At 70.4% G+C, this 56,972-nt stretch carries 50 protein-coding genes, 4 tRNA genes and 1 pseudogene (1 of these 55 running past the window's edge); 14 read left to right on the top strand and 41 right to left on the bottom strand.

Translation table 11 applies throughout. The features are described from left to right. The 3 genes from BKH32_RS04255 to coaD all read right to left on the bottom strand — a co-directional run. Positions 1-92 carry the 5' end (the start) of a YceD family protein gene (locus BKH32_RS04255; RefSeq protein WP_075248778.1) on the bottom strand. The gene continues 499 nt to the left of window position 1, outside the view, so the window shows 92 of its 591 coding nt (coding positions 1-92); its start codon is at positions 90-92; its stop codon lies beyond the left edge, outside the window. 175 nt (positions 93-267) lie between these two features. Next, complete coding sequence (locus BKH32_RS04250) at positions 268-819, bottom strand: ATPase (protein WP_075248777.1); 552 nt, start codon at positions 817-819, stop codon at positions 268-270. Continuing rightward, positions 816-1,403 carry a pantetheine-phosphate adenylyltransferase gene (gene coaD, locus BKH32_RS04245; protein WP_075248776.1) on the bottom strand — a complete coding sequence of 196 codons (588 nt, stop codon included), beginning with the start codon at positions 1,401-1,403 and terminating at the stop codon, positions 816-818. Before coaD ends, BKH32_RS04250 begins: the two co-directional genes overlap by 4 nt. Before the next feature lie 121 nt (positions 1,404-1,524). On the opposite strand from coaD, the gene BKH32_RS04240 reads away from it, so the two are divergent. Together BKH32_RS04240 and rsmD are read left to right on the top strand one after the other, a co-directional pair. Continuing rightward, the gene (locus BKH32_RS04240; protein ID WP_075248775.1) at positions 1,525-2,541 is read left to right on the top strand and encodes a LacI family DNA-binding transcriptional regulator; all 1,017 of its coding nucleotides are present in this window, start codon (positions 1,525-1,527) and stop codon (positions 2,539-2,541) included. An 80-nt stretch (positions 2,542-2,621) separates the two neighbouring features. Then, positions 2,622-3,182, top strand: coding sequence for a 16S rRNA (guanine(966)-N(2))-methyltransferase RsmD (rsmD, locus tag BKH32_RS04235; protein WP_075248774.1), 561 nt, complete (start codon positions 2,622-2,624; stop codon positions 3,180-3,182). A gap of 34 nt (positions 3,183-3,216) precedes the next feature. Here rsmD and BKH32_RS04230 read toward each other — a convergent pair whose 3' ends face one another. After that, entirely contained in the window at positions 3,217-5,475 is a 2,259-nt protein-coding gene (locus BKH32_RS04230) for an ATP-dependent DNA helicase RecG (protein WP_075248773.1), read from the bottom strand. 171 nt (positions 5,476-5,646) lie between these two features. Next, complete coding sequence (locus BKH32_RS04225) at positions 5,647-7,596, bottom strand: DAK2 domain-containing protein (RefSeq protein WP_075248772.1); 1,950 nt, start codon at positions 7,594-7,596, stop codon at positions 5,647-5,649. 514 nt (positions 7,597-8,110) lie between these two features. On the opposite strand from BKH32_RS04225, the gene rpmB reads away from it, so the two are divergent. Next, positions 8,111-8,302 (top strand): 50S ribosomal protein L28, encoded by a 192-nt coding sequence (gene rpmB, locus BKH32_RS04220; protein WP_004565195.1) that lies wholly within the window; start codon positions 8,111-8,113, stop codon positions 8,300-8,302. Positions 8,303-8,407: 105 nt separating this feature from the next. On the opposite strand, the gene BKH32_RS04215 is transcribed toward rpmB, so the two are convergent. From BKH32_RS04215 to leuC, 7 genes are all read right to left on the bottom strand, one after another. Beyond that, the gene (locus BKH32_RS04215; RefSeq protein WP_075248771.1) at positions 8,408-9,511 is read right to left on the bottom strand and encodes a thiamine-phosphate kinase; all 1,104 of its coding nucleotides are present in this window, start codon (positions 9,509-9,511) and stop codon (positions 8,408-8,410) included. After that, the gene (locus BKH32_RS04210) at positions 9,498-10,664 is read right to left on the bottom strand and encodes a D-alanine--D-alanine ligase family protein (RefSeq protein ID WP_075248770.1); all 1,167 of its coding nucleotides are present in this window, start codon (positions 10,662-10,664) and stop codon (positions 9,498-9,500) included. The genes BKH32_RS04215 and BKH32_RS04210 overlap by 14 nt, the downstream gene beginning before the upstream one ends. Before the next feature lie 85 nt (positions 10,665-10,749). After that, a complete protein-coding gene (locus BKH32_RS04205; protein WP_075248769.1) occupies positions 10,750-11,805 on the bottom strand; it encodes an NAD(P)H-dependent glycerol-3-phosphate dehydrogenase in 1,056 nt (351 codons plus the stop codon). Further along, entirely contained in the window at positions 11,802-12,569 is a 768-nt protein-coding gene (locus BKH32_RS04200; protein WP_075248768.1) for a lysophospholipid acyltransferase family protein, read from the bottom strand. Before BKH32_RS04200 ends, BKH32_RS04205 begins: the two co-directional genes overlap by 4 nt. 133 nt (positions 12,570-12,702) lie before the next feature. Continuing rightward, on the bottom strand, positions 12,703-14,025 hold the full coding sequence (gene murA / locus BKH32_RS04195; RefSeq protein ID WP_075248824.1) for a UDP-N-acetylglucosamine 1-carboxyvinyltransferase: 1,323 nt from the start codon (positions 14,023-14,025) through the stop codon (positions 12,703-12,705). 250 nt (positions 14,026-14,275) lie between these two features. Then, positions 14,276-14,929: a 3-isopropylmalate dehydratase small subunit gene (gene leuD, locus BKH32_RS04190; RefSeq protein ID WP_075248767.1), complete on the bottom strand. Its 654-nt coding sequence runs from the start codon at positions 14,927-14,929 to the stop codon at positions 14,276-14,278. An 83-nt stretch (positions 14,930-15,012) separates the two neighbouring features. Then, positions 15,013-16,506: a 3-isopropylmalate dehydratase large subunit gene (gene leuC / locus BKH32_RS04185; protein ID WP_075248766.1), complete on the bottom strand. Its 1,494-nt coding sequence runs from the start codon at positions 16,504-16,506 to the stop codon at positions 15,013-15,015. A 211-nt stretch (positions 16,507-16,717) separates the two neighbouring features. On the opposite strand from leuC, the gene BKH32_RS04180 reads away from it, so the two are divergent. Then, positions 16,718-17,467, top strand: coding sequence for an IclR family transcriptional regulator (locus BKH32_RS04180; RefSeq protein ID WP_075248765.1), 750 nt, complete (start codon positions 16,718-16,720; stop codon positions 17,465-17,467). Positions 17,468-17,518: 51 nt separating this feature from the next. Here BKH32_RS04180 and BKH32_RS04175 read toward each other — a convergent pair whose 3' ends face one another. From BKH32_RS04175 to BKH32_RS14300, 3 genes are all read right to left on the bottom strand, one after another. Beyond that, the gene (locus BKH32_RS04175) at positions 17,519-18,661 is read right to left on the bottom strand and encodes a glycosyltransferase family 4 protein (RefSeq protein WP_075248764.1); all 1,143 of its coding nucleotides are present in this window, start codon (positions 18,659-18,661) and stop codon (positions 17,519-17,521) included. Between the two features lie 82 nt (positions 18,662-18,743). Beyond that, positions 18,744-19,199: a transcriptional regulator NrdR gene (nrdR, locus tag BKH32_RS04170; RefSeq protein ID WP_075248763.1), complete on the bottom strand. Its 456-nt coding sequence runs from the start codon at positions 19,197-19,199 to the stop codon at positions 18,744-18,746. 107 nt (positions 19,200-19,306) lie between these two features. Continuing rightward, on the bottom strand, positions 19,307-20,002 hold the full coding sequence (locus BKH32_RS14300; protein WP_256690785.1) for a LysM peptidoglycan-binding domain-containing protein: 696 nt from the start codon (positions 20,000-20,002) through the stop codon (positions 19,307-19,309). A gap of 213 nt (positions 20,003-20,215) precedes the next feature. On the opposite strand from BKH32_RS14300, the gene lexA reads away from it, so the two are divergent. After that, on the top strand, positions 20,216-20,971 hold the full coding sequence (gene lexA / locus BKH32_RS04160; protein WP_075248762.1) for a transcriptional repressor LexA: 756 nt from the start codon (positions 20,216-20,218) through the stop codon (positions 20,969-20,971). Positions 20,972-21,044: 73 nt separating this feature from the next. On the opposite strand, the gene BKH32_RS04155 is transcribed toward lexA, so the two are convergent. The 3 genes from BKH32_RS04155 to hflX form a co-directional block, all read right to left on the bottom strand. After that, on the bottom strand, positions 21,045-22,046 hold the full coding sequence (locus BKH32_RS04155) for an L-lactate dehydrogenase (protein ID WP_075248761.1): 1,002 nt from the start codon (positions 22,044-22,046) through the stop codon (positions 21,045-21,047). A gap of 118 nt (positions 22,047-22,164) precedes the next feature. Next, complete coding sequence (locus tag BKH32_RS04150) at positions 22,165-24,225, bottom strand: ATP-dependent DNA helicase (protein WP_075248760.1); 2,061 nt, start codon at positions 24,223-24,225, stop codon at positions 22,165-22,167. Positions 24,226-24,233: 8 nt separating this feature from the next. After that, on the bottom strand, positions 24,234-25,856 hold the full coding sequence (gene hflX / locus BKH32_RS04145) for a GTPase HflX (RefSeq protein ID WP_143222704.1): 1,623 nt from the start codon (positions 25,854-25,856) through the stop codon (positions 24,234-24,236). A 183-nt stretch (positions 25,857-26,039) separates the two neighbouring features. Between hflX and BKH32_RS04140 the strand changes: the two genes are divergently transcribed. After that, positions 26,040-26,657: a class I SAM-dependent methyltransferase gene (locus tag BKH32_RS04140; protein ID WP_075248759.1), complete on the top strand. Its 618-nt coding sequence runs from the start codon at positions 26,040-26,042 to the stop codon at positions 26,655-26,657. Positions 26,658-26,733: 76 nt separating this feature from the next. On the opposite strand, the gene BKH32_RS04135 is transcribed toward BKH32_RS04140, so the two are convergent. From BKH32_RS04135 to BKH32_RS04100, 8 genes are all read right to left on the bottom strand, one after another. Beyond that, positions 26,734-28,215: an MFS transporter gene (locus BKH32_RS04135; protein ID WP_075248758.1), complete on the bottom strand. Its 1,482-nt coding sequence runs from the start codon at positions 28,213-28,215 to the stop codon at positions 26,734-26,736. 28 nt (positions 28,216-28,243) lie between these two features. Beyond that, the gene (gene brnQ / locus BKH32_RS04130) at positions 28,244-29,647 is read right to left on the bottom strand and encodes a branched-chain amino acid transport system II carrier protein (RefSeq protein WP_075248757.1); all 1,404 of its coding nucleotides are present in this window, start codon (positions 29,645-29,647) and stop codon (positions 28,244-28,246) included. A gap of 82 nt (positions 29,648-29,729) precedes the next feature. After that, positions 29,730-30,680 carry a diaminopimelate epimerase gene (locus BKH32_RS04125; protein ID WP_075248756.1) on the bottom strand — a complete coding sequence of 317 codons (951 nt, stop codon included), beginning with the start codon at positions 30,678-30,680 and terminating at the stop codon, positions 29,730-29,732. A 10-nt stretch (positions 30,681-30,690) separates the two neighbouring features. Beyond that, positions 30,691-31,686 carry a tRNA (adenosine(37)-N6)-dimethylallyltransferase MiaA gene (gene miaA / locus BKH32_RS04120; protein WP_075248755.1) on the bottom strand — a complete coding sequence of 332 codons (996 nt, stop codon included), beginning with the start codon at positions 31,684-31,686 and terminating at the stop codon, positions 30,691-30,693. A 5-nt stretch (positions 31,687-31,691) separates the two neighbouring features. Beyond that, complete coding sequence (locus tag BKH32_RS04115) at positions 31,692-32,471, bottom strand: YbjN domain-containing protein (RefSeq protein ID WP_075248754.1); 780 nt, start codon at positions 32,469-32,471, stop codon at positions 31,692-31,694. Beyond that, complete coding sequence (locus BKH32_RS04110; protein ID WP_004565218.1) at positions 32,471-32,941, bottom strand: YbjN domain-containing protein; 471 nt, start codon at positions 32,939-32,941, stop codon at positions 32,471-32,473. The genes BKH32_RS04115 and BKH32_RS04110 overlap by 1 nt, the downstream gene beginning before the upstream one ends. 85 nt (positions 32,942-33,026) lie before the next feature. Continuing rightward, a complete protein-coding gene (gene miaB, locus BKH32_RS04105; RefSeq protein WP_075248753.1) occupies positions 33,027-34,688 on the bottom strand; it encodes a tRNA (N6-isopentenyl adenosine(37)-C2)-methylthiotransferase MiaB in 1,662 nt (553 codons plus the stop codon). A gap of 176 nt (positions 34,689-34,864) precedes the next feature. Then, positions 34,865-36,007 carry an ROK family transcriptional regulator gene (locus BKH32_RS04100; RefSeq protein ID WP_075248752.1) on the bottom strand — a complete coding sequence of 381 codons (1,143 nt, stop codon included), beginning with the start codon at positions 36,005-36,007 and terminating at the stop codon, positions 34,865-34,867. Between the two features lie 190 nt (positions 36,008-36,197). Between BKH32_RS04100 and BKH32_RS04095 the strand changes: the two genes are divergently transcribed. From BKH32_RS04095 to BKH32_RS04080, 4 genes are all read left to right on the top strand, one after another. Next, positions 36,198-38,378: an alpha-galactosidase gene (locus BKH32_RS04095; protein WP_075248751.1), complete on the top strand. Its 2,181-nt coding sequence runs from the start codon at positions 36,198-36,200 to the stop codon at positions 38,376-38,378. Between the two features lie 112 nt (positions 38,379-38,490). Further along, the gene (locus BKH32_RS04090) at positions 38,491-39,408 is read left to right on the top strand and encodes a carbohydrate ABC transporter permease (protein WP_075248750.1); all 918 of its coding nucleotides are present in this window, start codon (positions 38,491-38,493) and stop codon (positions 39,406-39,408) included. A gap of 13 nt (positions 39,409-39,421) precedes the next feature. Further along, positions 39,422-40,375 (top strand): carbohydrate ABC transporter permease, encoded by a 954-nt coding sequence (locus BKH32_RS04085; protein WP_075248749.1) that lies wholly within the window; start codon positions 39,422-39,424, stop codon positions 40,373-40,375. Positions 40,376-40,383: 8 nt separating this feature from the next. Then, positions 40,384-41,778: an ABC transporter substrate-binding protein gene (locus BKH32_RS04080; protein ID WP_081376686.1), complete on the top strand. Its 1,395-nt coding sequence runs from the start codon at positions 40,384-40,386 to the stop codon at positions 41,776-41,778. Between the two features lie 11 nt (positions 41,779-41,789). On the opposite strand, the gene BKH32_RS04075 is transcribed toward BKH32_RS04080, so the two are convergent. The 6 genes from BKH32_RS04075 to pgsA form a co-directional block, all read right to left on the bottom strand. After that, positions 41,790-42,287: a regulatory protein RecX gene (locus BKH32_RS04075; protein WP_075248748.1), complete on the bottom strand. Its 498-nt coding sequence runs from the start codon at positions 42,285-42,287 to the stop codon at positions 41,790-41,792. Beyond that, the gene (gene recA / locus BKH32_RS04070) at positions 42,287-43,528 is read right to left on the bottom strand and encodes a recombinase RecA (RefSeq protein WP_075248747.1); all 1,242 of its coding nucleotides are present in this window, start codon (positions 43,526-43,528) and stop codon (positions 42,287-42,289) included. Before recA ends, BKH32_RS04075 begins: the two co-directional genes overlap by 1 nt. 267 nt (positions 43,529-43,795) lie before the next feature. Further along, positions 43,796-44,014, bottom strand: coding sequence for a DUF3046 domain-containing protein (locus BKH32_RS04065; RefSeq protein ID WP_075248820.1), 219 nt, complete (start codon positions 44,012-44,014; stop codon positions 43,796-43,798). 129 nt (positions 44,015-44,143) lie between these two features. Beyond that, entirely contained in the window at positions 44,144-44,554 is a 411-nt protein-coding gene (locus BKH32_RS04060; protein WP_178384551.1) for a helix-turn-helix domain-containing protein, read from the bottom strand. Positions 44,555-44,715: 161 nt separating this feature from the next. After that, on the bottom strand, positions 44,716-45,240 hold the full coding sequence (locus BKH32_RS04055; protein ID WP_430383784.1) for a CinA family protein: 525 nt from the start codon (positions 45,238-45,240) through the stop codon (positions 44,716-44,718). Positions 45,241-45,259: 19 nt separating this feature from the next. Next, positions 45,260-45,883, bottom strand: a complete 624-nt coding sequence (gene pgsA / locus BKH32_RS04050) for a CDP-diacylglycerol--glycerol-3-phosphate 3-phosphatidyltransferase (RefSeq protein WP_143222702.1) — start codon at positions 45,881-45,883, stop codon at positions 45,260-45,262. A 229-nt stretch (positions 45,884-46,112) separates the two neighbouring features. Between pgsA and BKH32_RS04045 the strand changes: the two genes are divergently transcribed. Continuing rightward, the gene (locus tag BKH32_RS04045) at positions 46,113-47,486 is read left to right on the top strand and encodes a CapA family protein (protein ID WP_256690772.1); all 1,374 of its coding nucleotides are present in this window, start codon (positions 46,113-46,115) and stop codon (positions 47,484-47,486) included. Here BKH32_RS04045 and BKH32_RS04040 read toward each other — a convergent pair. The 3 genes from BKH32_RS04040 to BKH32_RS04030 form a co-directional block, all read right to left on the bottom strand. Beyond that, entirely contained in the window at positions 47,475-50,399 is a 2,925-nt protein-coding gene (locus BKH32_RS04040) for an FtsK/SpoIIIE family DNA translocase (RefSeq protein WP_075248744.1), read from the bottom strand. The two genes, BKH32_RS04045 and BKH32_RS04040, sit on opposite strands and share 12 nt — an antisense overlap. 165 nt (positions 50,400-50,564) lie before the next feature. Further along, the gene (locus BKH32_RS04035; RefSeq protein WP_075248743.1) at positions 50,565-51,500 is read right to left on the bottom strand and encodes a PfkB family carbohydrate kinase; all 936 of its coding nucleotides are present in this window, start codon (positions 51,498-51,500) and stop codon (positions 50,565-50,567) included. 18 nt (positions 51,501-51,518) lie between these two features. Continuing rightward, a complete protein-coding gene (locus tag BKH32_RS04030) occupies positions 51,519-53,153 on the bottom strand; it encodes a ribonuclease J (RefSeq protein ID WP_075248817.1) in 1,635 nt (544 codons plus the stop codon). Positions 53,154-53,332: 179 nt separating this feature from the next. Here BKH32_RS04030 and BKH32_RS04025 point away from each other — a divergent pair, with 179 nt between their 5' ends. Further along, the gene (locus BKH32_RS04025; RefSeq protein ID WP_075248816.1) at positions 53,333-54,196 is read left to right on the top strand and encodes a polysaccharide deacetylase family protein; all 864 of its coding nucleotides are present in this window, start codon (positions 53,333-53,335) and stop codon (positions 54,194-54,196) included. 69 nt (positions 54,197-54,265) lie between these two features. Here the strand turns inward: BKH32_RS04025 and BKH32_RS04020 are convergent. The 4 genes from BKH32_RS04020 to BKH32_RS04005 all read right to left on the bottom strand — a co-directional run bounded on the left by BKH32_RS04020 (position 54,266) and on the right by BKH32_RS04005 (position 54,731). Further along, positions 54,266-54,338: transfer RNA gene (locus BKH32_RS04020), tRNA-Glu, on the bottom strand. A 116-nt stretch (positions 54,339-54,454) separates the two neighbouring features. After that, positions 54,455-54,527 (bottom strand) — tRNA-Glu (locus tag BKH32_RS04015). Between the two features lie 41 nt (positions 54,528-54,568). Then, positions 54,569-54,641, bottom strand: a tRNA-Glu gene (locus BKH32_RS04010). Positions 54,642-54,659: 18 nt separating this feature from the next. Next, positions 54,660-54,731: transfer RNA gene (locus BKH32_RS04005), tRNA-Gln, on the bottom strand. 271 nt (positions 54,732-55,002) lie between these two features. On the opposite strand from BKH32_RS04005, the gene BKH32_RS04000 reads away from it, so the two are divergent. Continuing rightward, complete coding sequence (locus BKH32_RS04000) at positions 55,003-55,764, top strand: hypothetical protein (RefSeq protein WP_075248742.1); 762 nt, start codon at positions 55,003-55,005, stop codon at positions 55,762-55,764. Positions 55,765-55,889: 125 nt separating this feature from the next. Here BKH32_RS04000 and BKH32_RS14295 read toward each other — a convergent pair whose 3' ends face one another. Next, entirely contained in the window at positions 55,890-56,234 is a 345-nt protein-coding gene (locus BKH32_RS14295) for a hypothetical protein (RefSeq protein WP_256690769.1), read from the bottom strand. A 127-nt stretch (positions 56,235-56,361) separates the two neighbouring features. On the opposite strand from BKH32_RS14295, the gene BKH32_RS14290 reads away from it, so the two are divergent. After that, positions 56,362-56,610, top strand: a complete 249-nt coding sequence (locus BKH32_RS14290; RefSeq protein ID WP_256690768.1) for a hypothetical protein — start codon at positions 56,362-56,364, stop codon at positions 56,608-56,610. 136 nt (positions 56,611-56,746) lie between these two features. Here the strand turns inward: BKH32_RS14290 and BKH32_RS03990 are convergent. Beyond that, a pseudogene (locus BKH32_RS03990) lies at positions 56,747-56,972 on the bottom strand (glutamate--tRNA ligase); the annotation flags it as partial.

The raw sequence follows: 56,972 nt of genomic DNA, 5'->3' as shown, positions 1-56,972 counted from the left end.
AGGTCGGCGGGGGCGGGGGTACGGATCTGCAGGTTCTTGACCGAGCCGGTGGCACGGGGCAGGTCGACGATATCGACGACGAGTCCTGACATGGGTTCCTCCACAGCGGGTTGACCGCGCCGTATCCAGCGATGACCGGGGGCATCACGCGGCATGATGTCCGCGTGATGCCCAGGTGAGGCACACGGTGCTGGGCGGCTGGTGGGCGAGGTGAATGGACGAGGTGTCTGGCGCGAGCGTACCCGGTGGGGCTGCGGCGCCACTGGTTCAGTGGGCGGAGGGGTCCACGGACCAGGCCGAGCGGCGGCGGACGGGCTCCTGGATCTCCACCGGCTGGCCCGCGCCGTCCCCCAGGCGTCCGGCCAGGACCTCACGGCCGGCGCGGATCTGCTCGGCGACCTTGGCGACCTCGGCCTCCAGGGAGGCCAGGGCCCGGTCGGAGTACTCATCGGCCCCGTGACGCAGGGACGCTGCCTTGTCCTCCGCCGCGGCCACGATGCTGTCGGCCCGGTCATTGGCCATGCGCACGATGTTCTCCCCGGCCACGAGGCGCTCGGACTCCTCCTGGGCGTACTGGACGAGCCGTTCGGACTCGGCCCGCCCCTCAGCCAGGACGGCGTCGGCATCGGCGACGATCTTCTCGGCGCGACGAACGGCGGTCGGGACCGCGTCTCGAGCCCGATCGATGAGATGCAGGGCGTTCTCCCGGTTGACGATCACCGAGGCGCTCATCGGCATGGATCGGGCGTTGCTGATGAGGCCGTCGAGCTCATCAAGGATGCGCAGCAGGTCGTCTCCCGCATCGCGGCTGGTCGTCACGGTAGGTCCTCTCGAGTGTGGTCGGCGCCGACGAAGCGGCTTGGCGGGGTCCCGGGCGGGACGAGTCCTGGGGCGACGCCGTCGTGGGCCGCCGGCCCGGGGGCCTGGGTCAGCCGGGCCTCCAGGGCGTGGGCCACTGCGGGCGGGACGAGGGCGGAGACGTCCCGGCCGTAGCCGGCGACGTCCTTGACGAGGGAGGAGGAGACGTGCGCGTAGGCGGCGGACGCGGGCAGGAAGACCGTCTCGGGTGCGCCCAGGTCGCGGTTGAGCAGGGCCATGGGCAGCTCGGCGTCCAGGTCGCTGCCGTTGCGCAGGCCCTTGATGATGGCGCTCGCGCCGCGCCGGCTGCAGTAGTCGGCCAGGAGCCCGGGGACGATGTCCACCTCGACGCCGGGCAGGTGGGAGGTGGCATCCCGGGTCAGGCGGAGGCGTTGGTGGGCGTCGAGCAGGTGGCGCCCGGCCTTGGCGGCGTTGTGGGCGATCCCGATGACGACGACGTCGAAGAGCGTGGTCGCGCGGGCGACGATGTCGACATGCCCCAGGGTGAGGGGATCGAAGCTTCCGGGGTAGACGGCCAGGCTCATACGGTCACGCTACTGGCTGTGCCCGCCGCCGTGCGGGACGCGCGCCGCACCGCCCGCGGCAGCGCGCCCGCGTGCACAGGGCATCGCGGGGTCCCTGTGGCGGCGCTGTTATATTTCCCTTGTGTCCGCACGCGTGACCCTCAGTGACGTGGCCGAGGCGGTCGGAGTCTCGTCTCAGACCGTCTCCCGCGTGCTCAACAACCACCCGTCGGTCCGTCCCGAGACACGTCAGAAGGTTCTGGCGGCCGTCCAGGCGCTGGGTTACGAGCCGAACCTCGCCGCCCGCTCACTGGCATTGGGCTCCTCCGGGGCCTCGGGGATCCTGCTGACCGCCGGGCTGTCGCACGGGATGGCCTCCACCTTCTCCGCGATCGCCAGGGCGGTGCGCGAGCGGGGGGCCACCTTCGTCCTGGCCACCGCCGAGGGCAGCGACTCGGAATCCGTGCGACAGGCACTGGCTCATCTGCACGGCCACCGCGTGGCGACCATCGTGGTCCTGACCCAGCGAGCCGACGTCCTGACCATCCTCTCGTCCCAGCGCCACCGCGGCCCGGTCGTGGCCATCATCTCGGGTCAGCACGAGTTCTCCGAGCTGGCCACCGTCTCCATCGACCAGGCCCTGGGAGCCAGGCTGGCAACGGAGCATCTTCTGGCCCAGGGGCGCAGCCGCCTGCTGCATGTCACCGGGGACCTGTCCTGGCAGGACGCCTCGGAGCGGCTGGCCTCCTACCAGTCGGTGTGCGCGCAGGCCGGAGTTCCCGGCCGCTGGGTGGGCACGGACGCCTGGACGGGAGAGGCCGGGGCCAGAGTGGCTCGGCGCCTGCTCGACAGCGGCCTGCCCGACGCCGTCTTCGCCGCCAACGATGACATCGCCCTGGGCCTGTGCCACGAGCTGCTCGCCGCCGGCGTGAGGATCCCCGACGACGTCGCCGTCGTCGGCTTCGATGACATCCCCCTGGCGCGTTGGGCGACCCCGTCCCTGTCCAGCGTCACGCAGGACTTCGACGCCCTGGGAAGGGCCGCGCTGAGCCTGTCCGACGAGATCGTCGAGGGCGCCCCCGCCCGCAGCATCCGCCTGGAGCCGACGCTCGTCGTCAGGGCGTCGACGACCAGGGCCCAGCAGCTGCGGCCAGGGTGAGCAGCGCGGTCAGGAGCACCGGGTAGGTCATGGCGTAGGCCGCGGGGGACGCGGCCTACGGGCCGGGTAGGGTCTGCCCCATGACGAGGATCGTGGCCGGAACCGTGGGCGGACGCAGGATCGAGGTGCCCCGCTCCGGGACGCGCCCCACCTCCGAGCGCGTCCGCGAGGCTCTTTTCGCCCGCCTGGACCACTACGGGGTGCTCGACGGCGCTCGGGTGCTGGACCTGTGCGCGGGCTCCGGGGCCCTGGGCCTGGAGGCTGCGAGCCGAGGAGCCGGCGAGGTCACGCTCGTGGACTCCTCGCGCGGTGCGTCGCAGACCTGCCGTCGCAACATCCGGGCGCTGGGCCTTGGCGGGGTATCGGCGGTGACCGCGAAGGCGGCCTCCTTCCTGGCAGGTGCGGCGGGCGCCCCGGCGGACCTGGTGCTGCTCGACCCTCCCTATGAGCTGAGCGAGGAGGAGCTCACCGAGATCCTCACCCCCCTGGCCCGCAGTGAGGACCCTTGGCTGGCGCCGCGCGCCGTCGTCGTCGTCGAGCGCTCGACGCGCTCACCGGAACCCGTCTGGCCGGCGGGGCTGGGGCGCTTCGCGGACAAGCGGTACGGCGAGACCACGATCTGGTTCGCCGAACCGGCCTGAGCCGGGGCCGCTCCCCGGCTCAGGCCCCGGTCCTTCACGCTCTTTCGAGGAAGGCCTGGGACTGCTCATCGAGGCGCTCGACGATCGCCGCGGCCAGGGCCCGGTGCCCGCTCAGCCGCGGATCGGCGGCCACGATCCGCTCGGCCTGACGCCTCGCGGTGGCGATGAGGCGGGCATCGCGGGTGACGCGCAGCAGGTCCAGCCCGGAGGCTCGCCCCGACTGAGAGGCCCCCAGGACGTCACCCTCGCTGCGCAGCTCGAGGTCGGCCTCGGCCAGCGCGAATCCGTCCGTGGTGGAGGCGAAGGCCTTGAGCCGGTGGAAGGCGGTGGATCCGACCTGCGCACCGGTGACCGCCACGCACAGGGACGGTCTGCTGCCGCGCCCGACCCGCCCGCGCAGCTGGTGGAGCTGGGACAGGCCGAAGCGGTCGGCGTCCAGGATGACCATCATGGAGGCCTCGGGCACGTCCACCCCCACCTCGATGACCGTGGTGGACACCAGGACCGGGGCGGTGCCCGAGGCGAAGTCGGCCATGGAGGCGGCCTTGTCCTCACTGCTCATGCGTCCGGTGAGGATCCCGACGCCGATGCCCTCCAGGGCGGGCTCGTCCTCCAGGCGCTGCCTCCACTCCTCGACGGCGGCCAGCGGGCGGTCGGGATGCGAGCCGCTCCCCTCCTCCGCGTAAGGCTCCGCCCCCTGCCCGTCATCGGTCTCGGCAGCCGCCGCCCCCTCCGTCTTCGCCTGCCGGGGCTCGTCGTCGGCCTCGATCCGTGGGCACACGACGTAGACCCGCCCTCCGGAGGCGACCTCCTTCGCGGCGCGCCGCCAGATGCCCTCCACCCAGGTGGTGCGCGCCCACGGGACGAGGTGGGTGGGCACGGCGCTGCGCCCGGCGGGCAGCTCGTCGAGGACGGAGGTGGCCAGGTCTCCGAAGACCGTCATGGCGATGGTGCGCGGGATCGGGGTGGCGGTCATGACTAGGAGGTGGGGCGTGTGACTGCGGCCGGTGGCCGGGTCGGTGAGACCGCCGCGCTCGCGCAGGGCGTCGCGCTGGGCGACGCCGAAGCGGTGCTGCTCGTCGACGACGACCAGGCCGAGGAAGGGGATCTGCACCGTGTCGGACAGCAGGGCGTGGGTACCCACGACGATCGCCGGCTCGCCGGCGGCCAGCTCGGCGAGGATCCGACGGCGCTGAGCGGCAGGGGTGGAGCCGGTCAGCAGGTGGACGCGGGTGGCGCGTTCGGCGCCACCGAGCATCCCGAGGCGGGCCATGGGGCCCAGGACCGCCTCCAGCGAGGAGTGGTGCTGGGCGGCGAGGACCTCGGTGGGGGCCAGGAGGGCGGCCTGCCCTCCGCCTCCGACCACCTGGAGCATGGCGCGCAGGGCTACGAGGGTCTTACCGCTTCCCACGTCGCCCTGGAGAAGCCGCTGCATGGGAACGGTGCGGGCCAGGTCGGCGGAGATCTCCTGACCGACCCGTTCCTGCCCGGCGGTGAGGTCGTAGGGCAGGCGGGCGTCGAGGTCCGCTCTCAGGGAGCCCTCCGACTCCGGTACGGGCCAGGCGGCCGCGGTGCGGGTCGCCTCATGATGGGCTCGGCGCTGGGCCAGGGCGACCTGCAGGACGAGGGCCTCCTCGTGGCGCAGCCGTTTCCGGGCGGCCTTCCACTGCCCGGAGTCCTCGGGCCGGTGCACCCAGCGGTAGGCGGTGTAGGCGTCGACCAGCCCCGCCTCGCGCCGCAGGTCCTCGGGGAGGGGGTCGGCGACGTCGCCCGGCTCGAGCTGGTCCAGGACGATGCGCACCGCCTTGGCCACCAACCAGGACGGGAGGGCCTCCGTGCCGGGGTAGATGGGCATGGGGCGGGCCAGCAGAGCCTCGCGCTCGGCCTCGTCGAGCTCGTCGAGGACGTAGAGGCGCGGGTTGGACAGCTGCTTGCGTCCGCGGTGGAGTCCCACCTTGCCGCTGAGCAGGACGGTGGTTCCGGGGGCCAGCCGGGCGGCTCGGGCGCGCATCTGGCCCGCCGCACCGAACTGGACGAGGTCCATGGTGGAGGCGCCGTCGGTGACGGTGGCCTCCATGAGGGCCGGTACCCGGCCGGAGCGGGTGCGCCGGGAGGAGGCGCGCACGACCTGGGCCTGGATGGTGGCCTGCTCGCCCTCGACGAGGGTGCGCATATCGGTCAGATCTCCCCAGGTGTCATAGCGCCGGGGCAGCAGGCGCAGCAGATCCGCCCCGGTCTCCACCCCCTGCTTGGCGAGCTGGGCGGCCGTGCGCTTGCCCACGAGCCGGCCCACAGGACGCTCGAGCGGGCCGACGCTGCCGGGGCGTGGCGTAGGGGTTGAGCGATCAGACGAGCCGGGCACGACCCCACCCTATGACGAGGGAGCCTGGGAGCCGTTCACGACCCGAGGTGCTCGCGGTCGCCACAATCCGAGCGCGTGGCCGCCCAGTGGTCCTGGAGACGGTCACTCGATGGCGATGAGGACGTCAGGGTGCTCCTGTCCGCCCGCATGGACGGCGACCTCCACGTCCTCACCGACCACGTGCCCCCGGGCCCCCACCGCCGCGCTGGCGGCAAGGGCGCCGACGTCGCGGCCGGCGTTGCGGCCGGTGATGACGGTGAGCAGCTCATCGGAGGGCCGCAGCGCCGAGGCCACGGCGCGAGCCACGGCCTCGCCGTCGGCCTGGGCCCCGTTGAGGGCGATGGTGCGCAGCCCCGCGGCGGCGCTCCAGGCGCGGCGGGCCAGGTCGGCCAGCTCGGCCTCCTCGCCCCTGCCTGCCAGGGCGACCGTGGCGGCCAGGACTCGGGCCTCGTCGTCGGTGTCGCACACGAGGAGCTGAATGCCCTCGGCCGCATAGCGATCCGACTGCCCCCCGACGCGGGCGGTCTCGCGAGCGGCTCCCGCCTGACGGGTCCCCGCCGGTGGGCGGACGGTGGAGACGGCGGAGCGGGCCGCCAGGAAGCGGGCGGCATCGTGGGCCGCCTCGGTGCAGGCGGTGTCGCAGGGCAGCACGATGACCTGGGAGGCCCCCAGGTCCGCGGCGGCGCGGGCGATCCCCTCCCGATCCGGGTTGAGGACGACGGCGGCGTCGGAGCGGGCGAGCTGCTCGATGAGCCCGGGGGCCCGGGTGCAGGCGATGACACCGACGCCGGACTGCCGCGAGCGCACGGCCAGACGCGGGGCATCCACTGGCGAGGGGCGGGCAGAGGCCGCCTGGGAGGGGTGCATGCGCACCGACTTCGCCTTGCGCTCAGCCCGGCGCGCGGCCAGACGCTCGAAGGAGACCACGTGGCCCGTGGGGTCGGAGTCGAGCGCCCCCCACGGGGACGGGGGCTCGTCCGTGGAGCTCACCAGGGCGGTGGGGTGGAGGTGGTGGATGCAGATCTGGCGGGCGCGGCCCGCGTGCGGCAGGGCGGCCCGAGGAGTGTCGGTGTGGACGTGGACCTGGTAGAGGCCCACCCCCAGTGCGTCCGGGGTGCCGACGACGCCCACGGAGTCGCCGATGTGCTCCAGGTCCCGGCGCAGCTGACCGGCCTGGACCGCGGTCGCCTCCAGCAGGTACATCACCTCGAACTCGCCGGTGGACATGCCCAGGGGCTCGGGACCGACGCTGTGCGGCACCCCGCCTGCGGCCAGGTCGGTGAGCATCTGACGGGCGACGGCGGTGTAAGGGGCGTGCTCGTCGGCGTCCTGGTGGCCCTGGCGCAGCTCCGGGGCATCAGTCGTCCCGGGGCCCGCGTCCTGAATCGCGTCGATGGTGTCCGACAGGCAGGTCAGCAGCAGCATGAAGGCCGCTCCCCCGGCATCCACCGGGCCGTGCCCGAGGCCCGCGGTCTCCACAACGGACTCCTGGGCGCCGAAGGCTGCGGCGGCGGCGATGAGGCTCAGGGTCGCGGGCGAGCTCGCGGTCGCCTCCTCCAGGGCGGAGCGGGCGGCCGTGGCCGCGTCCCGAGCGACCGACAGCAGGGTCCCCGAGACCGGGCGGGAGACCGCCGCCCAGGTGGTGTCCGCCATGGCCTCGTAGACGTGCACGAGCTCGACGGGGCGCAGGGCGGTGGGATCCGGGGCCTCGGCGCAGACGTCGGCGAAGGCGGCCAGGGCCTGGGAGACCAGAAGACCCGAGTTCCCGCGGGCTCCCCGAACGGCGCCGTCGGCTGCGGCGCGAGCCACCTGGGCGGCATCAGCGGCCCGCCCCAGGCGGTGGAGGGCGTCGGAGGCCGAGCGCAGGGTGAGCAGGACGTTGGTTCCGGTATCCGCGTCCGGCACGGGGAAGACATTGAGGAAGTCGACGAGATCCCGGGTCTGATCGGCAACGATCTCCGCCAGCGCGATCCAGCGCCGCACTGCGGCCCCCTGCAGCACATGGCTCCCTGAGACAGGGGTAACGGGGCGGTGTCCTTGAGACTGCGCCATCTTCGCCTCCCCTGGATCCTGGCTACGACCAGCACACCATGTGTCACGCTGCGAACACCTTCTGTTCCATTGCATGATCTGCATATGTGCAGGCGTTCAGCGAGCCTGGTCCATGGCTGGGCAGAGCCTTTGGTTTGATATGTGGTTTCAGAGTACCTTCCCAGGCACATTCCTCCCACCGGAGCGAGACACCCGCACCGGGACCTTGCCCAGAGCGACGGAGAGCCGAAGGGGCATTCTGGGCACCGGCGCGCTGGTCAGGCCACTACCACCACATCCGCTTAGAGCACACGTTCATCAGATGATGATGTTTGTCACATTTTCTGCTGAGTCCGTGTTGACTCCCGCCCCTCAAGCACGGCGGCATGTGCCCGAACGCACGCCGCTGCGGCTTGGGGGCCGCGCGCGGGTCCGCTATTGTGTTCGGGTTGCCCGGCGCCTCGCGCCTGGGCGGTAAGACCTGACGCCGGGCAGTTGCCTGAGCGTTGAAGCATTGAAGATCAGGAGTGAGACCGTGGCTGCTGTGTGCGACGTTTGCGGCAAGGGCCCCATCTTCGGCAAGAGCGTCTCGCACTCCCACGTGCGGACCAACCGCCGGTGGAACCCCAACATCCAGCGTGTGCGTGCTCTCGTGGGCGGCGCCCCCAAGCGCCTCAACGTGTGCACGTCCTGCCTCAAGGCCGGGAAGGTGACGCGCAACATCTGAGCGCGTCATCTCGAGTCCTTCGAGCACGGGGCCGCCGCTGCGCAAGCAGTCGGCGGCCTTTGTCGTGTCCGGTACCCCTCCAACGGGGTAGGGCCCGTCAGGTGTTCAGGTGTGAGAGAAGTGGTCCCACCCGGTGTGCTCCTGCGCCGTTTCTCCTGCCAGGAGGACGCCCGGCCGGTGCCCCAGCACGCGAGCCGGTGAGGACTGCGGGCTCAGGACCCGGCCGATCACTCTGGCCCCGGCGGGTAGCCGCTCGAGGGCGTCTGCCGGGACGGTGGCGAGCAGTCCGTGGTCCTCTCCCCCGGTGAGCAGCCAGCTGCGGGCCAGGTCGCGAGCGTCCGATCCGTCGTGAGCATTCACAAGAGCGGCCACCGGGTCGAGGAAGGACGCGTCCGGCAGGTTATCTGGATCGTCGAGGTCGATGACGACGCCGCTGGCTCGGGCGATCCGACCGGCGTCGCGCAGCAGCCCGTCGGAGACGTCCAGCATGGAGGTGGCTCCGGCCAGTGCCAGCTCGCTGCCCGCTGCCAGGGGCGGGGTGGGGGCGCGGAATGCCTCGATGCAGGCCCGGGCCTGAGAGCGATCCCGGCCTTCGGGGACAGCGGAGCACGAACCTGATGCGCAGCCGGTACCCGCGCTGAGCAGGGCGAGGCCCGCCGCGCTGCGCCCCAGGGTCCCGACGTGCACGACGATGTCACCGGGCCGGGCACCGCTTCGCAGAACCGGGGCTCTGCCCTCGAGGTCACCCAGGACCGTGACGGCCACGACCAGGGAGTCACCGGCGCTGAGGTCGCCGCCCACGACGCCCGCTCCGCAGGGCTCACAGCCCTGGGCCAGTCCTTGGGCGAAGTCCCGCACCCAGCCGACCGGGGTGGCCGCAGGCATGACCAGGCCGACGACGAGCGCAACCGGCCTGGCGCCCATGGCGGCGGCGTCGGCGAGGTTCTGGGCCGCGGCCCTCGCCCCGACGTCGTGGCCCGTGGACCACTGGGTGCGGAAGTGGCGCCCCTCGACCAGGACATCGGTGCTCACCGCCGTGCGCGAGTCGGGGAAGGACAGGACCGCGCAGTCGTCCCCCGTTCCGACGGGGGTCTGCGGGCCACGGGGCAGGAGGGGGGTGATGACGGCGAGGAGCTCCTCCTCGCTGAGGTCACCGACCCTCGTATCCTCCCCCGCTGCGCCGGATGGGGCCGGCTCAGCGGTTGACATCGGTGGAGCGGGCCACGGCCAGCTCGATGAGCTCGGAGACCAGCTCGGTGTAGCCCAGGCCGGAGACCTGCCACATGTAGGGGTACATGGAGAAGGGGGTGAAGCCGGGCATCGTGTTGATCTCGTTGACGACCGCCTCGCCGGTATCGGTGAGGAAGAAGTCGACCCGGGCCAGTCCCTCGCAGCCGACCGCCTCGAAGGCCCGTGCGGCGGTGTCCATGATGAGCTCGCGTGCCTCGGGGTCGATGCGCGCCGGGCAGACCATGGCGACGGCGTCGTGGGCCAGGTACTTGGTCTCGTAGTCGTAGAACTCGCCGGCGCCCTGGGAGGCGTCCATGGCGATCTCGCCGGGCTCGGCCACCCGGGGGGCGTCGTCGCCGCGGCCCTGAAGAACGGCGACCTCGACCTCGCGTCCGACGATGCCGCTCTCCACGAGGACCTTGGGGTCGACCGCACGGGCCGCCTCGATGGCCCCGGGGAGATCCTCGGGGCGGTCGACCTTGCTGATGCCCAGGGAGGAGCCGGCACGGGCGGGCTTGACGAACAGGGGGTAGGTCAGGGACCGACAGGCCTCCAGGATCGCCTCGGGGTCGCGCCTCCAGGCGTGAGGACCGACGACGACGTGCGGCGCCGTGGCGATGCCCGCGGCCCCCAGGAGCACCTTGGTGACCTGCTTGTCCATGCCCGCGGCACTGGCCAGCACCCCGCAGCCGACGTAGGCAAGACCCATCATCTCCAGCATGCCCTGGATGGTTCCGTCCTCACCGTAGGGCCCGTGCAGCAGCGGCAGGACGACGTCGACCTGGCCCAGGGTCTCAGGCCCCGTGGGGCCGAGCACTGTGAGCTCGCCGCCTCCCAGGGGGGCGGCGAGTCTCCCCCGCCCCAGGCCCTCGGCGGTGATGGTCACCGGGGGCCGGTTGTCGCTGAGCTCGAGGGCGGCCGGATCGTCCTCGACGAGGAGCCACTGGCCCTCGGGCGTGATGCCCACCGGAAGGACCTCGTAGCGGTCGCGGTCAATGGCTGACAGGACACCGGCGGCGGTGGCGCAGGAGATCGTGTGCTCGCCGCTGCGTCCGCCGAAGACGACGGCAACACGCACTGTGGACTTGTCAGAGCTGGGCACGGAGGGGTCGGTTTCCTGGAGGGCTGTCATAGGTCCCACGCTACCGCGCGGCGCCCCGCATGCTGATAACGCACAACAGACCCGGAATAAAGACGGCTTTCACGGGCCGGGGAGGCTAGGCCTGAGACGGCGCCGCGTGAACGCCCTCGGCCTTGCGGGGACGTGCCAGCAGCGCGTCAGTCACCTGAGCGACGCTGGCGGCGCCCTCGACGACGGTGACGACTCCGGAGGTGATCGGCATGTCCACACCGTGAGCCCGGGCCAGGTCGAGGACGGCGCGGGCCGACTTGGCTCCCTCGGCCACGCCCCGGGAGGCCGCAGCAGCCTCAGCCACGCTCATCCCCTCGCCGAGGCGGCGGCCGAAGGTCTGGTTGCGGCTCAGTGGCGAGGAGCAGGTGGCCACCAGGTCCCCCATGCCTGCCAGCCCGGAGAAGGTCTCCGGGCGAGCCCCGAGCTTGAGGCCCAGGCGGGTGATCTCCACCAGGCCCCGGGTGATGATCGTGGCCTTGGAGTTGTCCCCCAGGCCCCGGCCCGCGGCCGCGCCGACGGCCAGGGCGATGACGTTCTTGACCGCCCCGCACAGCTCGACGCCCAGGACATCGGTGTTGGTGTAGGGACGGAAGGTGCCGGTGGCGCACAGGGAGGCGATCCGGGCGGCGACCTGCTCGTCGTCGGCGGCCACGACGGTGGCGGTGGGCTGGCCCGCAGCGATCTCGTCGGCGAGGTTGGGGCCGGAGACGACCACGACACGGGAGGAGTCGATGCCCAGGACCTCGGCCAGGACCTCGCTCATCCGCAGCCCGGTGCCCAGCTCGATGCCCTTCATGAGGGAGACGGCCACGGCGTCGTCGGCCAGGGCGCCCCGGAGGGGCTTCAGGACCCCCCGGGCCTCCTGGGAGGGCACGGCCACGACGACGATGCCCGCCCCCGTGACCGCTTCGGCCAGGTCGGTGGTCGCCTTCAATCCCTGCGGCAGGCGGTGACCGGGGACGTAGCGCTCGTTGGTGCCGGCATTGATCTCCTCGGCCACCTCCTGGCGCCGGGCCCAGATCGTCGTGGGCGTACCGGCCTGGGCCAGGAGAGCGGCGAAGGTGGTGCCCCAGGCGCCTGAGCCGATCACGGCCGCGGCCCGGCGCACCGGTGCGCTCGTTGCGTGCTCGACGCCGTTCACTGGCCCTCCTCCTGAGTGTCCGCCTCGGGCAGCGGGTCGGGGCGGCGCACGCCGATCCTTCCCTTGCCGGGGTCGCCGTCGTAGTGCATGTCGAAGGGGCGGGGGGCCTTCTCCCCACGGAGCTCCTCCACCAGGGAGGTGATGGCCCGCATGATCTCGGCGGTGCAGGCGCGCACGGCCTCGCGGTCCTGGGTGTCCGAGCCGAAGCGGGACAGGTCCATGAGCTCACCGATGGTGACGCGCACGTCCTTGCGCGGGAAGGGACGGAAGGAACGCCCGTAGGTGTCCAGGATCTCGTGAGCGCCCCACTGCCCCATGGGCAGGACGGGGGCACCGCTGGCCATGGCCAGCCGGGCCGCCCCGGTCTTGGCCACCATCGGCCACTTGAGGGGGTCTCGGGAGAGCGTGCCCTCGGGGAAGATCATGATGGCGCCGCCGTCGGCCAGGACATCACTGGCGGCCTTGAGGGCCGTGGCCGCATTCTGTGTGCCCCGCTGGACCGGGATCTGGCCTCCGGCCCTCAGGATGGAGCCGAGCACCGGCACCTTGAACAGGGTGGACTTGGCCAGGGAGTAGACGGGGACATCGGCATCGACCAGGGCCCGCATGGCCGTGAGCGAGTCGAGGTCGGTCAGGTGGTTGGCCACGGCGATGAAGCCGCCCTCGCGGGGAATGTTCTCCAGACCGGTCACCCTCTGCCGGGAGACCATCTTGAGGAACGGGATGATCGCCCCGCGTGCGGCGAAGCGGTAGAACGGGGTCATGGGGCGTGTTGCAGGCACAGGTGAACTCTATCCGCTTCAGCGCGCTGAACGAGGCTGCCCGAGCTGAGCCCGTGGCCCGCACGTGCGCCCCGACCTTCCGACCTCACGGGGACACGGCCGGCGCCGGCCCGCCTCAGGCCAGGCGGGTGACGGCGGCGTTGAGGGACTCCAGCTTGGACATGAAGTGCTCGTAGCCGCGGTCGATGAGGTTGACGCCCTCGACCCGGCTGGTGCCCTCGGCGGCCAGAGCCGCGATGAGGTGGGAGAAGCCGCCGCGCAGGTCGGGCACAACGATGTCGGCACCGGTCAGGGGCGTGGGCCCGGAGATGACCGCGGAGTGGTAGAAGTTGCGCTGGCCGAAGCGGCACTCGGTGCCGCCCAGGCACTCGCGGTAGACCTGGATGGTGGCCCCCATCTTGCGAAGGGCTCCGGTGAATCCGAAGCGGTTCTCGTAGACGGTCTCGTGGACGATGGACAGGCCCTGGGCCTGGGTGAGCGCCACGACGAGAGGCTGCTGCCAGTCGGTCATGAAGCCGGGGTGGACGTTGGTCTCCACCACGATCGACTTCAGGTCCCCACCGGGGTGGTAGAAGCGGATGCCCTCATCGGTGACGTCGAAGGCTCCCCCCACCTTGCGGAAGGTGTTGAGGAAGGTGGTCATGTGGCTCTGGTGGGCTCCGCGCACGAACACGTCCCCGCGAGTGGCCAGGGCGGCCGAGGCCCAGGAGGCCGCCTCAATGCGGTCCGGCAGGGCCGAGTGAGTGTAGCCGCACAGCTCGTTGACGCCCTCGACGTGGATGGTGCGATCGGTGTCCACCGAGATGATGGCGCCCATCTTCTGCAGGACGTCGACCAGGTCCATGATCTCGGGCTCGACGGCGGCGTTGCGCAGCTCGGTCAGTCCGTGAGCGCGCACAGCAGTGAGCAGGGTCTGCTCGGTGGCGCCGACTGAGGGGTAGGGAAGCTCGATGACAGTGCCGTTGAGACCGTGCGGCGCGGTCAGCCGGATGCCCTGGGCCTGTTTGTCCACCACGGCGCCGAACTGACGCAGGATCTCCAGGTGGAAGTCGATGGGGCGATCACCGATACGGCACCCGCCCAGGTCGGGGATGAAGGCCTCCCCCAGGCGGTGCAGGAGCGGACCGCAGAAGAGGATCGGGATGCGCGAGGAGCCGGCGTGCGCGTCGATGTCGGCCATGTGCGCCGACTCGACCTTGGACGAGTCCAGCTGGAGGACGCCCTCGCGCTGGTCGTAGTCGATGCTCACGCCGTGCAGGCTCAGCAGCCCTGAGACCACGTCGACGTCACGAATGAGCGGGACATTGCGCAGCACCGAGGGAGACGATCCCAGCAGCGCCGCCACCATCGCCTTGGGAACCAGGTTCTTGGCTCCGCGGACGGTGATCTCACCAGTCAGCGGGCGACCGCCCTCGACCTGGAGCAGACCGTCGACCATGCACACCTCCATGACGTCATCTGGGCGTGCCGCGCGCGTGAGCCGCTCACCCAGTCCCCGCGCAGGCGCGCGCGAGGCCGTCCCAGCATAAGCACACCGGAGAGACTCCCAGGACCTTTTTCAGGGCTGTATCAGGTGGCCTTCGACTCACAGAAAGTCCCGATTAATGCTATGGCAGACCGTGCCAATATCGATGAAACTCGGAGGAGGATCTCTTCCGCGTGCCGACTGCGAGCTCTCCCGGTCCCACTCAGGGACGGGGCATGTCCGCGGCCCGGGCCGAGACGACCTTCTGGGCAGGCAGGTGCTTGGCCGGCAGAGTGCGCGGCTTGAAGGTCGGGCGGACCTCCTCGTAGGCGCGGATGGCGTCCTCCTGGGTGAGGGTCAGGGAGATGTCGTCGAGCCCCTCCATGAGAATCCAGCGCACGTAGTCGTCGATGGAGAAGGCGCAGCGGAAGGATCCGGCCTCGACCGTGCGGTCCTCCAGGTCCACCGTCACCTCGGTGCCCGGCTCGGTCTCGAGGATCTTCCACAGCTGTTCGCAGTCCTCCTGGGAGACCACGCCGGCCACCAGTCCCTGCTTGCCGGCGTTGCCGCGGAAGATGTCGGCGAAGCGAGGGGCCAGGACGACCTTGAAGCCGTAGTCCTTGAGCGCCCACACGGCATGCTCTCGCGAGGAGCCCGTGCCGAAGTCAGGACCGGCCACGAGCACCGAGGCCCGCTTGTAGGCCTCCTGGTTGAGGATGAAGTCGGGCTCACCGGCCCGCCAGGAGGCGAACAGGGCGTCGTCGAAACCGGTGCGGGTGATGCGTTTGAGGTACACCGCCGGGATGATCTGGTCGGTGTCGACGGCGCTGCGCCGCAACGGGGCGCCTATACCCGTGTGTCGGATGAACTTGTCCACAGTCTTTGAGCTCCTTGCCTCTACTCGGCCCTTCCCGGGCCTCTCCTCACCTGTATGCCTTCGTCTCCTGCACAGCCGCCCCCCTACAGGATGGTCGCCGGAGGCGCGGAGGAGACCGGCGCAACCGCCGGAACCGTCGGGATATCGCCCGCGTCCTGCGAGGCGTTGGGCCGCGGCGGCAGGTCCCCCGGCGCCGACAGCGCCCCCCGCACGGCGGTGGCCGCGGCGACGACGGGCGAGACGAGGTGGGTCCGTCCGCCTTTTCCTTGACGCCCCTCGAAGTTGCGGTTGGAGGTGGAGGCCGCGCGCTCCCCGGAGGAGAGCTTGTCGGGGTTCATGGCCAGGCACATGGAGCAGCCGGCGTTGCGCCACTCGGCGCCGAAGCTCATGAAGACCCGGTCCAGCCCCTCGGCCTCGGCCTGCAGACGCACTCGGGCAGAGGCCGGCACCACGAGCATGCGCAGCCCTTCGGCCTTCTTGCGCCCGCGCACCACCTCGGCGGCGGCCCGCAGGTCCTCGATGCGGCCGTTGGTGCACGAGCCGATGAAGACGGTGTCGACCTTGATGTCACGCAGGGGCGTTCCCGGAACGAGGTCCATGTACTCCAGGGCTCGTTCGGCGGCCAGCCGCTCGGTGGCGTCGGCGATGTCCTCGGGGTCGGGAACGCGCGCGGACAGCGGCAGGCCCTGCCCGGGATTGGTGCCCCAGGTGACGAAGGGCTCGATGTCCTCGGCCTGAAGGACCACCTCGGTGTCGAAGACGGCGTCGGGGTCGGTGCGCAGGCTGGACCAGTACTCCACGGCGGCGTCCCAGTCCTCGCCGACGGGCGCGTGAGGACGACCCTTGAGGTAGTCGAAGGTGGTCTGGTCCGGGGCGATCATGCCTGCCCGGGCCCCGCCCTCGATGCTCATGTTGCAGATCGTCATCCGGGCCTCCATCGAGAGCTGCTCGATGGCCCGGCCGCGGTACTCGATGACGTGCCCCTGAGCCCCGTTGGTGCCGATCTTGGCGATGATGGCCAGGATGATGTCCTTGGCCCCGCTGCCCGAGGGCAGGTCCCCGTCGATGGTGACGCTCATCGTCTTGAAGGGGGCGATGGGCAGGGTCTGAGTGGCCAGGACGTGCTCGACCTGGGAGGTGCCGATACCGAAGGCGAGGGCCCCGAAGGCGCCGTGGGTGGAGGTGTGGGAGTCACCGCAGACCACGGTCATGCCGGGCTGGGTCAGCCCCAGCTGCGGGCCGACGGCGTGGACGATCCCCTGGTCGGCGTCCCCCAGGGAGTGCAGCCGCACCCCGAACTCGGCGCAGTTGGCACGCAGGGTCTCGATCTGCGCGCGGCTGGTGACATCGGCGATCGGCAGGTCGATGTCCACGGTGGGGGTGTTGTGATCCTCCGTGGCGATCGTCAGGTCGGGGCGACGGACCGCGCGCCCGGCCAGGCGCAGCCCCTCGAAGGCTTGGGGACTGGTGACCTCGTGGACCAGGTGAAGGTCGATGTACAGCAGGTCGGGAGCACCATCGGTACCCTTGGACACCACATGATCGCGCCAGACCTTCTCGGCGAGAGTCATTCCCATCGACTTCATCCTCTCAGCAACAGGTGTTCCCGATCCGCTCCGCACTCAGGAGCGCCCGAAGACGCCGCTGGCCCGCACAGACCGCACGAGGCGGCCGCATCGCATCCGAGGCCACTGAGCACCGCCTTGGCCTGCAGGATGCTGACACTGCGCCGCTTCCCGGGTGGACCCTAACTTGAAATCTCATACCTTGAAATGCCAGTATCAGATTATGGACAGCCCCTCAGAGAACTCCCGGGAGAACGACAGCAGCGGCGTCGGCGTCATCGACAAGGCGGCCCTGGTGATGAGTGCACTGGAATCGGGGCCGGCGACCCTGGCCCAGCTCGTGTCCACCACGCACCTGGCCCGCCCCACGGCTCACCGCATCGCGGTCGCCCTGGAGTTCCACCGTTTGGTCACCCGCGACTCCCAGGGACGCTTCATCCTGGGCCCCAGGCTCACCGAGCTGGCCAGCGCCGCGGGCGAGGACCATCTCCTGTCCGCCGCCGGACCGGTGCTGGCGGCCCTGCGCGACAAGACCCACGAGTCGGCGCAGCTCTACCGCCGTCAGGGAGACGTGCGCATCTGCGTGGCCAATGCCGAGCGCCCGATCGGGTTGCGTGACTCCATTCCCGTGGGCGCCACCATGTCCATGCAGGGCGGCTCGGCGGCCCAGGTGCTCCTCGCCTGGGAGGAGCCCGACCGCCTGCACCGCGGTCTGGTGGGAGCCCGCTTCACCGCCACCATGCTCTCGGCGGTCCGACGTCGGGGATGGGCTCAGTCGGTTGGGGAGCGTGAGCCCGGAGTCGCCTCCGTCTCGGCACCGGTACGCGGGCCCGGAGGCAAGGTGGTGGCCGCGATCTCGATCTCCGGCCCCATTGAGCGCATGGGCCGTCAGCCCGGCCGGGTTCACGGGCACGTGGTCATGGCCGCTGCGCGCCGGCTCTCCGAGGTGCTCAACGACGCCAGTACCGCCTGACGCGACGGGCGACGCCCTCGCCTCCGCGCCGGCTCACGCATTCAGCCGGGCTCACGCGGCTGCCAGGGCGATGGCGCGCCGGTAGGCCTCGACGTTCATCTGCGCCACGGCGCCCCACTCGGGCAAGGGGGCGTTCTCGTAGTTGTGGGTCTTGACGCGCTCGAGCAGCTCATCGTCCCCCAGGAGGGTGGCCAGCTCGCGGGCCAGGCCCGCGTCGTCGTCGGCGAGGAGACCATCGACGCCGTCGGTGATGAAGTCGCGTACTCCGCTGGAGCGCAGAGCGACGATGGCCAGCCCCGCACTGCGGGCCTCCAGGGTGGAGATGCCGAAGGAGTCGGCCGGCGAGGTCTGCAGGTAGATGTCTGCGCGCGTGAAGGCCTGGGCGAGCTCAGTGCGCTCGACGCGCCCCACGAGCTCGATGCGGTCGGCCAGGCCGGATTCGGCGACCTCACGGGCGAGCCGCTCGCGCAGCGGGCCGTCCCCGTAGATCTTGAGGAGCGCATCGGTGCCGGGGGTGCTCCTGACCGCCTGGGCGAAGGCGCGCACGACCTGCAGGGGGCGCTTGCGCTCGACCCACCGCAGGGAGGCCACGACCGTGAGCGGCCGGTGAGGCCGCCGCTCCCGGGGACCGGGGCGCTCCAGGCGCCAGTCCTCGACGGTGATGCCGTTGGGCAGAACGGTGACGGGATCGTGAGCGCCGGCGCGATGGACCTCGGCGGCGAGCATGGAGGACACGGCCGTCAGGTCGGCGCCGGAGCGCTGCCACCCTCGCACGGGGCTGACGGGCCCCAGTGCTCCGGCCACGTGCGCCCAGGGTCCCAGGACGCAGTGGAAGGTGACGGCCAGCGGGAGCCCCGCTCGCCGGGCGGCGGCGATGCCGGACCAGGCGAAGGGTGAGACGACGCCGACGTGGGCGTGAACGACGTCGGGGTGCAGGCGCGACAGGAGGTCATCGAGCTCGCGGCCGGCTCGAGGATGAACGGGCAGCTCACTGGGCAGGTGCGCAGTGGTGCGGTAGACGGGGAAGCCATCGGCCCTCTCGACGCTGCGGCCACGACCGTCACCGACCGGCGTGGCGGTGACGACAGCGGGCTCATGACCGGCCAGCTTCAGGTTGCGGGCGAGATCCCGCACCTGAGTCTCAATACCGCCCAGCCTGGGCGCGTAGCAGTCGGAGACGATGAGGACGCGCATAGCCTCAGTCTGCCACGCCCTTCTTCGGCACACGTCCCTGACGGGCCCCTCATGCCGCGCAGGCCCTCGTCAGCCAGTGACGTCAGCAGGCCGCCTCGGCGCTGCGCAGTCCGGCAATGGCCTTCTCGAAGTCCTCCAGGGAGTCGAAGGAGGAGTAGACCGAGGCGAAGCGCAGGTAGGCGATCTGATCCAGCTCACGCAAGGGGCCCAGGATCGCCAGTCCGACGTCGTGGGAGTCGACGAGCGCCTGCCCTCCCGCGCGGATGGCATCCTCAACCTGGTGCGCCAGAAGCGCGAGCTGGTCGTCGGAGACGGGGCGTCCCTGGCAGGCGCGTCTGACCCCGACCACGACCTTGTCACGGCTGAAGGGCTCGACGACGCCGGAGCGCTTGCGGACCGACAGGCTGGCGGTCTCCAGGGTGGTGAAGCGGCGCCCGCACTGCTGACACTCACGACGACGACGGATCGAGGTGCCGTCCTCAGCGGTCCGGGAGTCGACAACGCGCGAGCCGTCATGACGGCAGAAGGGGCAGTGCACGCCTACAACCTCCGAACTCACTGGACTACGTGTCAGTCCATCGGAGGGTAAACGCCCGGCGGGCCGCCCCGCAAGCCCGCCTCAAGGTGCGATCCGTGCACGAGTTCTCATGCCGCGGGAATCTCAAGCGTCTGCCCGGCACGGATGGTGGTTCCCTTCAGGTCGTTGAGCTCGGCGATCCGGGCCACCATTCCCGGGACGTCCGAGGTCCCGCTCGCCTCGGCGATGTCCCACAGGGACTGACCGGGACGAACGACTGTGGTGGTGGTATCCGTCGATACCTGCGCAACGGCCGTGGTGGGGGCCGCCCAGGCCATGCCCGCCAGAGCCCCGATGGCCAGTCCGCAGCAGGCGAGCACGAAGACCGCGACGATGACCGCGGAGCCACCGCGAAGCAGCCGCAGCACCACTCGGGGACGCACAGCCTGGGAGCGCGCAGCCCCCTCCACCGTCTCCCGCTGGGCGTCCCGTCGCAGCCCGGCGGCCCGCACTGCCGGGTGCTGCGGGGCCAGCCGCTCCAGCTCCGTGCGACGGTCCCGCAGGGCCACGGGCGTCGCGGGGCGACGCATCGCCGGCGCTGCCGGCAGCGCCGGGACGCAGGCGGGTGAGGACACGGGACGCCGCGCGCCGTCGAGGCCGCGCCGCACGGGAGCCTCGGGGACGAAGTCGTCGGTGACCAGTCTCAGCCTGGGCCGACGGGAGGACTGCCCGGCGTCCCGACCACTGGCCGGCCCAGCGACAGGCTCATCAGTCCGAGCCCGAGAAGCCTGGCGGGACGGGAGCGGGATGGCGATGGCACTCACAGCAACCTCCTGAACACGTGTTCGACGAACGCTTGTTCGACACATTAGCGCCTGAAGGGCGGCACGTCCAGCATCTCTTCGAACATGTGTTTGAATCGTGGTCGTCTCGCCGGTAGGCTTGTCATGTCCAAGACGATCACGGACCACCGACATCTATTCCGCGCCCTTGACGCCCCCGGGCCTGAGGGCCGTCCGGCGGGGAGGGCCAGGACCATGAGCACCACAGCACACCAGGGCGGCTCTGAGGCGAGCAGCGCAGCAGCGGTCGCGGAGGCCGTCAGCGACCTCGACGAGCGCGCCCGCGCGGTCTATGAGGCTGTCCGCGAGGCCATTGCCACCCACGGGTATCCGCCCTCGCTGCGTGAGATCGGCGAGCAGGTGGGTCTGACCAGCCCCTCCTCCGTCAAGCACCAGCTGGACAAGCTCGAGCGCCTGGGCCTGGTGCGCCGAGACCCCAATCGTCCTCGGGCGATGGAGGTCGTCTCCGCCGACAGCGGCCCTGGTGGTCGTGCGGCTGCCTGCGGCGGCGCAGCTCACCGCGCCTCGCCCGCCTCCCCCAGCGTCCCCGGTGTCGAGGACGGGGACGCCGTCGCGGTCCCGCTGGTGGGGCGGATCGCCGCCGGGGCCCCGATCCTGGCCGAGCAGGAGATCACCGATGTCATGGCCCTACCCCGCCGCCTGACCGGCGAGGGCGAGCTCTTCATGCTGGAGGTGCACGGGGACTCGATGATCGAGGCCGCCATCTGCGACGGCGACTGGGTGGTGGTGCGCTCCCAGCCCGACGCGGCCAACGGTGAGATCGTGGCGGCCATGATCGAGGATGTCGACGGCGCCTCGGCAACGGTCAAGGTGCTCTCGCGTCGCGACGGCCACCAGTGGCTGCTCCCCCGCAACTCCAGCTACGCCCCGATCAACGGTGACCATGCCACGATCATGGGCAAGGTGGTCACGGTGCTGCGCGCCCTGTAGGCACGCCAGGCCTTCATGATTGAAGGGCCGCCCCGGTCAACGGGGCGGCCCTTCAACGGTTCAGACGGGCGGCTCAGTAACCCAGGCCGCGTGCGACCTCGCGCAGGTGGTCGGCGGAGGCGATCAGGCGCTCCTTCTCGTCGGGGGTCAGGGGCAGCTCGAGGCGACGCCCGGCACCCTCACGTCCCACGATCGTGGGGACGGCCATGCACACGTCGGAGATGCCGTGCCAGTTGTCCAGCAGCGGGGAGATGGTCAGCACCCGCTGCTCGTCGTTGAGGACGGCGCCGATGATGCGCTGCACGGCCAGGCCGACGGCGTAGTTGGTGGCGCCCTTGCCCTCGATGATGCGGTAGGCGGAGCGGACCACGTCGTGGGCGATGCGCTCACGCTTGGACTCGTCGAACACGCCGCCGTCGAGGGTGGTGCCCCACTGGGTGATCGGCACGCCGCCGATCTCGGTGGAGGACCACAGGGGCACCTCGGAGTCACCGTGCTCACCGGCGATGTAGCCGTGGATGTTCTGGACGGCCGTGCCGGTCTCCAGGGAGATGAGGTACCGCATCCGGGCGGTGTCCAGCACCGTGCCGGAGCCGAAGATCTGGTTCTCGGGCAGGCCGGTGATCTTCTTGGCGCAGTAGGTCACCACGTCCACCGGGTTGGCCACGAGGACGAAGATGGCGTTGGGAGCGACCTCGACCAGCTTGGGGAGGATCTTCTCCATGATGCCGACGGTGGCGCCGGCCAGCTCGAGACGGGACTGGCCGGGCTTCTGCTTGGCGCCGGCGGTGATGGCGATGACGTCCGCGTCGCGGCAGATCTCGGGGTCGTCGGATCCCGAGACGGAGCCGGCGGAGGTGAACTGGATTCCCTGGGCGATGTCGAGGGCCTCGGCCTCGACCTTCTCCTTGACGATGTCCTGCAGCACGACCTCGCGGGCAACGCCCTTGGTCACACAGGCGTAGGCGAGGGTGGAGCCGACGGCCCCGGCACCGATGACAGCGACTTTGGAGGGGCGGCCGGAACGGTTGGTGGGGTAGGAGCCTTCAGCGGTAGTGGTGATGTGGTCTGACACGTTCTTCTCCTCAATGGGATCTGCTGGGCAGGACCGCAGGGGCGCGAGCACCCGCTCACGCCAAGCCTACGTGCAGTTCCTCCCGAGGGGCACATACCGAAAGGCCCAGTCGACCGGTTCACTCCTCCCCCGGGGCATCGGAGCGGATAGCCAGACGCCTCAGGGCGGCGCGCACCACGTCGGGCTTCGTCGTCGGCCACAGGGCGGGCATGGAGCGGGTGAGAAAGCCCCCGTAGCGCGCCGTGCGCAGGCGCGAGTCCAGGACGGCGACGACGCCGCGGTCCTGGCTGCGACGAATGAGGCGCCCCGCCCCCTGGGCCAGGAGCAGGGCCGCGTGGGTGGCCGACACGCTCATGAAGCCGTTGCCGCCTGCGGCCACGACGGCGTCGGTGCGGGCCTGGGCGACCGGGTCGTCGGGGCGGGGGAAGGGGATGCGGTCGATGACGACGAGGCGGCAGGTGCGTCCGGGCACGTCGACGCCCTGCCACAGCGAGAGGGTGCCCACCAGGCAGGCGGCCTCGTCGCCGGCGAAGGCCCGCACCAGGGTGGGCAGCTGGTCGTCGCCCTGGGCGTAGACGGGCAGGTCGGTGGCTCCTCGCAGTACCTCGGCGGCCTCCTGGGCCGCGCGCCTGGAGGAGAACAGGCCCAGCATGCCGCCCTCGGAGGCCTCGACCAGGGCGAGCATCTCATCCAGGGCGGCCTCGGAGATACCGGCGCCGGGGCGGGGCAGGTGGGCGGCCACGTAGAGGATGCCCTGGTGGGGGTAGTCGAAGGGGGAGCCGACGTCGAGGCCTCTCCACGGCTGCTCCGCCAGGGTCAGTCCCAGGGAGCGGGCCATGGGCTCGAAGCTGTCCCCCAGGGCGAGGGTCGCCGACGTCATGACGCCGGCGCGCCCGTCCAGCAGGTGGCCGGCCACCGATCCGGCGACCTCGATGGGGGCCAGGAGGAGGCGCGGGGGCTCGGCGCCCGTGCGGGGGCGCTCGATCCAGGCGACGTCGCGGCCCTGGGCCACAGAGTCGGAGGTCATGCGGTCCAGGGCGTCGACCAGGTCGCCGACCGCGGTACGGGCGACCGCCAGGCCCCCGGCGGCCTCACTGGAGCGGTCGCGCCCCAGGGTGCGGGCCTGGTCGCGCACGTCGGAGGCGACCTGGCGGGCGGCGCCGGCCAGGAGCACGAGCGCGTCGTGCAGGGCGGTGGGCAGGGTCGTCTCCAGGCGGCCGTCGGGCAGCTCGGCCAGCGCGAGCTGGAGGGTCTGGCCGGCGGACTCCAGCTCGCTGACCAGCACGGAGGCGTGCTTGCGGGCGGTGGCGGCGGTGCGTGCCACGGCGGCCGCCGACAGGGCGATGGTGCCCTGGGAGCGGATGCGGTCGGCCAGCTCGTGGGCCTCGTCGACGATGAGGACCCGGTGGTCGGGAAGGACGCCGGGGTTGCCGGCCACGACCACGCCGAGCATGGCGTGGTTGGTCACGACGAGGTCGGCCCGGGAGGCTGCGGCGCGCGCCAGCTCGGGGAAACACTCGGACTTCAGGGGGCAGGACTGCCCCAGGCACTCGGCCCGGGAGACGGAGACCTGGGCCCAGGCGCGCTGGGAGACGCCGGGGACGAGGTCGTCGCGGTCACCGGTGTCGGTCCGGGCCGCCCACTGGCGCAGGCGGACCACCTGCTCCCCCAGGCTCGCGTCACTCCCGTGCCCGGCGGCCGGCTGGGCGATGGCGTCCCCGACGCCGAAGAGCGCGGACTCGTCCTCGTCCTGCGGGTAGCCGCCGTCCAGCCGGTGCCGGCACAGGTAGTTCTGCCAGCCCTTGAGCAGGGCCACCTCGGGGCGGGTGCCGGTGACCTGCTCGACGGCGTCGGCTGCCAGGGGCGCGTCCTTGGTGAGGATCTGCCGCTGAAGGGCCAGGGTGGCGGTGGAGACCACGACCCGGTGACCGGCCTGCACGGCGTGGACCATGGCGGGCACCAGGTAGCCCAGCGACTTTCCCGTCCCGGTGCCGGCCTGCACCAGGAGGTGGGTGCCGTCGGCCAGGGACTGGGCGACCTCCTGGGCCATGGTGGTCTGCCCCTGGCGGGGGCTGCCGCCCAGAGAGCGCACCGCGGCGTCCAGGGCGTTCAGGACCCTGCGGTCGCCGGCGCTGTCGTTATCAGGCCGCTGCGTCCGGCTCGGCTCGCTCGGGGTCACGGCGCCTCTCAGCCGACGGTGCCGCCCGCCGCGGCGCCCTCGATCTGCGCCGCCAGGGCGGCGCCGACGTGCGCGACGACGTGAGTGCCCGTCTCGACGTAGTCGACCGTGTCGATCTCGCCCTCGGCGTGGATCCGGGAGACGAGGTCCCCACGGGAGTAGGGCACCACGACGTCGATGCTCACCTGCGGGTGGGGCAGCATCTGCTCGATGCGGGCGCGCAGCTCCTCGATCCCCTCGCCGGTGCGGGCCGAGACCGCGACCGCCCCGGGCAGGCCGGTGCGCAGCGCGGCCAGGGTGACGGCGTCGGCGAGGTCGATCTTGTTCAGGACGATGAGCTCGGGCACGTCCAGGGCGCCGGGGATCTCGGACAGGACGGTGCGCACGGCCGCCACCTGGCTGAGGGGGTCGGGGTGGGCGGCGTCGACGACGTGCAGCACGAGGTCGGCCCCGGCGACCTCCTCCAGGGTGGAGCGGAAGGCCTCGATGAGCTCGTGGGGCAGGTTGCGCACGAAACCGACGGTGTCGGTGAGGGTGTAGGTGCGCCCTTCGGAGGTCTCGGCCCGCCGGACGGTGGGGTCGAGCGTGGCGAACAGGGCGTCCTCGACCATGATGCCGGCTTCGGTGAGGCGGTTCATGAGGGAGGACTTGCCGGCGTTGGTGTAACCGGCGATCGCCACCGAGGGGATGGCCCCGCGTCGGCGTGAGCCTCGTTTGGTCTGACGCGAGGGCGCCATGGCCTGGATCTCGCGACGCAGGCGGGCCATGCGCCGGCGGATGCGGCGCCGGTCGAGCTCGATCTTGGTCTCGCCGGGGCCGCGTGAGCCGATGCCCTGACCGGCGGCCACGCGGCCTCCGGCCTGTCGGGACATGGACTCGCCCCATCCGCGCAGGCGTGGCAGGAGGTACTCGAGCTGGGCGAGCTCGACCTGGGCCCTGCCCTCGCGGGACTTGGCGTGCTGGGCGAAGATGTCCAGGATGAGGGCGGTGCGGTCAACGACCTTGACGCCGACGACGTCCTCCAGGGCGCGGCGCTGGGAGGGGGCGAGCTCGCCGTCGACGATCACCGTGTCGGCGCCGGCCGCGGCCACGACGTCAGCCAGCTCGCGCGCCTTGCCGCTGCCCAGGTAGGTGGCGGGATCGGGGTGGTCGCGCTTCTGGATGAGGGCGTCGAGGACCTGGCTGCCGGCGGTCTGGGCCAGGGCTGCCAGCTCGCGCAGGGAGGTGTCGGCGTCCTGGGTGTCGCGCACCTGGCCGCTGCCGCCCGGTGCGCCGGTGGCCGGGCCGTGGGGCCGGGGCAGCTCCAGGCCGACCAGGACGACCTTCTCCAGGCGGACCTGGCGGTACTCGACCTCGCTGACGTCCTCCAGCTCGGTGGACAGCCCGGCCACACGGCGGCGGGCGGCACGGGCCTCCCGCTCCAGGGCGCCGTCGTCGAGGCCGTCCTCGTAGCCACCGGCGTGCTCGTGCTGGGCGGCGGTGGAGGCCAGGGCGGTTCCGGTCCGGGACAGGACCCGGGCGACGACGTCATGGACGTCACGGACGTCACGGGCCTCATGGGCATCGCGGGTGTCGCGCAGGTCTGCTGCGTCCTCGGGGGTGGAGGGGGTGTTGGAGTGGTGATGGGTCACAAAAAGTCCTTCGTCGTATGCCTGCGCCCCTCCGATGGGGCGCGATGGTTCTGGCGGGGGGCGGCGCCGGCCGCCGTTTCAGCGCATACGAAGGATCCACATGGGGGCGATGCTACTGCCCGCGGGCGCGCGGGGCCACCTGCCGACTCCGGCGGCGCGTCGGGTGCGGGTAGCCTGGCCCGCGTGAGCGAGCACTACTTCACCGCCTCCCCCGCTGTCGAGGCCGAGGAGCGCACCCACCGCTTCTCGATCCGCGGCGTCGAACACGCGGTGGTCACGGCCTCGGGCGTCTTCAGCGCCGACCGCCTCGACAAGGGCACCCAGGTCCTCCTCGATCACGTCCCCGATCCGGCCCAGGCCGGCACGTTCCTCGACCTGGGCTGCGGCTGGGGCCCGATCACCCTGGCCCTGGCCGGGGCCGCTCCGCAGGCGAGGGTCCTGGCCACCGATGTCAACGAGCGCTCGCTGGCCCTGACCGCTCGCAACGCCGCTGCCGCAGGCCTGGACAACGTGCGAACCGCCCCGGCCGACGCGCTGCTGGCCGAGCTGCGCCAGGGCTCAACGCCGGTGGATCTCATCTGGTCCAACCCTCCGGTGCGCATCGGCAAGGAGGCCCTGCACGCCCTGCTGCTGGACTGGCTGGCGCTGCTGTCCGACGACGGCGAGGCCTGGCTGGTGGTGCTCAAGAACCTGGGAGCCGACTCCCTGGCGGCCTGGTTGAGGGACCAGGGCTGGGACGTGAGCCGGGTGGCCTCCTCGAAGGGCTTCAGGGTGCTGCGGGTGCGCCGCCGACACGGCTGACACGACGCCGGGCCGGCGCCTGGCGCGCGGTCCCGGCCGCAGTCTCGGCCGTGGTCTTGGCAACGGTCCTGGCCGGCTACCGGCGTCGTCGCCTCGCCAGGCGCAGGTCGATGACGGCGACCCCGGCGGCGACGGCGATGGCGGCCACGACGGCCAGCAGACCGGCTTGGGCGGCGACCTCCCAGCCCGAGGAGTGCGAGACGCGGAAGGTCAGGCCCGTGATGACGGCGATGCCGATGGAGGCGCCGATGCGCTCGCCGGTCTGGAGGATGCCGCCCGCGGCCCCGGCGTACTCCAGGGGGACGTCGGCCAGGGAGAGGGTCTGGTTCGGGGAGACCACGAGGCCCTGTCCCACTCCGAGCACCAGCAGCGTGAGCGTCAGCCACCAGGGGCTCCACCCCGCGCGCGCGTGCATGTGCATGATGCCGATACTCGCCAGCAGCCCGGCCACGCCCAGCACCATGCCGCCGAGTACCATGACCCGCCCCACCCGGATCACCCGGCGGCCGGCGACGGCGGCGGCGATCGATCCCGCCAGGGCGGCCGGGACTCCGACGAGGCCGCTGGCCAGGGCGGTGGAGCCCAGGCCGGCCTGGACGTACTGGGCCACGATGATCCACACGCTGGTGTAGCCCAGGAAGTACACGGCAATGGCCAGGCTGCCGTAGGCGAAGGAGGGGATGGCCAGCAGGCTGAGGTCCACCATGGGGGCGCCGCCCCTGGCCCGGTAGCGCTTCTCCCAGACCACCCAGGCGCCGATGACGCCGATGCCGGCAACCTCCAGGCCCCAGATCCAGGTGCCGGCCGAGGCCTCCATGAAGGGGATCATGATCAGCAGCGTGCCGACGGCGAGCAGTCCCATCCCCACCGGGTCGAGATCGACCCCGCCGCGATGGGCGGCCCCGGTGGCCTCGGCGCGCTCCGTCTGACCTGTGTCGCTCCCCCGGCGCCAGGCGGAGGACGGCAGGTACCGGCGCGCGGCCCAGACGCCGGCCAGGGTGAGGGGGACGTTGATGAGGAAGGAGGCGCGCCAGCCCCGGTCGTCCCCGAGCCAGCCGATGAACCCGCCGCTGAGCACCGGCCCCAGGGCCACCGAGACCCCGATGACGGCGCCGAAGAGCCCGAAGGCGCGTCCTCTGGCCTCACCGGTGTAGTACTGCTGGATCATGCCGGTCACCTGCGGGTTGAGCAGCCCTGAGCCCACCCCCATGACGACCCGGGCCAGGTTGAGGGTGACGACGTCGGGGGCCAGGCCCGAGGCGAGGGATCCGGCCCCGAACAGGAGCATACCGATGACGAAGAGCCGTCCCCGCCCCATGACGTCGCCGGCACGGCCGGCCGGGACGAGGACGACCCCGAAGACGAGGGCGTAGCCGGAGACGACGAGCTGGAGACTGGCGGTGCCGGCGCTCAGGCTGTGGGAGACGGCCGGCAGGATGACATTGACCGAGGAGACGGCCAGCAGCGAGACGAAGGCGGGGATGAGCAGTGTCGGCAGAAGCCGCTCATGGTTCGAACGCGGCATCTGGGCCGGGTCACGGGGGCGAGGCGTGGGCACGTCGAGAGGCTACCGCGTGCCGGGCTGCTCACAGCTGTGAGGCCGCGGCGTGCTCCACGTCCTGCTGAACCCGGCTGGGAGGCTCCCCCGGTGCGGGCGTGAACCAGGCTCCGGAGCGGACGTCCAGGACGATCCCGATCCCCAGGGCGATGAGTGCCGGCAGGATCCAGCCGGTGGAGTCGCTCCACAGGCCGGTGCGCGCCAGCAGCCTGCTGGGGCCCTCCCAGCCGGCGGCGGAGATGGCGGAGACGGAGCCGAGGATCCCGGCTGTGCTCACGCACCACCGGTAGGCCGCCCTGAGCCGTCCCGGTGCCGCGGCGTCGACCAGTGTCACGGCGACCAGGGCGATGGCGAAGGGGTAGAGCAGGAACAGCAACGGCCCCGCGATCTTGAGGATGGCGCTCAGCCCCAGGTTGGCCAGGGTGAAGGAGACGATCGCGCAGGCGGCGAGCTGCCGGTTGAAGGAGACGGCCGGCCAGGCGGTGTAGGCGTAGCCGGCCCAGGAGGCCAGCAGCCCCACGGCGGTGGTCAGGCAGGCCAGGATGACGATGGCGGCGAAGATGACGACGCCCGAGGTCCCCAGCGTGGAGGAGGCCGCGTTGCGCAGCAGCTCGGTGCCGTCCTTGGTGTCGGCGGTGATCTGCCCGCGGGTGCGGGTTCCCAGGACGGCCAGGCCGATGTACACCAGCCCCAGGAGCGCGGCGGCGATACCGCCGGACAGGATCGTGCCGCGCACCAGGGCCCGGGAAGAGGTCAGACCGCGTTCGCGCAGGGAGGTGATGACCACGATGCCGAAGACGGTGGCCGCCAGGACGTCCATGGTGAGGTAGCCCTGAGTCAGCCCGTTGGTCAGGGGAGCACTCGCGTAGGGCTCGATGGCCTCGCGCTCCACCCCGGGGGACATCGCGATGGTGACTCCGCACAGCAGGGCCAGCAGGGCCAGCAGGGCGGGAGTGAGCCAGCGCCCGACGCGGTCGGCCAGGCGGCTCGGGCTGCGGGCGATGCCGAAGGACGCGCCCATGAACACCGTCACGTGCGCCAGCAGGGCCAGGCGGGAGTCGTGAATCCCCAGCAGCTCGAGCACTGGGCGGGTCGCCAGCTCGTAGGCGACCGTGGTGACACGGGCGATGGCGTACAGCGGGCCGATCGCCAGGTAGACCGCCAGCGGCATGACTGTGCCGAACCGGGGTCCCACTCTGCGGGCCAGTCCCAGGATCCCCTCACCGGAGGTGGAGACGGCGACCACCGTGATGAGCGGCATGAGCACCCCGGTGGTGATGAAGCCGGCCATGACCAGGATGAAGGACCTGCCCGAGGCGGCCCCCAGCAGGGGCGGGAAGATGAGGTTGCCCGCTCCGAAGAACAGGGCGAAGAGCATCAGGCCGGTCGGCAGGATGGCGCCGACGGCGGAGCGCGTGGATGGCTGGGTCATGATGGTGGTCGGTTTCTCTTCTCGGATGCGGCGTCGGTGCGACGTCCGGGAGCAGTGTGGGTGGCGGCGGGGCTGAGGGGCCTCAGGCGACGGTGACCCGCCCGGTGATCGAGGCCGGTCCGGTCAGCAGCACGCTGCTGTCCTCGCCCAGGGGGTCGGCGCCCACGTGGACCCCGATCTCTCCGCCGGGGACGAGCAGCCGGTAGTCCTCGGGAGCTCCCGGCCCGGTCCAGGCGTGCAGGGCGACGGCGACGGCGCAGCACCCCGCTCCGTAGGAGAGGGCCTCCCCCACTCCGCGCTCCAGGACGCGCACGCGGGCGACACCCACCGGCGAGTGGGTATCGGGGTCGGTCTCCTCCCCCAGCGGCACGACGAGCTCGAGGTTGGTGCCGGCCTCGGGGGCGGGGTCGTAGGCGACCGGGTCCGCGGAGTCGGTGAGCCCGGCGAAGGCGGCCGCCTCGAGCTCGCTCTCCTCCCCCAGGGCGACGACGGTGTGGGGCCCGGAGATCTCGACGCTCAGGGCGGCCCGCTGCCCGGCCAGGCCGGGGACGACGACGGCCGTGTCCCAGCCCTCGTCGTCGGCCTCCTCGGGGCTGGCCAGGCGGGCCGGCCCCATGTCCACGGTCCACAGCTCGCCCAGGCGGGTGATGGTGCGAGCCCCACCGCGCGTGCCGATGGTGACGGACTCGCCGTCGGCGATGGGACGCAGTCCCTCGCGGTCCAGGACGTGGGCGAACAGGCGTGCGGCGTTGCCGCACATCTCGGCCACGGTTCCCTCGGCGCTGTAGTAGTCCATGAACCACTCGGCCTCGGGCACGGAGGCGGCGAAGGCCCCGCCGCCGGGCAGGGCGGTGGTCCGTACGACACGCACGAAGCCGTCGGCGCCGATGCCGCTGTGGCGGTCGCAGACCGCTGCGATGTCGGCACCGCTGATGGCGACCTCGCAGCCGGGGTCGACCAGCATGAGGAAGTCGTTGAGGGTCGCGTGGCCCTTGATGAGCTCACGACCGCGAAGACCTGTCGAGTGCGGCATGGCCCCTAGCCTAAGCGACGCCACGACGCGCGCAGACGAGCTCCCACGCCTGCCGGGTCAACCGGGAGCGCTCGGAGTCGGTGCACTGCCCGGTCTCGGTCAGGGCGACGTCGATCCAGTGCACCCGCGGGTCACGCCGGAACCACTTGATCTGGCGGGAGGCGAGCTGGCGGGTGGCCAGGGCGGTGGAGTCGACCGCCTCGGGCACGCTCATGGTCCCGTCGATGACCGCGAGCGCCTGGGCGTAGCCGATGGCGCGCGGAGCGGTCTCCCCCTCCCGGATGCCCTGGTCGATGAGGGCCTCCACCTCCTCGACCAGGCCGCGTTCGAACATGGCGCGGGCCCGCTCGTTGATGCGCAGGTCCAGGAGCCGGCGCTCGCAGCGCAGGGCGATGTGGACGGTGGGGGCGATGTCCTCGTAGCGGGGCAGGGAGGCGGAGAAGGGACGACCTGTGATCTCGATGACCTCCAGGGCCCGCACGATCCTGCGGGTGTTGGAGGCCTCGACGCGCTCGGCGGCGACCGGGTCCAGGCGGGCCAGCTCGGCGTGGAGGGCGGCCGTCCCCTCCTGCTCGGCGCGCTCGCTCAGGCGGGTGCGCACGGCCGGGTCGGTGCCGGGGAAGTCGAGGTCGTCGGTCAGGGCCCGCACGTATAGGCCGGAGCCTCCGGCGATGATCGGCAGGTGGCCCCGTGACTCGACGGCGTCGATGTCGCCGCGGGCGCTGCGCTGGAAGGCCGCCACGGATGCCCGGTCCCTGACGGTGAGGACGTCGATCTGGTGGTGGGGGACCCGCGCCCTCTCGGCGGGGCCGGGCTTGGCGGTGCCGATGTCCATGCCCCGGTAGAGCAGGGAGGCGTCGGCGTTGATGATCTCGGCGCGGGTTTCCGGTTCGTCGGCCTGTATCTTCTCGGCGAGGTCGAGGGCGAGGGCGGACTTGCCGGTGGCGGTGGGGCCCACCACGACGAGTCTCGGCAGGCGGGGGGCGCTCGGGGCCGCTGGGCTCATGGGGCTCAGATCTCCGGCAGGAGGGGGCCCACGAGGCTGAGCGCCTGGGTGCAGGCGGACAGCGCCGTGTCCAGGTGGAGGCGCAGCTGGGCGTCGGTGGCCCCGGCGGACAGGTCGGTGAGGTAGGTGGCGCGCACCAGCGGACCGATGGGGGTGTCGACGACGCCGACGGTGGGGAAGAACTTGTCCCGGTTCCAGTCGTTGACGCTGGCGGCGATCTCGTCCCTCTGGGAGGCGGGGGCGGCCTCCTCCCAGTCCCCGGAGACCAGGAGCCAGCCGTCGTGCCCCTCGGGGATCTCGATGACGAAGGGGAAGGAGTCCCAGGTGCCCAGAAGGCAGGGGTGCTCACGGCCCTCGGCCAGCTGGACGTTGTACTCCATGGGGCCGGTGAGCATGGACTCGATCCGAGCCAGGGTCAGCACCTGGGGCTCCTCGTCGGTCGGCCCCAGGTCCGGAGAGCGGTCGGTGTCCTGTCCTCCCGCTGCCGGCTCCGCCTCCGACCGGCCTGATGTGCTCGACCAGCTGCGTGAGGCGTCCAAGGTCTGCGCCGACGCGGTTGTCCTGGCCGGCTCCGACGGGGCACCGAAGTCGGCCGGGGAGGTTGAGTCGGCTGAGTCTGCGGGTCCCTCGTGACCTGCGGCGTACGGTGAGAGGGTCGGGGGCGCATCGGGTCGGCCGTGGGAGTCGACCGGCCGGCTGCTGCGCTGATGGTCCAGTGCCCGCACGTCCCACTCCTTGCCCAGGAGGCGTGCGATGAAGTCGGTGAGGCGTTGCAGTCGCGGCATCATGGCTCCAGGCTTCCGCGCAGCTCGTCGGGGAACTGCTCCTCGGCCTCGTGCATGAGGGCGACGATGAGCCGGCAGCCGCCGAAGACGAAGTCCTCGAGCTGCCGGTCCGTCATGCCCGCCTCGAGGGGGTAGGTGTACTCGCCGTGAAGACGCACCACTCCGCCGTCGGCGACGGTGAGGTAGGCCTTGGGGCCGATGCGGGTGGTGTTCCAGTCCTCGACCAGGGCGCGCAGCTGGGTCAGGTGCTCGGTGTCGGCGATGCGGTGCCAGATCCCGCGCATCTGGACGGCCCTGGTGTCCTGAAAGATGGCGTGGACGGTGACGTAGCGCCAGGGGATGCCGATGTCGCCCTCGTCATCGATGAAGTAGCGCAGTCCCAGTCGTTTGACGCACTCGTGGATACGGTCGACGTCCACGGGCCTGGGGACCGTGGCGGCGGCAGCAGAGCTGGCGTCGAAGCTGGGCATGCTCCCCAGCCTAGCGGGGCATGCGGGCTGCTCCCCACCGCAGCCCGGCCCGCTCCACCGTCAGCGCAATCAGCCGTCGCCCGCCTCAGGCCGGTGCGCCCACGCGCAGGGTGGGCAGGCCCAGGCTCACCGGGGCGGTGTCGGGCTCGGGAGTGGCGCGGGCCTCGGCCCGGCGGCGCTCCCAGGCATCCCCGGCGCGGGTGCGTCGCACCTGGAACAGGGCGGGGCCGTCGTCGAGCCAGAGGCGGTCGCCGGGCTTGAGGGCCTCGTTGGTGGCCGCGGCGAGCGGGTCCAGCCCGCGTCCGCAGCGGGCGGAGTCGGCGATGAGGTTGTGGGGGGCGCCGTGGGTGACGCGCACGGTGACCATGTCGCCGGGGCGCGGGGCCCCGCCGGCGTAGTCGCCCTCGGACAGGCCCTCGGGCAGGGCGACGTGGACGAGCCGGTTGTCGGCGGCGCGCCCGGAGATGCGGGCGGTGACCGAGTCCCGGCGCCCTTCGCCCTCGGCGACGAGCACCTCGACGACGCGTCCCTCCTGGCGCTCGTTCTCCTCGTGGGCGATGCGGCGCACGAGCGCGTCGAGCCGCCGGTAGCGGTCCTTGACGACCTCGGTGGGGACCTGGTCGTCGCGGTCGGCGGCGGGGGTGCCCGGGCGCGGGGAGTACTCGAAGGTGTAGGCCGAGGCGAAGCGGGCCTGCTCGACGACGTCGAGGGTGGCCTGGAAGTCCTCCTCGGTCTCACCGGGGAAGCCGACGATGATGTCGGTGGTGATGGCGGCCTCGGGCATGACGGCGCGGACCTTGTCCAGGATGCCCAGGAAGCGCTGGGTGCGGTAGGAGCGGCGCATGGCGCGCAGCACCCGGTCCGAGCCGGACTGCAGGGGCATGTGCAGGCTGGGCATGACGGCCTCGGTTTGGGCCATGGCCTCGATGACGTCGTCGGTGAAGGCGGCGGGGTGGGGGCTGGTGAAGCGCACGCGCTCGATGCCCTCGGCTGAGCCTGTCGCCCGCAGCAGCTTGGCGAAGGCGCCGCGGTCCCCGAAGCCGACCCCGTAGGAGTTGACGTTCTGCCCCAGGAGAGTCACCTCGATGGCGCCCTGCGCGGCGACGGCCTCGACCTCGGCCAGGACGTCACCGGGGCGGCGATCGCGCTGCTTGCCGCGCAGGGAGGGCACGATGCAGAAGGTGCAGGTGTTGTTGCATCCCACGGCGATGGAGACCCAGGCGGCGTAGGAGGACTCGCGGCGGGTGGGCAGGGTGGAGGGGAAGACCTTGAGGGACTCCTCGAGCTCGACGGCGGCCGCGGAGTTGTGCCGGGCGCGCTCGAGCAGGGCGGGCAGGACGTCGAGGTTGTGGGTGCCGAAGACGACGTCGACCCAGGGGGCCCGCTCGACGATCCCCTCGCCCATCTGCTGGGCCAGGCACCCGGCCACGGCGATCTGCATGCCGGGGCGCTCGCGCTTGACGGCGGCGAGCTGGCCCAGGTTGCCGAAGAGCCGGGTGGCGGCGTTCTCGCGCACGGAGCAGGTGTTGATGATGACGACGTCGGCCCCGCCGTCACCGGCGTCGGTGGCGCGGGCGGCGGCCTCGGGCACGTCCTCGACGCGCAGGTAGCCGGCCCTCTCCAGCAGTCCCGCCATGTGCTCGGAGTCGTGGACGTTCATCTGGCAGCCCAGCGTGCGCACGTGGTAGGTGCGCGGCGGGGCGCCTCGGGCGTCGAGAACGGGGGCGGGGGTGGTCAGCGTGGTCATCGCCGAGCAGTGTAGGTGGCGGCGGGGTCCCGCCCCAGCCCTGGCGCAGGGTCGTGACCAGATGCACGCCGGGGCGGGGCCCTTGACTTTCTCCCGGATGCGGGAGAGCTGGTCTCAGGACTTCTTGCGCGAGGCCATCTTGGCGTCGTTGCGAGCGGCCTGGGCGAAGGCGTCGCTCACCGACTGCCCGCGACCACCGTCCACTGGTCCAGGGCCAGAGCGGCCGCACCTCGCGCCCACTCGTCGAACTCGAAGGGACGCAGCAGGACCGACACCGGCGCCGCCGCCCAGTGCCGCAGATCGCCCACCTCCTTCTCAAAGGTCTCCCGGTAGGCCTCCACCACGGCGACCCCCTCCCCGGAGACCACGACGAGCTCGGGATCGACGTAGGCGATGAGAGTCCCCACGACCCTTCCGATCGCCAGCACCGCACGCCGCAGGACGTCGTCGACGCCGTCGTTGCGACGCATGTCGGGGCTCAGGAGCAGATCGAGGTTCAGCTCCTCGGCCTCACACCCCAGGTGCTCGGCGGCCGCCCGCAGGATCCCGGGGGTCGAGGCGAGGGCCCGGGCGCACCCGGGGTGCCCGATCTCGCAGCTGGGTCCGGAAGGGTCCACCGGCAGGTGCCCGACGCTGCCGGCCGCCCCCTGTGCACCGGAGACGACCTCACCGGCCACCACGACCCCGCAGCCGATCCCGGCGCCGAGGGTGACCATGGCGAAGGGGTCCTTTCCGCGGCCGGCCCCGAACCAGGCCTCGGCGTAGGCGAAGGCGCGCACGTCGTTGGCCGCGACGCAGGGCAGCCCGGTGGCCTCGGTGACCATGTCGGCCAGAGGCACGTCGCGCCATCCCAGGAAGCTGGCCACCACCACAGTTCGTCTCCCGACGACGGCCGCCCCCAGGGAGATTCCGATGGCGTCGGGCCGTCGACCGCTGCGCTCGGCCAGCTGCGCCACCACTGAGGCGATGAGGGCGGTCACACAGCCGGCGTCGGTGTCGGTCAACGGCCGTGAGTCACTGATGAGGACCTCGCCCAGCGGGTCGGTCAGGACGGCGTAGAGGCGGTCATCCGTGAGCTTGATGCCGGCAACGGTGGCGCTGTTCGGGACGACGGCCAGGAGGCGGGTGGGCCTCCCCGGTCCAGCCACTTCCACCGGCGGCCGCTCCTCAATGAGGCCCGCCTCGATGAGGGGGCGCACCGTGCGTGTCGTCGTCGCCGCGGACAGCCCCAGGCGCTCGGCGAGGTCGCCGCGACTCATGGGGCCGGCGGAGATCAGGGCGAGCAGCGCCCTGGCGCCGAGGCTGCGTCCACCACCCATCGTCGACTCCCGCTCCCATCGTCGTCAGCTGCCACAGGGACCGCACGGCCCTGACCTGGGACGACGTTCATCACCGCCCACGTCGTACCGACACTGTAGGGCAAGCCCTTGCGAAATCTAGCATCATCAATTATTTTCATCCTACAAGGAATCACTCCTGGTTCCTTCTCCCTCCCCCGGAAGGACGATGATGACCCTCCACCTGCGCCGAGCCGACACCTCCGTGGTCCTTGACCTGCCCGACGACCGCTTCCCGGTGGTCCGCCACTGGGGCCCCGAACTGGGTGACGTCAGCGGTGACGCCCTGTCCGACGCGGCCCTGGCCGCACAGACGTCCTTGGGAACCAACACCGCCTGGATCACCAACGACCTGCCGATCCTGCCCCTGGCCCACCTGGGCTGGAGCTCTCGCCCCGCCGTAGCGCTCTCACGCACCGACGGCTCGGCCTTCTCGCCCCACCCCACCGCCTTCACCCACGAGGAGGGCTCCGAGGACACCCCGGCCGGCACCGCCCTCGTTGTGCGCTCCAGCGGAACCGACACCGCCCACGCGCTGACCCTGGGCACCGAGCTGCGCCTGGAGCCCTGCGGCCTGGTACGCCTGCGCGCCTGGGTCCGCAATGACCACTCCGGGTCCGGCGGCGATCAGGGGGCCGACCTCGTCGTCGGCGAGCTCACGCCGGTACTGCCGTTGCCCGACAGCGCCGACGAGCTGCTTGACACCACCGGCCACCACGTCCAGGAGCGTCGGCTCGTGCGCACCCCCTTCACCCCGGGCACCCGCCTGCGCGAGTCCTGGGAGGGGCGCCCGGGGCACGACGCCGTCACCTGGCTGGCAGCCGGCCCCACCGGCTTCGGATGGCGCAGCGGGCGCGTCCACGGCGTTCACGCGGCCTGGTCCGGCAACGTCCGTCACCTGGCGATGAACCCGGCCTCGGGCCGCAAGCTCCTGGGAGCCGGAGAGCTGCTCCTGCCGGGCGAGGTCTCGCTGGCCCCCGGTCAGACCTACACCTCTCCGTGGACGGTCTTCTCCTGGGGCGAGGGCCTGGACGCACTGGCCCACCGCAGCCACGCCTGGCTGCGCTCGCGCCCGTCCCACCCCACCCGTCCCCGCCCGGTGCTGCTCAACACCTGGGAGGCCGTCTACTTCCACCACGACCTGGACAAGCTCAAGGCCCTGGCCGACGCCGCGGCCCAGGTCGGTATCGAGCGCTACGTCCTGGACGACGGCTGGTTCGGTTCCCGCCGCGACGACACCTCGGGACTGGGCGACTGGCAGGTCTCCCCCGAGGCCTGGCCGAACGGCCTGGAGCCACTCGTGGAGCACGTCCACTCACTGGGCATGGAGTTCGGCCTGTGGTTCGAGCCGGAGATGATCAACGTCGACTCCGAGGTAGCCCGCGCCCACCCGGAGTGGATCCTGTCCGACGGCGCCGGCGGAGCACCCGAGCACCGCCACCAGCGGGTCCTGGACCTGACCGCCCCCGGTGCCTGGGACTACCTGTTCGACGCCATCTCCGCCCTCGTGGAGCGCCTCGGTATCGCCTACCTCAAGTGGGACCACAACTCCCCTCTGCTGGCCACGGGGCATGAGGTCGCCGACCCCACCGCGGGACGCCAGGGGGCGGCCGCCGTCCACGACCAGACCCTGGCCGTCTACCGACTCCTGGATGCGCTCCATGAGCGCTTCCCCTCTCTGGAGATCGAGTCCTGCGCCGGCGGCGGCGGCCGCATCGACCTGGGGATCATGGAGCGCACCCAGCGGGTGTGGGCCTCGGACTGCATCGACGCCCACGACCGCCAGAACATCCAGCGAGGCACCACTCTGCTGCTTCCCCCGGAGCTGGTGGGCACCCACGTCGGCTCCGGGCGGGCCCACACCACCCTGCGCGACCTCGACCTCGACTTCCGGGCCGGCACCGCCCTATGGGGCCACATGGGCGTGGAGTGGGACCTCACCGAGGCCGACGACGCCACCCGCGAGCGCCTGGCCTCCATCATCGCGCTGCACAAGGAGCTGCGCGGCCTGCTGCACTCGGGGGTGACGGTCCACGCGGACCTGCCCGACGACGACGTGCTGCGCATCGAGGGGGTCGTCGCCCCTGACGGCTCCGACGCCCTGTTCGAGATCGCCTCGCTGGGCCAGCTCCTGGCCTGGCCCACGGCACCGCGACCTCTGCCCGGCCTGGACCCCTCGCGCCGCTACCACGTGCGCCTGGCGGCACCGGCCTACCCCGAGCTGCGCCTGGCAGCGGGCTGGATGGCCCAGGGCGTCACCCTGCCGGGCTCCTACCTGACCACCACGGGGCTGGCGCTGCCGGTGCTGCACCCCGACCACCTCGTCCTGCTGCGCGCGAGCGCCGTCAACTGAGAGCTCGGCGACCCTCCGAGTCGCCGGTCCGTCCTCATCTACTTCTACCCGTTCCTAGCCCCCCATCCGTCTTCGACCCGTTTTCCCACATCACCGTCGATTTGGAGACCCGATGTCAACCTCGACCCTGCTCGCACGACCATCGCGTCGGCAACGCAAGCCACGCTCCGACCTCAAGCTCGGCCTCGCCTTCATCCTCCCGGCGACGATCGGCCTCGTCGCCTTCTACATCTGGCCCCTCATCCGAGGCATCTGGCTGTCCTTCACCGAGTACAACCTCCTGACCCCCGAGGAGTTCACCGGCCTGGACAACTACAAGCGCATGGTCCAGGACGACACCTTCTGGAACGCCGTCGTCGTCACCGTGGAGTACGTGATCATCAACATCGGCCTGCAGACGATCCTGGCGCTCCTCATCGCCGTCCTCATGCTCATGCAGCGCCTGACCCAGTCCACCTTCGTACGATCCATCGTGCTGACGCCCTACCTCGTCTCCAACGTGGTCGCCGCCATGCTGTGGCTGTGGATCCTGGACAACACGCTGGGCATCACCAACCAGCTCCTGGAGTCCCTGACGGGCTCCGCCGTGGACTTCTTCTCCTCGTCGATGGCCATCCCCACCATCGCCATCATCAACGTGTGGCGGCACGTGGGCTACACGGCCCTGCTCATCTTCGCGGGCCTGCAGTCGATCCCGAACACGGTCTACGAGGCAGGCAAGATGGACGGCGCCAGCGAGTGGCGGATGTTCTGGCGGATCACCGTCCCGCTGCTGCGCCCCATCCTGGCGCTGGTGCTCATCATGACGATGATCGGCTCCTTCCAGGTCTTCGACACCGTCTCCGTGGCCACCCAGGGCGGCCCCGTCAACGCCACCCGCGTGCTGCAGTACTACATCTACGACATGGCCTTCGGGCGCTTCCAGTTCGGATACGCCTCCGCCATGGCGGTGGGGCTGCTGCTCGTCCTGGCCGCGATCACGATCCTGCAGTACCGCATGACCCGTGCCGGCGAGACGGACCTGGACTGAAGGAGGACCAGCCATGACAACGACAACCGCATCCGTATCCTCCACCAAGTCCTCCCAGGCAGCCGCTGCGGCTCCCTCTGAGGCCTCCGGCCGCCGGTTCACCCTCGGCAAGGCCCTGGCCTGGGCGGCGATGGTCCTCATCATGCTGTTCACGCTCCTGCCCTTCTACTGGGTGCTGCGTACAGCGCTGTCCTCCAACGCGGGCATCACGGCCCACCCCACCAGCCTGCTGCCGGTGGACATCAACCTGCGCGGCTTCGCCCGTGTCTTCGGCATGCAGTCCACCCAGGAGGCACTGGCCGACGGCGGCAGCGGCGCAGCCATCAACTTCTGGCTCTACCTGCGCAACTCGGTCATCATCTCCACACTGGTCACCGTGGGGCAGGTCTTCTTCTCGGCGATGGCCGCCTACTCCTTCTCCCGCCTGCGCTGGAGGGGACGCGACACGGTCTTCGCCGTGTTCCTGGGCGCCCTCATGGTCCCCTCGATCTTCACGCTCCTGCCCAACTTCGTGCTGGTCAGGCAGCTCCACCTCATCGACACCTTCCTCGGGGTGGCGCTGCCGACCATGTTCATGACGCCTTTCGCGGTGTTCTTCCTCAAGCAGTTCTTCATGAATATCCCGCGCGAGCTGGAGGAGGCCGCGCTGCTCGACGGCGCCTCCAAGGTCCGGGTGTTCTTCACCCTCATCCTGCCCATAGCCAAGGCCCCGATCTCGACGCTGGCGATCCTGACCTACATCACGGCCTGGAACGACTACTTCTGGCCCCTGCTGGTCTCCTACACGGACTCCTCACGGGTACTCACAGTGGCTCTGGCCGTCTTCCGCTCCCAGGCCCCGCAGACCGGTCCCGACTGGGCCGGTCTCATGGCCGCCACCCTGGTGGCAGCCCTCCCGATGCTCCTGCTGTTCATGGCCTTCGCCCGGCGCATCGTCAACTCCATCGGCTTTACCGGAATCAAGTGAGGCACCAGATGACGACTCAACCGATCAACCCTCTTCGCTCCTCACTGTCACGCCGCAGCCTCCTGTGCGGCCTGGCCTCGGGTGCGGCCGCCCTAACCCTGGCCGCCTGCTCCGGCGGCTCCAGGAAGTCGGGATCCGGCGCCGTGGAGTACTGGATGTGGGACGCCAGCCAGCTGCCCGCCTACGAGGCCTGCGCCAAGGCCTTCGAGACCAAGACCGGCATCAAGGTCAATATCACCCAGATCGCCTGGAGCGACTACTGGACCAAGCTGACAGCCGGCTTCATCGCCGGGACCGGACCGGACGCCTTCACCGACCACATCTCCAAGTTCGCCCAGTTCGTGGATCTGGAGGTCCTGGTCCCGCTGGAGAAGCAGGCCGCCTGGGCGGGTGTCGACGAGTCCGCCTTCCAGGAGGGCCTCATCGACCTGTGGAAGGGGGAGGACGGCCACCAGTACGGCTGCCCCAAGGACTGGGACACCGTGGCGGTCTTCTACAACCGGGACATGCTCACCCAGGCGGGCCTGTCCGAGGCGGACCTGGCCGAGTGGTCATGGAACCCCACCGACGGCGGAACCTTTGAGAAGATCCTCGCCCGCCTGACCGTGGACAAGAACGGCGTGCGCGGAGACGAGCCCGGTTTCGACAAGAACCGCGTGGCCGTCTACGGCCTGGGTATCCAGGACGCCGGTACGGGGGACGGCCAGACGCAGTGGAGCCCCTTCACCGGCTCAGCCGGCGACTGGTTCTACACGAACAAGGAAACCTGGGGTGACCACTACCGCTACGACGAGAAGGTCTTCCAGGGCACGATGGACTGGTACTTCGGCCTGGTGGACAAGGGCTACATGCCTCCGCGCGGCGCCTTCTCCTCCACGACCAGCACCGATGTCCAGCTGGGCAGCGGCAAGATCGCCATGTGCTTCAACGGCTCGTGGATGTTCGGCACCTACGCCAAGCTCGACGTCAAGGTCGGGATCGCCGCGAACCCCGTGGGCCCCAACGGCAAGTCGGTCTCCCTGTTCAACGGGCTGGGCGACTCGATCTCCAAGCAGTCGGCCAATATCGACAACGCCTCCAAGTGGGTGGCCTTCCTGGGAACCGCTGAGGCGCAGGACATCGTGGCCTCTCACGGAATCGTCTTCCCGGCGATCGCATCCTCCACGAAGAAGGCCGTCAAGGTCTTCGAGGAGACGGGGCTCCCCACCGCCCCCTTCACCCAGCACCTGGAGGACAAGTCCACGTTCTTCTTCCCACTGACCTACTTCGGGGCGGACGTGGCCGCCATCATGAAGCCGGCGACGGACGACCTGTGGGCGAACCGGGTGCCGGCCTCAACGCTGACGAAGTACAACGAGCAGGTCAACCTCCTGTTCAAGACGTCCAAGCACAAGAAGAGCTGACGGCCCGGTTCTCATTCAGATTCCTCGGCGTGAGCAGCGGCAATGGCCCGTATGGTCACGTCCTGGCTGTAGCCCTTGCGCCCCAGCACGGCCGCGGTGCGGCGCCGGCGCACCTCCCAGGGCAGGTGGCGCGTGGAGATCAGCTTCTTGCGAGCCAGTGATAGGGCCGCCGCGTCCTCGTCCTCGGAGCTGATCTGCTCGAGGGCCTCGGCAACGTCCCGATCACCCAGCCCCTTGCGCCGCAGCTCCTCGGCGATGGCCCGCCTGGCCGCGCCCTTCTCCGCGAAGCGGGTGCGCGCCAGGCGGGTCGCATAGGCGGTGTCGTCAATGACCCCGGCCGCCTCCAGACGGTCGAGGACCTCGGTGGCCACACGGGGGTCCACCTCCTTGCGCTCGAGGAGCTCGACCAGAGCCGCGCGAGGAGCCGCGCTGCGGTCGAGGCGGCGCAGGACGATCTCCCGCGCCGCCTCGACCGCCTGCGCGTGGGCGTCAGGGATGAGCCAGGGCATCAGAACCCGCCGGCGTCCTCACCGAAGATGGTGTCCGGCTCATCCGCCGACGCCTCCTTGGGCGCCTTGACGCTCTTGGAGGCCTTAGCGGTGGCGGTGGTCTTCTTCCCACGCCCCCGGGCGGTCTTGACCGCGCTCGTGGCGGCGGTGTCCCCACTGTCCACCGGGACGGCGGCCGCGGCCACGGCGGCCTCAGCGGCGGCGAGCTCCTCAGCCTCCCGGGCCTTGCGGCCGGGCTCACCGATTCCCAGGGCGGCGAGGATCTTCTCCTCGATCTCGGCGGCCAGCTGCGGGTTGTCCTTGAGGAAGTTGCGGGCGTTCTCCTTGCCCTGACCGAGCTGGTCCTCCCCATAGGTGAACCAGGCCCCCGACTTGCGCACCACGCCGTTGTCCACACCCAGGTCCAGCAGGCTGCCCTCGCGGGAGATGCCCTGGCCGTAGAGGATGTCGAACTCGGCCTGCTTGAAGGGAGGCGCCATCTTGTTCTTGACGACCTTGACCCGGGTGCGGTTGCCCACGGGCTGGTCGCCGTCCTTGAGGCCGCCGATGCGGCGCACGTCCAGGCGTACCGAGGCGTAGAACTTCAGGGCCTTCCCACCGGTGGTGGTCTCCGGGTTGCCGAAGAACACGCCGATCTTCTCGCGCAGCTGGTTGATGAAGATGGCGGTGGTGCCGGTGGAGGACAGTGCGCCGGTGATCTTGCGCAGCGCCTGGCTCATGAGACGGGCCTGGAGGCCGACGTGGGAGTCACCCATCTCCCCCTCGATCTCGGCCTTGGGGACCAGGGCCGCCACGGAGTCGATGACGATGATGTCCAGGCCGCCCGAGCGCACCAGCATGTCGGTGATCTCCAGGGCCTGCTCCCCGGTGTCCGGCTGTGAGACCAGGAGGTTGTCGATGTCGACGCCCAGGGCCTTGGCGTAGACCGGGTCGAGGGCGTGCTCGGCGTCGATGAAGGCCGCGTTCCCACCGGCCCTCTGCGCACTGGCCACGGCGTGCAGGGCGACGGTGGTCTTTCCGGAGGACTCCGGCCCGTAGACCTCGACGATGCGTCCCCTCGGGAGGCCCCCGACTCCCAGAGCCACGTCAAGGGCGACCGATCCCGTCGGGATGACGGAGACCGGAGGGCGAGTGTCGTCCCCCAGGCGCATGACGGATCCCTTGCCGAAGCTCTTGTCGATCTGGGCGAGGGCTGTGGCCAGGGCCTTGGAGCGGTCCTGGGTCTGGCTGGCAGCAGGCATTGTTCTACCTCGGTTCTCAGGGCGGCGCGCAGCCGCGGCGGGCATGGCTGGTCAACTTCGGCGAGGTCCCCTCTCCGGGGCTCACCAACGACGGTATGCCTGACCACTGACATCTATCTCCGCCCCCCGTCAGCCCTGTGGACTCACGTGGCGTCGTCGTCGTTCGTGGAGAACAGTACCCGAACACCTGTTCGATCATGACATCATCGTCATGCGCGTGTCGGCGGCTCCCGAATCCGCCCCGGCGCCCGCCCTCGTCACCCGAGCTCAGCGACGCGGATCCGAGCGGAAGATCCATCGTTCGGCATCCGAGCGCTCGGTCTCGTCGCACAGAAGACCCCAGACCCGTTCGGGCGCCTCCCCGTCGTCGAGCGCCTGCACGCAGGTCACCCCCAGTCCCGGAAGAACCAGATCCTGCGCCAGCGACCGACCGTAGGCCGAACCGAAAACCGCTTCGACGGCGTCCCAGAACTCCGAGTGCTTCACCACTCCCCCTTTGTCAACAGGCAACCCGGCGGCGAGTCCACTCGTCGTGGCCCCACCGCCGGGAAGGTCGGCTCACTGGTAACGGCCTCCGCGGCGCAGGAGCAGCGCGCGGAGGGCGTCAGCTGGCGGTCACCGCAGGGCGGCCCCCTGCTGACGCACGAGCTCATCGGGAACTGTGTCCGGAATCATGACGCCTTCGGTCAGGGCGATGCGGTCGGAGACCTCGCGCAGCACCATGGACAGGGGGGCGTCAAGCGCCTGGCAGATGGAGGCGAGCAGCTCGGAGGAGGCCTCCTTCTGACCGCGCTCAACCTCGGAGAGGTACCCCAGGGAGACGCGGGCCTGGGAGGAGACCTCGCGCAGCGTGCGTCCCTGGTGTTGTCGGACGCCGCGCAGGACTTCTCCGATCTCGCGGCGCAGGACGACATTCTCGTGCTTCGGGGTGTCCACGGACACACCGTACCCTGCCCCGGGTCCCTGGCGCATCGGCATCCGGTTGTTGATCGGGCGAGTGGTGCGGGGGTGAGTCGTGTTGTTCATCGTCTAGCACAACCATTCACGTCGTGGATTCATTCCCGCCACGCGGGGCCAGATCTCCGGCTCCGGTGACGTTGAGAACCACTCTACCGGCATTCCTGAGAGAAATCTGAAATACGCCTTAGTCTGTGGTCTGTAGTTGGTCAGTCGTCGATGTGACGTACTCAGGGCTGCGGCCCACGACCTTCTTTCCGCAGGAGACTGATGGCCAGCTCACACACTTCCATCACGGTGGCGCGCCGGACCTGCGAGCGGTCACCGCTCAGGTGCAGCTCACGGTGCCTCTCACCCCAAGGAGCGACGACGGCGACATGGGCCGTTCCGGCCGGATGACCGTCGGCCGGCCCCGGCCCGGCCACCCCGGTGGTCGCCAGCCCCAGATCAGCCCCGAGGAGCCGGCGCACTCCGTGCGCCATCTGCAGGGCGACATCGCGGTCCACCGGCCCGGTCCGCTCCAGGTGCGCGGCATCGACCCCGAGGACCTGAGCCTTGATCCGGGTGGCGTAGGCCACGACCGCCCCCACGAGCACACGTGAGGCACCGGGAACCTCCACCAGGCTGGAGGAGACCTGCCCGCCCGTCAACGACTCGGCGATCGCCAGACTCACTCCGCGATCCGCGGCGGCCTGCAGAAGAGCCGCTGCCACGCGAATGCGGTCCTCGGCGTCGTGCGCCTCCTCGATCACCACGGCTTGCGCCCCGGGACGGTCACTGGCCGCTCCGTCCGTCCTGACGGCTCAACCGCATCGCCTCACGAACATAGTCCAAGCCGGTCACCACCGTGACGATGAGCGCCCCAGCCACGATGACGTAGGCCGCCTTGGCCAGGAACGCGGCCGGACCGGAGGGAATCAGGAGCATGGACCAGGGCGTGAGCAGCCCGACCAGCCCCACCATCTGGAGCGTCGTCTTGATCTTGCCGCCGCGCGACGCCGCCATGACAGCGCGGCGCAGCATGAAGAAGCGCATGACCGTGATGCCGAGCTCGCGCACGACGATGAGGACGGTGACCCACCACCACAGCCGGTGGTTGACGCTCAGCAGGACGAAGGCGGACAGGGTCAGCGCCTTGTCCGCGATCGGGTCTGCGATCTTGCCGAAGGAGGTCACCAGCCCCCACGAGCGCGCCAGCTGGCCGTCCAGACGGTCCGTGAAGGCCGCCACGACGAAGACCACGACTGCGGCGAGCCTGGCCCGGTCCCCCGGCAGCAGGGACAGCCAGATGAAGACGGGAACAAGCAGCAGGCGCAGCACCGTCAGGGCGTTGGCGATGTTGAGCAGCGGCGCCTGCTCTGGCTGCGCGGCGCCGTCCGGGGCGGTCGGGGCGTTCATCAGGGTCAGCCTAGTCGCGTACGGCCACCCTCCGACGGAGAAACCTCGATCCATCTTCTCGACAGCCTCGTGTCCGCGCCGCCCCCGCCGTGCGCGCCACGGCGCCCTCGCAGACGACACGCGGCATAGGATCCGTTGTCGCCGACGTCTCGGCACGTCCGCCTCGCGCGGCCGGAACGAGCACGAACCGTACACACGTCGTTAAGGTCCACTTCTTACGTTCATCACCATGTTCTCCACCATGTACTCCGCCATGTACTCCGCCACTCCTCTGCCTTCGTCTTCGCCACGCTCCGTACGTCTCACCCGCAGGTCACGAGGGTCCATCCTCCTGACCGCCGCCGTTCTCGCCGCATCCGTCGCGATGAACGGCTGCTCGACGAGCTCGGATCAGTCTGTGCCGGCTCAGTCGCCGACTCCGTCCGCCTCCACCAGCACCAGCACCGGCGGCTCGCAGGACGTGCACTTCACCGTGGGTTACGCCGGGGACGTCCTCATGCACATGCCGGTGATGGAGTCCACCCCGGGGGCCTCGGGGGACATCACCGCCAACATCGCGGCTGAGACCCCCTGGGTCGAGGGCCTGGATCTGGCCCTGTGCGGGATGGAGGTGCCTGTCGCTCCGGACGGGGTCTACTCGGGCTACCCCTCCTTCGGCACCTCTGCTGAGGTCGTAAGCGCTTTGGCGAGATCCGGCTGGGACGGCTGCGCGACCGCCTCCAACCACGCCGCGGACCGGGGGGAGGCCGGAGTCGTGGCCACCTTGGACGCCCTGGACGCTCACGGGCTGGGGCACGCGGGCACCTACCGGAGCCGACAGGACGCCTCCGTGCCCTTCGCGCTCTACGAGCTCACGCGGGCGGGGCGCACAGTGACCGTCGCCCAGATCTCCACGACCATGGACCTCAACGGCCTGGAGGATCCCACCGGCTACTCGGTGTCGCTCAACGACGTCGACGCCATCACGAAGGCGGCGAAGTCGGCCCGTGCGACGGGTGCCGACCTCGTCGTCGTCCACTCCCAGCTCGGTGAGGAGTACGAGACCACACCCAACGACAAGCAGGTCTCCTACGCCCAGTCCCTGGCGGACAGCGGGCAGGTCGACATCCTCTTCGGCGCCCACCCCCATGTGCCTCAGCCAGCCGAGAAGCTCTCCGGAGGAGTCGGGGGCAAGGGCATGTGGGTGTCGTACTCGGCCGGCAACTACATCTCCAACCAGGACGAGGAGTGCTGCGCCCCGCTGTCCGACGTCGGCCAGCTGGTCTGGGCCGACGTCACGTCCCACGCCGACGGCTCAGTGAGCGTGGACAAGCTGAACTGGCACCCGTTCACGATGGATCACGGAGGCGGTTACAAGGTCAGGGACCTGGCGGCGCTTCACGACGGCGAGCGCCCTGCCGACCTGGGTCTGAGCAAGGAGCAGATCGACCGGCGCTGGGACCTGCTCACCTCTCAGGTCAAGGACGCCTCGACCATGTCCACCACGCCGCCCAAACCCACCGGACCGGCCCCGACGATTCCCAGCCGGGACGAGGTCATCAAACGAGCGGGAGCCCACCCGGTCCCGCAGGGCACGGCATCGGCCTCCCCATCACCACGATGAGCCGCGGCCAGTGAGCGACCAGGCGTCCTCGGAGTCCTCATCGGCGGAGGTATCGTCCCAGGACTCTGACTCCGGCAGGCTCGAGGCGACCTCCAACGGGTCCGTGCTGTAGCGGTTCGACGGCATGACCGCGGTACGGGGCTCGTTCGAGGCGGGAGCCGACGGGGCCTCGGAGTCGGGCTCACCCTGAGAGGCGTCAGGGGCCTCGGGAGTCTCGGCGCTTCCGGGCGCACCGCCCTCGCCCTTGATCCAGGCCAGGGTCTCCTCGAGCTGCTCGGGCTGGACGAGGACGTCGCGGGCCTTGGATCCCTCCGAGGGGCCAACGACCTCACGGGACTCGAGCAGGTCCATGAGGCGTCCGGCCTTGGCGAAGCCGACGCGCAGCTTGCGCTGGAGCATGGAGGTGGAGCCGAACTGACTGGAGATGATGAGCTCGGCGGCCTGCAGGAGCAGGTCCATGTCATCGCCGATCTCCTCGTCGATCTGCTTCTTGACCTCCGGGACGACGACGTCCTCGCGATACTCGGGCGTCAGCTGGGACTTGACGTGCTCGACGACGGAGCGGATCTCGGACTCGGTGACCCAGGAGCCCTGGATACGCACCGGCGTCGAGGCGCCCGGCCCCAGGTAGAGGGCGTCACCCTGGCCGGTGAGCGTCTCGGCCCCGTTCTGGTCGAGGATGACCCGGGAGTCCAGCTGCGAGGCCGTGGCGAAGGCCAGACGCGAGGGGACGTTGGACTTGATGAGGCCGGTGACCACCTGGGCGACGGGTCGCTGGGTGGCCAGGACCAGGTGGATCCCGGCGGCGCGGGCCAGCTGGGTGATGCGCTGGATGGAGGCCTCCACGTCCTTGGGGGCGGTCATCATGAGGTCGGCGAGCTCGTCGACGACGACCAGGAGGTAGGGGTAGGGGCTCAGCTCTCGCTGGGATCCCGGCAGGGGCTGGACCTCTCCTGCGCGCACCGCCTTGTTGAAGTCGTCGATGTGCTTGAAGCCGAAGGAGGCCAGGTCGTCGTAGCGGGCGTCCATCTCACGCACCACCCACTCCAGGGCCTCGGCCGCCTTCTTCGGGGAGGTGATGATCGGGGTGATGAGGTGCGGGATGCCCTCGTAGATGGTCAGCTCCACCCGCTTGGGGTCGACCAGCACCATGCGCACCTCCTCGGGAGTGGCGCGCATCATGATCGAGGTGATCATCGAGTTGACGAAGGAGGACTTACCCGATCCGGTCTGACCGGCCACCAGCAGGTGCGGGGTCTTGGCCAGGTTGGTGACGACGTAGTCGCCCTCGACGTTCTTGCCCAGCCCGACCACCAGCGGGTGCGCCTGCTTGCGCGCGGCCTGGGAGCGCAGGACGTCGCCGAGCTTGACCATCTCCCGGTCGCTGTTGGGGATCTCGATGCCGATGGCGCTCTTGCCGGGAATGGGGGTGAGCAGGCGGATCTCGTCGGAGGCCACCGCGTAGGCGATGTTCTTCTCCAGCCCCGTGATCCGGGAGACGTTGACCCCCCGGCCCCGGTGGACCTCATAGCGGGTGACCTGAGGACCGCGCGTGTAGCCGGTGACCGTGGCGTCCACGTTGAACTCGGCGAAGACGTTCTGCAGGGACTCGACGATGGCGTCGTTGGCAGGGGTGCGGGTGGAGTGGCCCGGCCCAGGACCGAGCAGCGCGTCCTCGGGCAGGGTGTAGGTCGAGCCGTCGGGCAGGGCCATGTTGCTCAGGTCACTCATGGCGATCTGGTCGGCGAGGTCGGGCTCCTCGAGCGCGACCTCCGGAGTCTCCTCGGTGACGGCGTCGAAACCGGAGGGTGACTGCGGGGCCGGCTGCGGGACGGGGCGCTTGGCCGATGAGGGCTTGCGCTGCCCCCCTGCGGCCGGGCCGGAGGCCGCGGGGCCACCTGCCGGTCCGGAGGGCCTGCTTCGGGTGGCAGAGACGGTCGAGGGCGCTGAGGAGGCGATGACGTCGGTCTCCTCGCCCACGTCCGGGATGACGAAGTCCGCACCCTCTAAGTGAGCGCCGTGATCGCTGCCCGGCTCGAAGAGCTCGGTGATCGAGGTCTGCTGGGCCTCCCGGTCGGCCGAGCGCTTACGCCGGCCGCTGCCTCGCTTGCGAGAGGACGGCTCCTCCACCTCCAGGGCGGAGCGGAAGGGCTCGTCGCCGTCGTAGGAGTCCAACAGTGCCGTCTGATCCGGGTCGCCGCCCGAGGCGCCGGCCCGCCCGGTGCCTCGGCGCGCCCGTCCGAGCAGGCGCCGGGCCAGGGAGTCGCCGGAACCGCCGGCGTCGTGTGAGGCCCCGTCGCCCTCCGCGGCCCGGTACTGCTCCAGCAGGTCACGGATCTCGGCAACGGTCTTGCCGGACAGGACCAGGGCGGAGAACGCAATCAGGAGGATGAACAGGATGAAGGCCCCCACGGAGGAGAACAGTGCCGCCAGGGGGTAGCCCACCAGCCATCCCAGCAGCCCTCCGGCACTCTCCAGGCCGCCGATGTTGTTCTTGAGGACCGGGTTGCCGCTACCGACCTGGATCATTCCGGTCAGAGCCGTCAGCAGCCCCAGACAGCCCACAGAGACCCGCGCGTGCACCGCCCCCAGGCTGTGGACCCGCAGCATGGCGACCCCCAGCGCCGCCAGGAGCGGGGGCACGAAGATACCCAGAACACCGACGGGGCCCGCGGCGATGTGGTGCAGGAGGTCACCTGCGGCCCCGGAGATCCCGAACCACTCGCGCAGCGCCAGCACCGCTGCGAGGGCCAGGATGAGGAAGGCCCATCCGGTACGACGGTAGCGCCCGCCGGAGGGCCCGGTCCCGGGCGCGACGAAGGGAGCGGCCCCTGAAGCGGAGCCGCCTCGATTACGCCCTCTGCCGGTCCCCGACGAAGGCGCAGCTGTTCTCGTGGTGCGACGATTGGCCATGATGCTCTAGAAACTATCGGATTCTCAGTTTCAACGTCCTTGCCACGCCGCCTGCACCGGCCGGAGACACGTCACCTTCTCGGTGCCGCCGCCCGGTGCGGGGACTGCGCGGGCTCAGCCCCTGACGAGAGGAGCAGCCGCGGCCCTGGGTTCTGTCAGAACCTGTCAGGAGCTCTCATCGCCTGCCCGCAGGAACTCATCGATCTCCTCGCGCAGCGGGGCCTGGGCCGGGCCGCTGCGCGCAACGGCGTGGGCTGCGGCGGCGTTGGCGCGTCTGGCCGCCTCGACGACGTCGAGCCCGTCAAGAAGGCCGGCGACCAGGACCCCGGTATGCGTGTCTCCCGCCCCCGTCGTGTCCACGACCTCACGCACGAAGCCTGGGACCTCGATCGCCTCGCCGCCCACCGGGTGGAGGACGCAGCCGTGGACGCCGGTACGGTGGACGATCAGTGCTCGAGGACAGGCCTCTCGGATGGCGTTCGTGCCGCCCAGGCGCTTCTCGAGGCGCCCCATCTCCAGATCGTTCCCGGTCAGTATCGTGGCTCGGCCCAGGAGCGGCAGGAGCACCTGGTCGGGGATGTCGGGCTGGACCGGACCGAGGTCGATCACCAGTCCGACGCCGTCGGGGATCGACAGGAGCCAGTCGGCCAGGATGCCGCGACTCGTGTAATGGGCCAGGTCATAACCGGTGGCGTAGACCCAGTCCCCGGCTCTCAGGTCGATGCTCTCAAGGTCCTCGCACTGAGGCTCCCCCTCGACGCCCGCGGTGGTGATGAAGGTGCGTCGGCCGGAGGGCTCGATGAGAGTGGTGCAGGTGCCGATGTCCCCGACGAGCTCCTCGACGAGCAGCTCGACCCGGTCCAGGCGCATCGACTCGCGCACCCGCGCGGAGTTGGGGCCGGTCCCCAGGGTGGCGGCCAGGGCAGTGGGGACACCCTGCCGGGCTGCAGCCGAGACCACGGTGTACCCGCCGCCGACAACCGGACCCGACGACGCCCCGGTGATCGCCCCTCCCGGCGTCGGCACGCGGCTGACGTGGAGGGGGATGTCAATGAGGATGGATCCGGTGGATATGAAGCACGCGGGCCGGAACAGAGTCATGCAGTGAGAACCCTCCTGCTAAGCCTCGATGACGACCGGGACGATCATGGGACGGCGCCTGAGGCGGCGCCCGATCCAGCGCCCCAGGGTGCGGCGCATGACCTGCTGGAGGGAGTAGGCGTCCGCCTTCCCGGTCTCCAACGCGGCGGAGAGGGCCTCGGTCACATCGGGAAGGATCTCCTCGAAGACCGAGTCGTCCTCGGCCACGCCCCGCGCCTGGATGTGGGGGCCGGCCAGGATCGTGCCGGTCGTGGTCTCCACCACGGCGTAGACGGAGACGAAGCCCTCCTCCGCCAGGATGCGGCGGTCCTTGAGCTCGGCCTCGTCGATCTCCCCCACTGAGGAGCCGTCGACGTAGATGTAGCCGCAGGGCACCTGGCCGGCGATACGGGCCACTCCCCCGTCCAGATCGACGGCCACGCCGTCCTCGCACAGCATGACCCGCTCCGGGGCGACTCCCGTCTTGACGGCGAGTCCGCCGTTGGCCACCAGGTGACGGATCTCGCCGTGGATGGGCATGACGTTGCGGGGCTGAACGATGTTGTAGACGTGGAGCAGCTCCTCGGAGGAGGCGTGCCCGGAGACATGGACCTTGGCATTGCCCTGGTGGACCACACGCGCACCCAGCCGCATGAGCTGGTTGATGACCCGGAAGACGGAGTTCTCGTTGCCGGGGATGAGGGAGGAGGCGAAGATGACGGTGTCCCCGGGCTCGATGGTGACGCTGCGGTGCTCGGAATGGGCCATCCGGGACAGGGCCGCCATCGGCTCGCCCTGCGAGCCGGTGACCATGAGGACTCTCTCGTGCGGGGGCAGCGAGGTGATGTCCCTGGCATCAATGAGGACGCCGGCGGGGACCTTGAGGTAGCCGCGCTCGGAGGCGATCCCCATGTTGCGCACCATGGAGCGCCCCACGAGGGCCACCCGCCTGTCGTGCAGGGCGGCGGCGTCGAGGACCTGCTGGACCCGGTGGACGTGGCTGGCGAAGGAGGCCACGATGATCTGCCCGTCGGAGTCGGCGAAGACGTTGTCCAGGACCTGGCCGATCTCACCCTCATGGCCCACCATGCCCGGGACCTCGGCGTTCGTGGAGTCCACGCAGAACAGGTCCACCCCCTCCTCACCGAAACGGGCGAAGGAGCGTAGGTCCGTGATGCGCCCGTCGATGGGCAGGGAGTCCATCTTGAAGTCACCGGTGGCCAGCACGTTGCCGGCATCGGTGCGGATCATGACGGCCATGGCGTCGGGGATGGAGTGGTTGACGGCCACGAACTCCAGGTCGAAGGGGGCGTAGGAGACCTCCTCGTGCTCGACGACCTGACGCAGCACCGGGCGGATGCGGTGCTCCTTGAGCTTGGCCTCCACGAAGGCCAGCGTGAGCTCACTCCCCACCAGGGGGATGTCCTCACGCAGGCGCAGCAGGTAGGGCACGCCCCCGATGTGGTCCTCGTGCCCATGAGTCAGGACCAGGGCGACGACGTCGTCGATGCGGTGCTCGATGGAGGAGAAGTCGGGAAGGATGAGGTCGACGCCCGGCTGGTCCTCCTCGGGGAAGAGCACACCACAGTCAACGATGAGCAGCTTGCCGTCCAGCTCGAAGACGGTCATGTTGCGACCGACCTCGCCCAGGCCCCCCAGGGGAGTGATGCGCATGGCGCCATCAGCGAGGGGGCCGGGGGTCTTCAGCGCGGGAAAGTTCGTCACGCCGGCATCCTACCGAGGATGCCCCGATTATCGGTTGATGCGGTGCGATCCAGTTGGATTCCGTCGTGCTTCTGCAACGTTGCGACGCCAAGTTCAGGGACCTGCCGGGATCGCTCTACGATGTATCGGTGACGACCACGAACCTGCCGGATGATGGAGCCAGGGACACCGCGCCTGCTCCGTCAGCCGAGTCACAGCCGAGCCCCGCCACTCGTGAGAGCCGGCGGGGCCTCCTGGGGAGAGCCGCCCTGGCGATGACAGCGGGCCTCCTCGGCGCGGGCGCCGGCGCAGGAGCCGCTCACTGGAGGGACACCCACCTCTCCCCCACGGCAAGAACCGCCCCTCGCCCCGCGAGCCCCGGCAACGCGCTCGGGACGCGAGTGGTGTTTCAGACTGACGGGGAGTCCGGGAAGCTGGCGCTGACCTTCGACGACGGGCCGGACCCCCGCTGGACTCCTCTCGTGCTCGACATGCTGGCAAGGTTGCACGTACGGGCCACCTTCTTCGTCCTGGGGTCCGCGGCGGAGGCCCACCCCGAGCTGATCGCACGAGAGGTCGCCGAGGGGCACGAGGTCGCGGTCCACAACTGGGTGCACACGGACGTCTACGGCGTGGGCTTCTCGGAGCTGAGCGACTCGGTGGACCGGACACGTCAGGCGATCATGGCGGCAGGAGCACCGTCCCCGCGCCTGTGGCGGCCTCCCTACGGCCGGGTTGACGCGCCGGCCATGATGGTCGCCTCGCAGAAGCGGATGGACCTGCTGCTGTGGAGCGTTCACACGCCTTCCACTGCGGCGGCCACCGCCGTCAAGGACGTTGCCGGCGCCGGATCAGTGGTGCTGTGCCACGACGGGCGCGCACAGCCCTCTCAGGCCCTGTTCGCCGCCCTGGAGGGGGCCTTGCGCTCGCTGCTGGAGCGAGGACTCACCGTCACGACGGGCAGCGACCTCCTGGCGTCCGCGCGATGGGCTGAGGAACAGTCGCCCGCATGAGCGGGTCTCGCCGCGAGAAAACATGAGGTGCCTGCACCACCGCGTGGTGGTGCAGGCACCTTGTGCTCGTACCCCCAGCCGGATTCGAACCGGCGCCGCCGCCGTGAGAGGGCGGTGTCCTAGGCCACTAAACGATGGGGGCCCAGCCGGATTCGAACCGGCGCCGCCGCCGTGAGAGGGCGGTGTCCTAGGCCACTAAACGATGGGGGCATGCTATGGAGCTGCGAACCGGCAGAACTGAACAGCCTGCTCGATCCGTACCCCCAGCCGGATTCGAACCGGCGCCGCCGCCGTGAGAGGGCGGTGTCCTAGGCCACTAAACGATGGGGGCTCATGACAGTCCGAGTGCCGAAACCGGCAACCGGACCCTCGTACCCCCAGCCGGATTCGAACCGGCGCCGCCGCCGTGAGAGGGCGGTGTCCTAGGCCACTAAACGATGGGGGCCACAGATCAGCAGATCCGCTGGGGTACCAGGACTCGAACCTAGAATAACTGAACCAGAATCAGTCGTGTTGCCAATTACACCATACCCCAAAGGGCTTCACCCCGGAACGGACCACGTCCGAGGCAGCGGGCAGTAATCTACACGCCCACCCCCGCCCCACCAAATCGCCGGGAGGTGAAGACCGACACACAACAGGAACCTCAGACGCCTTCCCCCTCCGTCATCCCCATCACGGCTCATACGACCCCTCACAACAACCGGGATCGCTCCCCTTCTGCGCACTCACAACCGAGCGGACCCCAGAGGCATCCCCTACACTTCCGTCTAGTTCCTGCTCACCCCACCCTTCTGGGAGGCAATATGCCCACCCACCTGCAGCACCGTCACCACGCAGGTCACGGCCCCTGCAGCCCTCACCTCCTCACCCTTGGACTGACCCTGATCGTCACCCTCTCCCTGAGCGCCTGCGGCCCCGCGCACCAGGGACAGCTGACCGTCGAGCCCGCCAACGCCTCCGCCGAGCCCAACCCCTCCGGCTCGGACGCACCATCCAAGCCACCGAGCCCAACACCGTCGACGACACCCTCCGCAACAGCCTGGACGGCCCCGAACGTCACGATCTCCAACGACACGACCGGCACGTGGCACCGGCAGGACGACATACTCGAACGACCGGTCGCGACATCATCAGAAATCAGCCAGGCCTACAACTTCGACACAGGAGAATGTCTAGCAATTATCTTCTATGAAGCAAATCAGTCGATCTACAACGAAAGAAATAGGGGCGGGGACAACGTGACCTCCTCCGCCAAGATACAGCAGACGATGTCAAACCACAGTTCTTTCGTGGTCACCTCAGGGCCGACTCCCGTCGAAGCCATACCAGACAACAGCGGAACGCTCCCCGGATATGAGATCGGATATACAGCCAACGTAAAATATGCCAGTGGCTCAACCGGCGATGTAGCGGGATATCGTTTCTTCCGGCAGATCAGCAACCAGGGCGTCACCCTCGAGATCTTCCTCGAGTGTGAGCCGGACAAGCTCGCCTCCTCCGACACATGGCATCAGTTCCTGTCCTCGACACGAGTGACGGGGCTCGACGCTAAGGCCATGGGATAGAGACGGGTTTCCAGTACCGAGCCGCAGAACCCCTCCTTCTTCCTCACCGTCAGGAGAGCCGCATTGCCTCATCCAGCACAGCACCATCGCCAGATATTCCTCGCCCACACCTCCTCCAGAGCTCGTCACCTCGCTCTGGGACTGTGCCTCGCAGCCAGTCTGACGCTGAGCGCCTGCGGCCCCACCCACAAGGGACAGCTGACCGTCGAGCCCGCCAACGCCTCCGCCGAGGCCAGCCCCTCCAGCTCGCCCACGCCGTCCGAGGAGCCCAGCCCGAGCGCTTCACCATCCTCATCGTCGAAACCTTCACCGTCGGCGACGACATGGACGGCACCGAGTGTCACGATCTCCAGCGAGGACTCGTCGGTCTGGACACACGACGACGATCGCATCAAGAAGGACTCTGCCGGCCCCAACGGAACTATTGACGGATACACGGTCAACGCCAACCCCGCCTGCTTCGGTTTCATATCCAGCAACGCCGAGGAGAGGTATTACACCCTCCGAGGAGTCGGAGACGATATTCAGTCCAAGGCAGCTCTCAAGAGTCAGCAGACGATCTTTTCCGGATATCAGACAACGCAAGGCCCAAACCCTGTGGAGGCCATCCGGGACGACAACGGAACCTTCCCGGGCTATGAGGAGACGTTCTCCGTGACCGCCAACTTCTCCGACGCCCCCAACACGCCCATGGATGGATATCGCTTCGACAGGAGAGTGGGAGAAAAGGGGTTCGCTGTCGAGGTCATGCTGGTGTGCCCCCAAGGCTCTCTCATAGGACTGGATCAGTGGCACACGATCCTGGGGGGCATCCGAATCCGGGGAATCGACGCCGGAGCCATGTAATCGACCGACGCGGTCTTCAGAAGAGCGGAGCGGCTCGCGCAGCCCTGTACTCAGCTCATTGGCCGGTGGGGCCGGGGACACAGCCACTCAACGCTGTGTCCCCGGCCCCACCGGTCGAGTTCTTTCGACGGCCGCGTCAGCCGAGCTGCGCCCGAAGAGCCTTCAGCCTGTTCAGGGTGGAGCTGCTTCCGAGGATCTCCATGGACTCGAACAAGGGCGGAGAGACCTGTCGCCCGGTCACCGCGACACGCAACGGGCCGTAGGCCAGACGCGGTTTGATCCCCTCGCCGTCGGGCATGCCCCGCCCCTCGACGATGGCGGTCTTGAGGGCCTCCTCCAGATGGTCCTTGTCCCACTGCTCA

It is taken from the genome of Actinomyces oris, from assembly GCF_001929375.1.
GTDB lineage: Bacteria > Actinomycetota > Actinomycetes > Actinomycetales > Actinomycetaceae > Actinomyces > Actinomyces oris_B.
The sequence above is the reverse complement of the archived record's forward strand: the minus strand, read 5'-3'. Positions and strand labels throughout refer to the sequence as shown.

Coding starts and splice junctions, on each gene's coding strand:
- coaD (WP_075248776.1), bottom strand. CDS start 1,403: ATGAGCCTGGCCGTCTACCCCGGAAGCTTCGATCCCCTCACCCTGGGG.
- rsmD (WP_075248774.1), top strand. CDS start 2,622: ATGACGAGGATCGTGGCCGGAACCGTGGGCGGACGCAGGATCGAGGTG.
- BKH32_RS04225 (WP_075248772.1), bottom strand. CDS start 7,596: ATGGCGCAGTCTCAAGGACACCGCCCCGTTACCCCTGTCTCAGGGAGC.
- BKH32_RS04215 (WP_075248771.1), bottom strand. CDS start 9,511: ATGTCAACCGCTGAGCCGGCCCCATCCGGCGCAGCGGGGGAGGATACG.
- BKH32_RS04210 (WP_075248770.1), bottom strand. CDS start 10,664: ATGACAGCCCTCCAGGAAACCGACCCCTCCGTGCCCAGCTCTGACAAG.
- BKH32_RS04200 (WP_075248768.1), bottom strand. CDS start 12,569: ATGACCCCGTTCTACCGCTTCGCCGCACGCGGGGCGATCATCCCGTTC.
- murA (WP_075248824.1), bottom strand. CDS start 14,025: ATGGTCGACGGTCTGCTCCAGGTCGAGGGCGGTCGCCCGCTGACTGGT.
- leuC (WP_075248766.1), bottom strand. CDS start 16,506: ATGGGAATGACTCTCGCCGAGAAGGTCTGGCGCGATCATGTGGTGTCC.
- BKH32_RS04180 (WP_075248765.1), top strand. CDS start 16,718: ATGGACAGCCCCTCAGAGAACTCCCGGGAGAACGACAGCAGCGGCGTC.
- BKH32_RS04175 (WP_075248764.1), bottom strand. CDS start 18,661: ATGCGCGTCCTCATCGTCTCCGACTGCTACGCGCCCAGGCTGGGCGGT.
- lexA (WP_075248762.1), top strand. CDS start 20,216: ATGAGCACCACAGCACACCAGGGCGGCTCTGAGGCGAGCAGCGCAGCA.
- brnQ (WP_075248757.1), bottom strand. CDS start 29,647: ATGACCCAGCCATCCACGCGCTCCGCCGTCGGCGCCATCCTGCCGACC.
- BKH32_RS04125 (WP_075248756.1), bottom strand. CDS start 30,680: ATGCCGCACTCGACAGGTCTTCGCGGTCGTGAGCTCATCAAGGGCCAC.
- miaA (WP_075248755.1), bottom strand. CDS start 31,686: ATGAGCCCAGCGGCCCCGAGCGCCCCCCGCCTGCCGAGACTCGTCGTG.
- BKH32_RS04115 (WP_075248754.1), bottom strand. CDS start 32,471: ATGCCGCGACTGCAACGCCTCACCGACTTCATCGCACGCCTCCTGGGC.
- BKH32_RS04110 (WP_004565218.1), bottom strand. CDS start 32,941: ATGCCCAGCTTCGACGCCAGCTCTGCTGCCGCCGCCACGGTCCCCAGG.
- miaB (WP_075248753.1), bottom strand. CDS start 34,688: ATGACCACGCTGACCACCCCCGCCCCCGTTCTCGACGCCCGAGGCGCC.
- BKH32_RS04100 (WP_075248752.1), bottom strand. CDS start 36,007: ATGGGTGGTGGACGCAGCCTCGGCGCCAGGGCGCTGCTCGCCCTGATC.
- BKH32_RS04095 (WP_075248751.1), top strand. CDS start 36,198: ATGACCCTCCACCTGCGCCGAGCCGACACCTCCGTGGTCCTTGACCTG.
- BKH32_RS04090 (WP_075248750.1), top strand. CDS start 38,491: ATGTCAACCTCGACCCTGCTCGCACGACCATCGCGTCGGCAACGCAAG.
- BKH32_RS04085 (WP_075248749.1), top strand. CDS start 39,422: ATGACAACGACAACCGCATCCGTATCCTCCACCAAGTCCTCCCAGGCA.
- BKH32_RS04080 (WP_081376686.1), top strand. CDS start 40,384: ATGACGACTCAACCGATCAACCCTCTTCGCTCCTCACTGTCACGCCGC.
- BKH32_RS04075 (WP_075248748.1), bottom strand. CDS start 42,287: ATGCCCTGGCTCATCCCTGACGCCCACGCGCAGGCGGTCGAGGCGGCG.
- recA (WP_075248747.1), bottom strand. CDS start 43,528: ATGCCTGCTGCCAGCCAGACCCAGGACCGCTCCAAGGCCCTGGCCACA.
- BKH32_RS04060 (WP_178384551.1), bottom strand. CDS start 44,554: ATGAACAACACGACTCACCCCCGCACCACTCGCCCGATCAACAACCGG.
- pgsA (WP_143222702.1), bottom strand. CDS start 45,883: ATGAACGCCCCGACCGCCCCGGACGGCGCCGCGCAGCCAGAGCAGGCG.
- BKH32_RS04045 (WP_256690772.1), top strand. CDS start 46,113: ATGTTCTCCACCATGTACTCCGCCATGTACTCCGCCACTCCTCTGCCT.
- BKH32_RS04040 (WP_075248744.1), bottom strand. CDS start 50,399: ATGGCCAATCGTCGCACCACGAGAACAGCTGCGCCTTCGTCGGGGACC.
- BKH32_RS04035 (WP_075248743.1), bottom strand. CDS start 51,500: ATGACTCTGTTCCGGCCCGCGTGCTTCATATCCACCGGATCCATCCTC.
- BKH32_RS04030 (WP_075248817.1), bottom strand. CDS start 53,153: ATGCGCATCACTCCCCTGGGGGGCCTGGGCGAGGTCGGTCGCAACATG.
- BKH32_RS04000 (WP_075248742.1), top strand. CDS start 55,003: ATGCCCACCCACCTGCAGCACCGTCACCACGCAGGTCACGGCCCCTGC.
- BKH32_RS14295 (WP_256690769.1), bottom strand. CDS start 56,234: ATGAAACCGAAGCAGGCGGGGTTGGCGTTGACCGTGTATCCGTCAATA.